Raw genomic sequence first — 43,026 nt, 5'->3', positions numbered from 1 at the left:
GCCTCGCCTGCGGCAACGCCGTCGCCTGCCGCCAGCGCCTCGCCGGAAGCGTCGCCCTCCCCCGCGGCAAGCGCCTCACCCAGCCCGGCGGCACCGCCACCCGCTGCGGCCGCCACCCCCGCCCCGGTACAGACCGCCGATCCCTTCGGCCAGGAGACCACGCTCGAGGCCAAGAAGGTCGTGATGGTCAAGGGCACCGCAAATTGGGATTCGGCCTTCGACACGCTGATCGACGCCTTCAAGGCGCTGAACGCGTTGCTGGACAAGCAGGGCATCACGCACGCCGGCAATCCGATGATCGTCTACACCTCGACCGACGACACCGGCTTCACCTTCCTCGCCGAGATCCCGGTCGAGCAGGATCCGAAGAACCTCCCCAAGGACATGAGCATTGGCAAATCGCCGGAAGGCAAGGCGCTGAAATTCGTCCATCGCGGCTCCTACGACAACATGGACAACACCTATGAGGCGATCACCAATCACCTCGACGACAAGAAGCTGGAAGCCAAAGACACCTTCATCGAGGAGTACCTCACCGATCCCCTGAAGACGTCGGAGGACAAGCTCGTGATCAACGTATTCGTGCCGCTGAAGTGAGACCAATGAAAAAGCCTGCCGTACTTGCCGTCCTATTCGCCACCACGCTGCTGGCAACGCCCGCGGTCGCCGACGATTTTCCGTCCGCGATTTCGGTCAGCGGCGAAGCCACGATTTCCGCGGCGCCCGATCTCGCGCAGATCGATGCCGGCGTCGCCAACGAGGCCAAGTCGGCGAAGGAAGCTTCCGACGCCAACAACGCCGCGATGGGCAAGGTGCTGCTGGCGCTGAAAGGTGCCGGCGTCGCCGAGAAGGATTACCAGACTTCGCGCCTGTCGCTGCAGCCGCAATACGGCCAGAACAAATCCACCGGCGCTTCGCCCGTGGTCGGCTTCCGTGCCAGCAACCGCGTCACCGTGAAGATCCGCGACGTGACCAAGGTCGCCGGCATCATCGACACGCTGGTCAACGCCGGCGCCAACGACATCGGCAACATCTCCTTCGAGGTGACGCAGGCGTCGAAACTGCTCGACGATGCCCGCGAACAGGCGGTAGCCGACGCCCGCCGCAAGGCCGAGATCTACGCCAAAGCCACCGGCGTCACGTTAGGTGCTCCGCTCGGCGTCTCCGAAGGCGGCGGCCCGGTGCCGCTGTTCAAGGCGCGGATGGCGCCAGCGCCGATGGCTGCCGCGCCCGCCGCCGTTGCGCCAGGTGAGGAGACGCTGTCGGTGACGGTGAATGTGAGCTGGGCGATCAAGCCCAAAGAGCAGTAGGTCTCGTGTCCCGGACGCGCTGCAGCGTGCCATAAAGCGCGTTCACGCGCGTCTTCAACGCGCTATGGCTGCTGCGCAGAGCCGGGACCTAGCTGTATCCACAAAGGTGTATCCAGAAACATGGGCCCCGGCTCAGCAGCGCAACACTAACGTGCTGCGCTGCGTCCGGGGCACGAGGTATGTGCGTGGAGATAGCTAGATCTCCACCACCTGCCCAGGCCTCATCGCCACGAACCGCTGCTGCGGAATCTTCGCGGCATCGAGCGCTTCCACCAGCGCCTTGGCCGGCGCATCGATGGCTTCATCGGTGAGCTGGAACGTGCCGTGATGATGCCCGAGCGCTTCCTGCGCGCCGCAATCCGATAGCGCCTTCACCGCATCCTCCGGATTCATGTGCTGGTCGCGCATGAACCAGCGCGGCTCGTAGGCGCCGATGGGGAGGATCGCCAGGCGCAGCGGCCCGTGCTTCTCGGCGACGCGGCGGAAATGCCCGCCATCGCCATAGCCGGAATCGCAGACGACGTAGACCTTCCCGGCCTGCGTCTCCAGCACGAAGCTCGCCCACAGCGCCTTGTTGCGGTCGAACATTCCGCGCGCCGACCAGTGCCGGGTCGGGACCAGATGCACGGCGATGCCGCCGCCTAGCTCGACGCGATCATGCCAGTCGAACGCTTCTGCCTTGATCGCGGGATCGGCATCGCGCATCGCGAGGTCATTGCCGAGCGGGGTGACCACGCGCGGCGCAAAATTCTTGGCGAGCCGCGACAGCGTCGCGATGTCGAGATGATCGTAGTGCCCGTGCGAGACCAGCACGACGTCGATCTTCGGCAGCCTTTCGAAGGCAATGCCGGGATCGTTGTGCCGCTTCGGTCCGGCGAAGCTGACGGGCGAGACCCGCATCGACCAGACGGGATCGACGAGGATGTTGAGCCCGCCGGCCTGGATCAGCCAGCTCGCATGGCCCACGAAGGAGAGCCGCACCTTGTCGCCGTCGACGCGGGCCGGCGGGGTGTCGGCGTGGGGGGCTCGGCACCCAGTCGGGCCAGGTCTCGCGCTTCCGGCCGCCCCCGAACTGCCAGCGAAACACCTCGCCGAGCGCTTTCGGCGGCGCACCGTCGGGATCGAAGAAGTGCAGGCCGTCGAAATGGTCGGAGACGGGGCCATCGTAGGTTTTCATGCGGGCGATCCAGATGGACGGGGCACCGACCAGCGCGCCTGTCCCGGCAAGAAGTCCAAACAGGCGGCGGCGGGTGATAGGCACGGTCGAGCTTCACGGGCGGTGGCGGAGGTAAGTCATCACCGGCTATATGGGCCGGACCGCCGAAAAAGGAACCCATCGCCGGAAAGGTCATGTTTTCAAGGCCTTGTCCTGGCAAAGGCGCCCCGGCACCCTAACTTTCCTTGACTTTTGGGCGTGGGCGGCGTTTAACCCCGCCACTTTCTCGGAAAGGCTTTCTTTTCGACCCGCCGACTGGCCCTGGAGGTCAGAGGTCAACGCCCGACAGCGCTGTGCGCCCTCGGGCGCAAAGGTGTTTGGAAGATCGCTTACCCCAAGTAAGGGGTCATCCCCCAGTCAAGCCGGGGCATGACAGTAGTGAACGCGGCAACCCTGCGCGAGCAGGACAAGGGACAACGGCATTGTTCGACAATCTGTCGGAAAGGCTTGGCGGCATCCTCGATCGCCTGACGGGGCGCGGTGCGCTGACCGAAAAGGACGTCGACGCCGCGATGCGCGAGGTGCGCCGCGCGCTGCTGGAGGCCGACGTTGCGCTCGAAGTGGTGCGCAGCTTCACCGAACGCGTCCGCGAACAGGCGATTGGCGCCACCGTCGTCAAGTCGGTGACCCCCGGCCAGATGGTCGTCAAGATCGTCCATGACGAGCTGATCAACACGCTCGGCGCCGAAAGCCAGACCATCGACGTCAATTCCGTGCCGCCGGTGCCGATCATGATGGTCGGCCTGCAAGGCTCCGGTAAGACGACGACCACCGCGAAGCTCGCCCGCCGCCTGGTCCAGCGCGACAAGCGCAAGGTGCTGATGGCCTCGCTCGACGTCTATCGCCCGGCGGCGATGGAGCAGCTGGCCGTGCTCGGCCGCGATCTCGACATTCCGACGCTTCCTATCGTCGCCGGCCAGCAGCCGCCGCAAATTGCAAAACGCGCGCTGGAGGCCGGCAAGCTCGGCGGCTACGACATCGTGCTGCTCGACACCGCCGGCCGCACCACGCTCGACGAAGAGATGATGGCGGAGGCAGCCGCGATCAAAGCGGCCGCCAACCCGCATGAAGTGCTGCTGGTCGCGGACTCCTTGACCGGCCAGGACGCCGTGAATCTTGCGCGCTCGTTCGACCAGCGCGTCGGCCTCACCGGCATCGTGCTGACCCGTGTCGACGGCGACGGCCGCGGCGGCGCCGCGCTGTCGATGCGCGCGGTCACCGGCAAGCCGATCAAGCTGATCGGCACCGGTGAAAAGACCGACGCGCTGGAAGACTTCCATCCCGACCGTATCGCCAGCCGTATCCTCGGCATGGGCGACGTGGTCTCGCTGGTCGAACGTGCCGCCGCCAACATCGACGCCGAGAAGGCCGCGCGCACCGCCGAGCGGATGCGCAAGGGTCAGTTCGACCTCAACGACATGCGCGAGCAGCTGTTGCAGATGGCGAACATGGGCGGCATCAGCGGGCTGATGGGCATGATGCCCGGCATCGCCAAGATGAAGAACCAGATCGCGGCTGCAGGCATCGACGACAAGATCCTGAAGCGCCAGGTCGCGGTCATCGATTCCATGACGCGCGACGAGCGGCGTCATCCCGACCTGCTCAAGGCCAGCCGCAAGAAGCGTATCGCGGCCGGAAGCGGCCAGAGCGTCGAGCAGGTCAACAAGCTGCTCAAGATGCATCGGAACATGGCCGACGTGATGAAGGCCATGGGCTCGGGCAAGCGCGGCCCGCTCGCCGGCATCGCACAAGCCATGGGCTTTGGCGGCGGCATGAAGATGCCGTCTCCCGAAGAGATGAAGGCGCTGCAAGAAAAGATGCAGAGTGGCGGCGGACAGGGTCTGCCCAACCTGCCGAAGGATTTGCCGGCCGGTCTTCGCACCGGTCTGCCGAACGTTCCCGGCCTGACCGGGCTGAGCGGCAAGCCGATGCTGCCGGGCCTCGGCGGCTTTCCAGGCAAGAAGAAATGAGGAATTCGTCGCACGGGATCGTAAGCGTCTCGCGCAACGCGGAATACCAATCAACCGAACAAGCTGTACTTTGAAGGAGAACTAGATGTCCGTCGTTATCCGCCTCGCCCGCGCAGGCACCAAGAAGCGTCCCGTCTATCACGTCGTCGTCGCCGACTCGCGTTTTCCGCGCGATGGCCGCTTCATCGAGCGTCTCGGCTATTTCAACCCGCTGCTGCCGAAGGACAACGAGGCGCGCCTCAAGCTCGACATGGAGAAGGTGAAGGCCTGGGTCGCCAAGGGTGCGCAGCCGTCCGACCGCGTGATGCGTTTCCTCGACGCCGCCGGCGTGAAGAAGCGCGAAGCGCGCAACAACCCGCAGAAGGCCGTGCCGCGCAAGGAGCGCAAGGCGCAGGCCGAAGCCGCCGCCAAGGCCTAAGGCCAGAGCATGTCGGCGCTGGTCTGCGTCGCGCGGATCGGCGCCGCGCATGGTGTGCGCGGTGCGGTCAAACTGTGGACCTTCACCGAAGATCCCTTTGCCATCAGGCGCTACGGTCCACTTCTGTCCAAAGACGGCAAGCGCCAGTTCGAGGTCGCGCAGGCGCGCGACGCCAAAGACCATCTGGTCGCGACGTTCAAGGGCGTCACGACCCGCGATGAGGCCGAGCGCCTCAACGGCATCGAACTCTACGTCGCGCGCGAAAAACTGCCCGCGACCGACGACGACGAATATTACCACACCGACCTGATCGGGCTCGCCGCCGTCACCACGGCCGGCGACGCGCTCGGCCGCGTCGTCGCAATCCATAATTTCGGCGCCGGCGACATCATCGAGATCGCACCACCCAAGGGCACGTCGCTGCTGCTGCCGTTCTCGAACGCGGTGGTGCCGGAGGTCGATATTGCCGGCGGCCGCGTCGTGATCGAGCTGCCGCAGGAGATCGAGGGCGATGATCGGGACGACGAGAGTCATCCGGACGAAGGCCGGGACCCATAACCACAGGCCGTGGTTTTGGCTAAGCTATCTGCAATGACAAACCCCTCACCCTGGCGCGCGACAGTGCTGACGCTGTTTCCGGACATGTTTCCGGGGCCGCTGGGCGTGAGCCTGGCTGGCCGAGCTCTGGCATCCGGGCTCTGGGAGATCGAAGCGCGGGACATCCGGGCTTCCGCCACCGACCGCCACCGCAGCGTCGACGACACCCCGGCAGGGGGCGGACCGGGCATGGTGCTGCGGGCGGATGTTCTGGCGGCGGCCATCGATGCCGCCGAGATCAGCTCAGACCGGCCGAAGCTCCTGATGAGTCCCCGCGGTCGGCCATTGACCCAGGCCCGTGTCGTGGAGCTCGCCCAGGGCCCCGGCCCCTTGATCGTCTGCGGGCGATTCGAGGGGGTCGACCAGCGGGTGATCGACGGGCGGGGCCTGGAGGAGCTCTCGATCGGCGATTACGTGCTGTCCGGGGGCGAAATCGCGGCTTTGGCGCTGATTGACGCCTGCGTGCGGCTGCTCCCGGGGGTCATGGGCAAGGAGGCCTCTGGAACCGAGGAAAGCTTCTCGGACGGCCTTCTCGAATACCCTCAATACACCCGGCCGCAGCTGTTCGAGGGGGCTCCGATCCCCGAAATCCTGACCTCTGGCGACCACGCCAAGGTCGCGGCTTGGCGGCGGGCGGAATCCGAGGCTCTGACGGCGGCCCGGCGGCCCGATTTGTGGGCGCAAATCCCGACCAAAGTCCCGAATCGGGGCGGACGCCAAAAAACGCCAAAAAACAAGACAGACGGGTGACAAACGCTCCGGCTTGCCTTATAGGAGCGGCCACATCCGCAATGGCTGGATAAACGAATTTCGCGCAGCCCCCGTTTCCAAGGCTGGGCGCGCCGATGGAGATTTACCCATGAACCTGATCAAGCAGCTCGAACAAGAGCAATTCGACAAGCTCGCCGCCGGCAAGGACATTCCGGAGTTCGGTCCCGGCGACACCGTGATCGTCAACGTGAAGGTCGTCGAAGGCGACCGCACCCGCGTGCAGGCCTATGAGGGCGTCTGCATCGGCCGGTCCGGCGGTGGCCTCAATGAGAGCTTCACCGTCCGCAAGATTTCCTACGGCGAGGGCGTCGAGCGCGTGTTCCCGGTGATGTCGCCGATGATCGACTCGATCAAGGTGGTGCGCCGCGGCAAGGTGCGTCGCGCCAAGCTGTATTATCTCCGCAGCCTTCGCGGCAAGTCGGCCCGCATCGTCGAGAAGCAGGACCGCGCGGCTGCCGTCGGCGAGTAATTTCCGCCCACCAGGCAAGTTTCGAAAAGCGCGGGGCCCAACCCCGCGCTTTTTTGTTGCGTCAGCCGTGCGCGTCAAAGCTCTCGCGCTTCCAATTCGGCCTGCTATATATTCCTAGAATGTTTCCAGATCTGACCAGCCTCTCGTCCGTCAAGCGCATCGTCATCGACGATCGCTCGCGGCTGCCTGGCCGGTTCTTCGGACGCTTCGCGACCTCGGCAACGTCAGAGCTTACGCGCGCAGCCTAAAAGCTGCGCTGACGATTCAGTTGCCCGCGCGCCAGCCGCGCAAATCCGCTTACACAACATTCCTTCGGAGCTGACGCTCATGTCCAAGCCGGCCACACTGTACGACAAGATCTGGAACGACCATCTGGTGCACGAAGCCGAGGACGGCACCTGCCTGCTCTATATCGACCGCCATCTGGTGCACGAGGTGACCTCGCCGCAGGCGTTCGAAGGCCTGCGCGCGACGGGACGCAAGGTGCACGCGCCCGAGAAGACGCTCGCCGTCGTCGACCACAACGTCCCCACCACCGATCGCACCAAGCCGAACCCGGATCCGGAGAGCATCGAGCAGATCAAGGCACTCGCCGACAACGCCAAGGAATTCGGCATCGAATATTACAACGAGTTCGACAAGCGCCAGGGCATCGTCCACGTCATCGGCCCCGAGCAGGGCTTTACCCTGCCCGGCACCACCATCGTCTGCGGTGACAGCCACACCTCGACGCATGGCGCGTTCGGCGCGCTCGCGCATGGCATCGGCACGAGCGAGGTCGAGCACGTGCTGGCGACGCAGACGCTGATCCAGAAGAAGGCGAAGAACATGCGCGTCACCGTCGACGGCAGATTGCCAGAGGGCGTGACGGGCAAGGACATCATCCTGGCCATCATCGGCGAGATTGGCACCGCGGGCGGCACCGGCTACGTGCTGGAATATGCCGGCGAGGCGATCCGTTCGCTGTCGATGGAAGGCCGCATGACGGTCTGCAACATGTCGATCGAAGGCGGCGCGCGCGCCGGCCTCGTCGCGCCCGACCAGAAGGCCTACGACTTCCTGCGTGACCGTCCGAAGTCGCCGAAGGGTGCGGACTGGGATGCGGCGATGCGCTACTGGGAGAAGCTGCGCTCCGACGAGGGCGCGCATTTCGACCACGAGCTGCGCCTCGATGCTGCCAAGCTGCCGCCGATCGTGACCTGGGGCACGAGCCCCGAGGACGTGATCTCGGTTACCGGCATCGTGCCCGATCCGGACAAGATCGCGGACGAGGCCAAGCGCATCTCCAAGCACCGCGCCTTGAAGTACATGGGCCTGACGGCGGGGACGAAGATCACCGACATCAAGCTCGACCGCGTCTTCATCGGCTCCTGCACCAACGGCCGTATCGAGGACTTACGCGCCGCCGCCAAGATCGCGGAAGGCAAGCAGGTCTCGGCGAGCGTCAATGCCATGGTCGTGCCGGGCTCCGGCATCGTGAAGGAGCAGGCCGAGGCTGAAGGTCTGGACAAGATCTTCATCAAGGCCGGCTTCGAATGGCGCGAGCCGGGCTGCTCGATGTGCCTCGCCATGAACCCGGACAAGCTGAAACCGGAAGAGCGCTGCGCCTCGACCTCGAACCGCAACTTCGAGGGCCGCCAGGGCTTCAAGGGCCGCACTCACCTCGTCTCTCCTGCAATGGCCGCCGCAGCGGCGATCGCAGGTCACTTCGTCGACGTCAGGGACTGGCGCTGAGCCACTCCCTGCAATTGTAGCGATCGCGGCAAACCGCCGTTAATCGGCATCGCCGACATTGCGTCCTCGCGACGGTTTCGCGGGGACGCAGCCATGGCCAACAAGCCTGAATATGTCGACCTGATCAGCGAGGCGACCCGCCAGCACCGGCGGCGTGCAACGCCCTTGCGCATCGTCGCCAAGCCCGAGGTCGCGGAGACCTCGCGCCTCAGCCGCTGGCCGCCGGCGATGTTCAAGCAGTGGAAGCTCGAGAACCTGACACGATGGAAGTCCGCGTCGTGGAAGCTGAAGGACTGGCTTTAGCCCCGCTCTCCGTCATGCCCGGGCTCGTCCCGGGCATCCACGTCTTGTTGCACCGGCAAAGAACGTGGATGGCCGGGACACTTAATGCGACGACGCGCCTCGCGCTTTTGCCCGGCCATGACGCTCAACGAGCAGCTTTCGTTACCAATAGCGGTATGGATGGTGCCAGCGATGGCAGGTGCCAGCGGCTCTTGCGGTCCGCACGAATCCCGGATTTCGCTACCGCTCCATCCGGGCTACAGCGCGCAGCGCAAAGGCAAAAGGAATTTGAGAAATGACCGTCTACGCGATTGCGCAGTTGAAGATGACGGACCGCGCGGCCTATGACCGCTATCAGGCGCGGTTCTTCGACGTGTTCAAAAAATTCAATGGACGGCTGCTTGCAGCGGACGAACATCCGCGCGTGCTCGAAGGCGCATGGCCGCATGACAAGCTCGTCATGATGTCGTTCCCCGACGAGGCCGCGTTTCTCGCCTTCTCGAACTCGCCCGACTACGAAGAGATCTCGCGCGATCGCTAGGCGGGCGCGCAGGCGACCGTGTTGCTGGTCAAGGGATTTGCGCCGGACGGTTAGCGCCACCACGGTCCATAGCCGAGCACGAAGGGTGCGGGCACGCCGTAGGGATAAGGCCGGTAGTAGACAGGCCGCGCGTAATAATGCGGATCATGGGGCGGATAGGTCCGCGCAACGTCATGGTGTCGTGCGTGCCGTTGCGCACCGAAAACCGCTGTCCCGGCCGAGGCATCCGGAATCCTCGCGCCCTGCGCCGCGGAAGCGCGAGACAAACCAGCGACAAGCCCCACGACAACCGCCAATGCAATCCATTTCGCCATGACGACCTCCGCCCTCAACATGCGGGCATCACACGATCGCCTGCAAGTCAGCCCCGGCGCCAGTAGCAGCTCATGCGCGGCACGATCACCGTGCCGCTGGGCCGGTATTCCTCCACATAGGTCGCGTTGCACTCGCGGACCGCGTCGGGACCCGGGTCGTAACGCGGATAGACGCCGTCCGGGGTGTAGTAGGGCGTGACGCGCAAGCGCGCCGGGGGCCGCTTGCGCGGCGGCGGGGCGTCTGGCGAGGCCGCCTGGGCCAGCCGGATTTCGGGGACGGCCGTCTGGGCTTCCGCGCCGACGCAAAATTGCGAAAACAACCCCATGCAAAGTAGAACTGCTGTTCCCGCCCGCATCGTACCACCCACCTGAAACGTCCCCATCGAGGTGCCGTACGCTCCCCGTTTTGGCGGCGCCCGTCAACCTCGCCGCGCTTATAAAGCCGGATGCATCGCCGGGGAACCCGCGCTAGAGCCATTTCCGTTCCGATGGAATCGGAACGGGGCTCTAGATTCTTGTTTTAACGCGTTTTCTTTACGCGAACCGGTATCCACTTCGCTCGAAAACGTTTTAAGAGAAGCCCATGTGGACGAAATTGAAAGCACCCTCGCTCGCCGAAATGGAAGCGATGGCTCATGACGTGTTCGAACGCCTGCCGACGGAGTTTCGCAGGCTGTGCGAGGGGGTGATCCTCCGCGTCGACGACTTCCCGAGCGAGGAGGTCCTGGACGAGATGGAATGCGAGAGCGAGTTCGACCTGCTCGGCCTGTTCCAGGGCGTCGGCCTGCCGCAGCAGAGCCTTGGCGACGTGGCGCGGCTGCCCAACATGGTCTGGCTCTACCGCCGGCCGATCCTGGACTACTGGGCCGAGCACGACGAGAGCCTGGGCCACATCGTCCGTCACGTCCTGATCCACGAGATCGGCCACCATTTCGGCCTCTCGGACGACGATATGGCGGCGATTGAGGCGCAAGCAGACTAGGAGCGGCCCCTCTTCACCTCTCCCCGGCGGGGAGAGGTGAAATCCCGATGCCGCATCGGTTCAGCCCTCAAACCCGGCAGACTAGATCTGCCGAATTCGGCCTAGGATTCGGCCACCGATCGCGATAAATACCGGTTCCCCTGAACCACCCCGGGAAAGCGCAACCATGGACAAATTCACCACGCTGGAAGGCGTCGCGGCGCCGCTGAAGATCATCAATGTCGACACCGACATGATCATTCCGAAGCAGTACCTCAAGACCATCAAGCGCACCGGCCTTGGCAAGGGGCTCTTCTCCGAGCAGCGCTACAAGGACGATGGCAGCGAGAACCCGGACTTCGTGCTGAACCAGCCGGCCTATCGCGATACGAAGGTGCTGGTCGCCGGCGACAATTTCGGCTGCGGCTCGAGCCGCGAGCACGCGCCCTGGGCGCTGCTCGACTTCGGCATCCGCTGCGTGATCTCGACCTCGTTCGGCGACATCTTCTACAACAACTGCTTCAAGAACGGCATTCTGCCGATCCGCGTCAGCCAGGAAGACCTCGACAAGCTGTTCGACGACGCCGAGCGCGGCGCCAACGCGACGCTGACGATCGACCTGCCGAACCAGGAGATCCGCGGCCCCGACGGCGGCAAGGTGAAGTTCGAGATCGATCCGTTCCGCAAGCACTGCCTGATCAACGGCCTCGACGACATCGGCCTGACGATGGAGAAGAAGTCCTCGATCGACACCTACGAGGAAAAGCTCAAGCGCGAACGCGCCTGGGCCTGATCGCATATTGCTTGAGCATGATCTTTCCGGAAAACCGCGGCACACTTTTCCGAATCATGCTCTAGTTTCGGTTCAAGCCCCGGTGCGACGCGCGCCGGGGCTTTTTCTTTGCCCTGATTTTCCCTTATAGCTTCCGCTCATGCTGCCCGACATCGTCACCTTCTGGCATGGCCCGATGGATGCGCTGCGCCAGACCTGTCTGCGCTCGCAGCTCGCGGCCGGCCACAAGATCACGGTCTACAGCTTCGACACCATTCCCGGCCTGCCCGCCGGCATCGCGAACGCGGATGCCGAGGCGATCCTGCCGCATGCATTCTCCGAGCGATTGCGGCCGCCGCAGCCGGACGGCAGCTGGCGCGACTGGACCACGCTCCAGTTCAGCGACTTCTTCCGCATGAAGCTGATGGCGAAGGGACTCGGCCTTTGGCTCGATGCCGACGTGCTGCTGCTCAAGCCGGTCGAGATCGACCCGACAAAACCCTACTTCGCCTGGGAGCGGCCGCGCCAGCTCGGCAATTCCGTGATCTATCTTCCGCCCGGGCACGGCATCGTTGCCGCCTTCGAAGAGCTGATGCAGCAGGAGGAGCTGACGCCGAACTGGCTGTCGGTGCGCCATCGCATCACCTTTGCGATGCGTCGCCTGCGCGGCGGCTCGAACCGTCTCTCGGATGTTCGCGTTGCGCTCTTTGGGCCGGCAGCGCTGACGGCGCTGGCCCGTCGCACCGGTGAGTTGAGATGCGCGCTGCCGAAGCAATCCTTTTACGCGGTGCACGCCGAGCCAAAACTGTTCTTCGAGCCGTCGAGCTATCTCGGCCTCGTCACTAACCCCGAGATTATCGGCCTGCACATCTCGCCCAAGGGACGCGGCGGCCAGCCACCGATTCCGGGCAGCCTGTATGCCTGGGCGGCGGAGCGATTCGCGTAGCTCTTGTGCCCCGGACGCGGTGCGGCGCGCAACGCTGCTCCGCAGAGCCGGGCCCCAGTTCGCGACATGGGCCCCGGCTCAGCAGCGCACCACCATAGCGCGTCGAAGACGCGCGTAAACGCGCTTTTGGGCTGCGCCGCGTCCGGGGCACGAGATCAGTTTCCTTGGCTCATTCCAATTTGATCCAGCGCAACGCGTTTCTGCACCATGGTGCCTAATCTCGCTCCAGTTCCGCCGTTCGAATGGAGCTTTCCATGAGCACCGCAAGCAAGCCTTATCCCATCGTCCAGGACCTCATCGAGTCCTTTGCCGCTTGGCTGAAGCATCACCGCGAGCTGAGCGAGATGCGGCAGCTCGACCGTACCAATTTCGACCGGATTGCCAGCGATCTCAGGGTCGCGCCGGATGATCTGGAGGAATTGGTCCGTCACGGCCGCCACGCCGCCGATGAGCTGCCGAAAATGCTGGAGCAGCTCGGCATCAGCGCGGAGCGGCTGGCACAGACACAGCCGCTGGTCTTGCGCGACATGGAGCGGGTCTGCTCGCTCTGCAATCACAAGGGACAGTGCGACCGCGACCTCGCCGATGGCACCGCCGCGGAGAACTATCACGGCTATTGCGCCAACGCGTTGACGCTGGAGTCGCTCGATCGCGCAGACGTCGCGCCGCACTGACAGCGTCGCATTCATGCGGCGCTCTGACCTAAATGGCTTCGCTTGCCCTGGAGATCAGAAGCCAGCAGTTTCGTTCATGTAGAATGTGTTGAGGATCGACACTCGATCCCGATCAGTCTTGATCGGCGGACGACCGTGCCAGCTCATCCTGGTCAACGAGTGATAGGCCTTCAGAACCACGAACGCGTATCCGACATTGGGCAGAAACGGGATCGTTTTCACAGGCTCCAGACAATAAGAGCCAACATGAAACAGTCCCTTGAGGGACGCCTTATAGAGCGTCGTCCCCAAAGCTTCCCGGCTGGCGTCGGCCGGGCAATAAAGCTGCATCGTCACAACCTTCTTGCGCGTGTCCGGATGCGGCTTGATCTGATATCCGTCCCTGTCCACGTAAACCACCGGCTTTGCGACCAACTTCAAATCGGCGGCACTTGGCACCTTGTCGCCACGGGCACGAATCTCGAGCCCGTCATGCAGTCTCTTTCGGATGGCCCGCTCGATGCTCTCCGAGGTCAACATGGCCGACACCGCAGCCCATTGAGGCCGCAGAGACGGATCGATCTTCTCGACGTTCTCGCCGTAGAGGCGCAGCGCCATGCGGGTCCCTGTACCCGTGATCGGATCGTACCCCTGAGTGGGGACGCTCCGTATCAAGTCACGGTAAAGATCCTTCGGAAAGAAATTACCGAAAACGATGTGAGGGAAGGGCGAAGAAAAATGATCGGCGGCTTCGATGCTCGCGACCGCGTGCGCGGTGAGCGCGTCGACCAAGCGGGTATGAACAGTCTCCGCAAGTGCTGCCATGAGGACCCCCCCAGAGCACGCTTGAAGCTTATCAGTCCAATTGCCTCCCAACCAAATGCAACCATACCATGTAATGATGCATCTTCCAGCCTGGTGCTCATGCGAGCCAACCATAGCCCCCCGTGCAGGACGATCACGTTTGCATGAACGAGCACGGCGAAGGCCTCTGTTGCCGCCGCCTGTAGCACGGCCTGAAGGGGTGATTATCCCTTCATCCTTCAGCCCTTGCTCATCGCGGCGATCGCATCCGCGATTTCGATCGTGCGCCGCGCCATGTCGGCGTGCAGGCGCTCCACCATCGCACCATCGAGCCGGATCGCACCGCGTGACACGTTTTCCGGCAACTCGAAGGCCGCGATGATTTTTCGCGCGCGGGCGACCTCCTCTTCGGGCGGCGTGAAGATCGCATTGCAGGCCTCGATTTGCGACGGATGGATCAGCGTCTTGCCGTCGAAGCCGAGATCGCGGCCCTGCGCGCATTCGGTGGCGAAGCCATCGGAATTGGCGATGTCACTGTAGGGGCCATCGAGGTTTTCGAGGCCGTGGGCGCGCGTTGCCAGGATGCAATGGGTGATCATCGGGATCATCGCAGCGCGGCCCGGCATCATCTTGATGCGCGTTTCCCGCGAGATGTCATTGGGCCCGAACACGAAACCCGACAGACGCGTCTTCGGATCGCGGCCGGCCGCGGCCAGCTCCTCGGCGTGCAGTACCGCACGCGCGGTTTCGATCATGGCCCAGACTCTGACGGTTGGCGCCGCGCCAAGCTCGGCGAGGCGACGGCCGATCATGTCGAGGTCCTCGACGCTCGAGACCTTTGGAACCAGGATGCCGTCCGGCGACGCCTTGGCGGCCATCGCGACGTCCTCTGCCCACCAGGGCGTGTCGAGGCCGTTGGTCCGGATCAGGATCTCGCGTTTGCCGAAGCCCTTGGCCGCGATCGCGGCGGCGATCTGGTCGCGCGCCACCGCCTTGGCGTCGGGGGCAACGGAATCCTCAAGGTCCAGGATGAGGCCATCGGCGGCCAGATTGCGCGCCTTGTCGAGCGCGCGGGGGTTGGAGCCGGGCATGAAGAGATGGCTGCGGCGCGGGCGGGTCATGCAAGCGTTCCTTCCGGTTTCCTCGGGCGTGTTCTAGAGCATGATCCGGAAAAGTGTGCGGCGGTTTTCCGAAAAGATCATGCTCAAACAATAAGCCGGAGCCGATAGCATCTGGCATGCCTATTCGAAAGGCTTGTTCGCTCCTGCGGTATATGGTTAGGCATAGGCCATGATCACATTCCCGAAGCACTTGCTGGAAGGCTACAAGGCCTTCGCCACCCAGCGGCTGCCGGCCGAGCAGAGCCGCTATCGCGAGCTGTCGGTGAAAGGGCAGTCGCCGGAAGTGATGGTGATCGGCTGCTGCGATTCCCGCGTCTCACCCGAGGCGATCTTCGATGTCGGCCCGGGCGAGCTGTTCGTCGTCCGCAACATTGCCAACCTCGTGCCGGTTTATCAGCCCGACGCCAACGCGCACGGTGTCTCGGCCGCGCTGGAATATGCCGTGACGGTGCTGAAGGTGAAGCACATGGTGATCCTCGGACATGCGCAGTGCGGCGGCATCCGCGCCTTCGTCGACAAGATCGAGCCGCTCACGCCCGGCGACTTCATCGGCAAATGGATGCAGATGTTCATTAAGCCCGGCGAAGTTGTCGAGCAGCGCGCCCACGAGACCATGGCGCAGTTTGTCGAGCGCATCGAGAAGGCCGCAGTGTTCCGCAGCCTGGAAAACCTGATGACGTTCCCGTTCGTGCGGAAGGCGGTCGAGGGCGGCGAGATGCAACTGCACGGCGCCTATTTCGGCGTCGCGGAGGGGACCTTGTTCGTGCTCGACAAGTCGACGAAGGAATTCAAGAGCGCGCGAAGCGTGACTTGATTTCGTAGGGTGGGTTAGCCCCGCGGCTGCGCGAAGCGCAGTCGCTCGGCGTAACCCACCTCTTTGGTTTCCGCGGTGACAGAAGCGGTGGGTTACGCCTTCGGCTAACCCACCCTACGGAGGCTCGGCTTACGCCGCCTTCTTCTTCGCGCTGATCAGCTTGCGGTTGATCAGCACTTCCGCGATCTGGATCGCGTTGAGCGCCGCGCCCTTGCGCAGATTGTCGGACACGCACCACAGCACGAGGCCGTTCTCCACCGTCGCGTCCTCGCGGATACGGCTGATATAGGTGGCATCCTCACCGGCCGCTTCATACGGCGTGGCGTAGCCGCCGGGCTCCTGCTTGTCGATGACGAGGCAGCCGGGCGCCTTGCGCAGGATGTCGCGCGCTTCATCCGCCGTAATCGGATTCTCGAACTCGATGTTGACGGCCTCGGAATGGCCGACGAACACCGGCACGCGCACGCAGGTCGCGGAGAGCTTGATCTTGGGATCAAGGATTTTCTTGGTCTCCGCCATCATCTTCCACTCTTCCTTGGTGTAGCCGTCCTCCATGAAGACGTCGATGTGGGGGATGACGTTGAAGGCGATGCGCTTGGGGAATTTCTTCGCGATCAGCTCGTCATTGGTGTAGACGGCCTTGGTCTGCGAGAACAATTCGTCCATCGCGTCCTTGCCGGCGCCCGACACCGATTGATAGGTCGAGACCACGACGCGCTTGATGGTCGCCTTGTCATGCAGCGGTTTCAGCGCGACCACGAGCTGCGCGGTCGAGCAGTTCGGGTTGGCGATGATGTTCTTCTTCTTGAAGCCCGCCGTCGCGTCCGCGTTCACTTCCGGCACGATCAGCGGCACGTCCGGATCCATGCGCCAGGCCGACGAGTTGTCGATCACGACCGCGCCGGCGGCGCCGATCCGCGGCGACCATTCCTTCGACACCGAACCGCCCGCCGACATCAGGCAGATGTCGACGTCGGAGAAATCGTAATGCTCGAGCGCTTTGACCTTCAGGGTGCGGTCGCCATAGGACACCTCGACGCCGACGCTGCGGCGTGACGCAAGGGCCACGACCTCGTCCGCGGGGAATTTGCGCTCATCGAGGATGTTGAGCATTTCCCGTCCGACATTGCCGGTCGCGCCGACGACTGCGACTTTGTAACCCATCGTTCACTCTCCGATGAAAAAGCCCGTTCCTGAAGCTGACGCTTAAACAGGAGGAGCAGCGCTTCTATGCGAGAACCGGCCTCAAGACAACGTTGGACCATGCCTCAAGGCCGTGGATGCAGTCGCTCGAGGCCGGCACGGCCGTACCCCCCACCAGGACCGCCGTCCACCTGGCGCTGGCCGGCTTCGCCGACGAGGTCGTCGGCACGCTGGCGCACCTGTTCGCCTATGTGGGGGCGCTCGCCCTGTTTGCCATCCTGGCCCTCGCAGCGCTCGGCCAGCTGCCTGATATGCGGGACGATGAGCCCGCGCCGCAGCCGGGCTGGAGCGTGGCCGACCGTTCGCATCCGGCCTTCGCCCTCAGCCGGATCGATTCATCAGAAAAAACAGCCTCTTACACCATCCTCCGGCATCCCGAAGGCGGCCGCAGGGACGTGATGCGCTGGACCGGCGAGGCGGACAAGCCTCTGGCTGAGCTCGACATTTACCGGGAAGGCGCCGAATTCGACGTGGCTCGTCCGGCGACCGCGGACCTGGCCGTCCAGATGGGCCTGGGAGCGGCCACCCCGCTCGAGCAAGCCGGTCTGATAGATACGAAATTCGGCCCCGTCGCCCTGTTCCGGCCAATCGGCACGGCGGAGGGGGCGCGGGCGTGCCTCGGCTATCTCAAGCGCAGCGAGGAGCCGGCGCTGCAGATCTCCGGCTTCTCCTGCCAGGGCGGCACCCTGCCCGCGCACCGCGCGGCGATCGCCTGCACGCTGAACCGGCTGACACTTTTGACCTCGGGCAACGAGCCGAAGCTGGCGGAATTGTTCGCCCATGCCGCGCTGAAGCGCAGGGGTTGCGCCCCGGCGGGCTCGTCGGACTGGCTGCTGGGTGCCGCGGACGCGCAATTGCGCGGAGCGCTTTGATCGGCATCAAGCTCAAGTGGCTGGTATTGATGCAACTTTTGCCGGCGCGCACGATTATTCCGCCCTGGTGTGACCGAATAGACCTAGTTGCAGCCGCCCTGGCCGGACTAGTATGGGGTGAAATCGACTGGCGGCATGCCGCCTGAAGGGGACGTGATGAGCTCGAAATTCTCTGCCGCGAACAAATTGGCGATCTGGCTTGCGGCGGGCGCCGTCGTCGCCGTGGGCTTTGCAACGTCGGCTTCGGCCGAGACCAGGAAGCAGCGCAATGACGGCGCGAGCGGCCCCAACACGGTCTATCAGCAGGGACGCACCCGCATCTATGTGAGCAAGCGCTCCTGGCTCGACGGTGGCACCGAGGTCAATCCGGGCGATCGCAAGTTCATGGATTACGCGTATCCGCCGGAGATCGGCTATCCGACCTTCGCACGCGAGAACAACAACCGTCCGATCGATCGCCAGCCGCTGAGCACGCCGGCCGATGTCGGCGGCTACCCACGGAATTTCCCGCTGTACTGAAGCGGACGTAGTGACCGAATCAAATGGCCGGGCTCGCGCCCGGCCATTTTTGTTTGTGATGAGGCCTTGTAGGGTGGGTTAGCTGTGCGGCTGCGCGAAGCGCGGTCCGCGCGGCTAACCCACCCTACGATGGCGGCGCTTGCCGTTACGCGTGCAGCTTCTGCAATTCCTTCAGGATCGCTTCGCCCATCTGCGTGGTCGACGCGGCCGTCGTGCCTTCCGACTTGATGTCGGCGGTGCGCAGGCCGCTGGCGAGCACGGCGGCGATCGCGGCATCGACCTTGTCGGCCAGCGCGCCCATGTCGAAGGAGTAGCGCAGCGCCATGCCGAAGGACGAGATCATCGCGATCGGATTGGCGAGACCCTTGCCGGCAATGTCGGGCGCCGAACCGTGCACGGGCTCGTAGAGCGCCTTGCGCTTCTTGCTCTTGACGTCGACCTCGCCGAGCGAGGCCGAGGGCAGCATGCCGAGCGAGCCGGTGAGCATCGCCGCGATATCGGAGAGCATGTCGCCGAACAAATTGTCGGTGACGATGACGTCGAACTGCTTCGGCCACTTCACCAGCATCATGCCGCCGGAATCGGCGAGCTGGTGCTCGAGCGTCACGTCCGGATATTCGCGCTTGTGGACCTGCGTCACGACCTCGTTCCAGAGCACGCCCGACTTCATGACGTTGCGCTTTTCCATCGACGTCACCTTGTTGCGACGCTTCTTGGCGAGTTCGAAGGCGACGCGGGCGATGCGCTCGATCTCATAGGTGTCGTAGACCTGGGTATCGATGGCGCGCTTCTGGCCGTTGCCGAGATCGGTGATGGTCTTGGGCTCGCCGAAATAGACGCCGCCGGTGAGCTCGCGCACGATGACGATGTCGAGCCCCTCGATCGCCTCACGCTTCAGGCTCGAGGCGTCCGCCAGCGCCGGATAGCACACGGCGGGACGGAGGTTGGCGAACAAAGCGAGGTCCTTGCGCAGACGGAGCAGGCCGGCTTCGGGGCGCACCTCATAGGGCACCGCATCCCACTTCGGGCCGCCGACCGCGCCGAAAATCACGGCGTCGGCATCCTTGGCCTTGGCCATGTCGCCCTCGGAGATCGAGACCTTGTGCGCGTCATAGGCGGCGCCGCCGACGAGGCCGGTGTCGGTCTCGAACTTGGCAATGCCTGATACATTGAGCCAGTCGATCAGCCGCTTCACCTCGCCCATCACCTCGGGGCCGATACCGTCGCCGGGGAGCAGCAGCAGTTTGTGGGTCGCCATGGTCGATTCCTCTCAATCCTGTGTCGTCATTCCGGGGCGCGAGCACAGCGAGCGAGCCCGGAATCCATCGGGCCACAGCGCAAGCTGGAAAATGGATTCCGGGCCCGCGCCTATCGGCGCGTCCCGGAATGACGGTTCGGCCGGAGTGCTAGAGCGGCGTTGCGCGCTTGGCAAGACACCATTGCCGGGGCGCGGCTGTGCAAGACAGGCAGGGCCTGCCACTATGGCGATCGCCGGAGCACCCCTTGCACGCCCCTGACCGCCCCTCACCCAACCCGCATCCCGCGCGGCTGATCCTGACCATGTCGCTGGCCGCGACCGTCGGGCTCGGTATCGGCCGCTTTGCCTATGCGCTGGTGCTGCCCGACATGCGGGAGTCCCTCGGATGGTCATACTCGGCCGCCGGCTTCATGAACACCATCAACGCCGTCGGGTATCTCGTGGGCGCTCTGATGGCGTCCCGGCTGATCCAGCGCATCGGCTGGGCGGCCGCGATCCGCGGCGGAACCCTGGCCTGCGTCGCCGCGCTGGCGGTGTGTGCGCTGACCGGCAATTTCGTCGCGCTGAGCCTCGCGCGCCTCGTGCTGGGCCTCGGCGCCGCAGTCGGCTTCGTCGCCGGCGGCGCGCTGGCCGCGACCATCGCGCAGTCGCGCCCGGAGCGGGCCAATTTCCTCCTCAGCCTGTTCTATGCCGGGCCCGGCATCGGCATTCTCTCCTCGGGGCTGATCGCCCCGTTCACGCTCCAGTATTTCGGGCCGGGCTCGTGGTGGATCGTATGGTGGGCACTTACGCTGCTGTCCGTCGCGATGACGATCCCACTGTTCCTGATTCGCATCGAGAGCAGGGCGCGCTTCAACCAAGGCGCTCACGCCTCCTTCGCAATTCTTCCCGTGCTGATCTATCTCGCCGGCTACTTCCTGTTCGGCGCCGGCTACATCGCCTACATGACCTTCATGATCGCCTATGTGCGCGACGGCGGCGGCGGCGCCGCGGCGCAGGCCGCGTTCTGGGGCCTGATCGGCCTCAGCGCCTTCGTCACGCCCTGGGCCTGGCGCGGCGTGCTGGCGCTCGACCGCGGCGGACTTGCCACCGCGATCATCCTCGGCACCAACGCGCTCGGCGCGGCCTTGCCGATGCTTGGGCATTCGCCCGCGTGGCTCGGGGTCTCTGCGGTCGTGTTCGGCGTCGCATTCTTCGCCGTGGTCGGCTCGACCACGGCTTTCGTGCGCTTCAACTATCCGCCGGAGGTATGGCCGACCGCGATCGCCGCGATGACGATCTCGTTCGGCGTCGGCCAGACACTCGGCCCGATCGTGGTCGGCGCGATCACGGATGCGCTGGGCAGTTTGTCCTATGCGCTGAATGTGTCGGCGGCACTGCTGGCGTTGGGGGCGGTGGCAGCACTGTGCCAGCGAAAGGTGGGGCCGAAGGGTTCCGTGCCGTAGGGTGGGTTAGCCCTGCGGACTGCGCGAAGCGCAGACCGCTGGCGTAACCCACCATGCTTCCGCGTTTGCCGAACGAAGTTGGTGGGTTACGCCTTCGGCTAACCCACCCTACGAAGCCATCAGTTCCCGCTGAACGAATTGTAGCCCTGGTCTTCCCAGTAGCCGCCCTTGTAGTCGTTGGTGACTTCCATCGAGATCACGTATTTCGGGTTCTTGAAGCCGAGCTTGGTCGGCACGCGGATCTTCATCGGGAAGCCGTAGGCACGCGGCAGGATCTCGTTCGCGTATTTGAACGTCATCTGGGTCTGCGGATGCAGGGCGCTGCGCATGTCCAGAGGCGAGTTGTAGCCGTCCTTGTCGGCGCACTGGAACCAGACATATTTCGCGCGCGTGTCGGCGCCGATCAGCTTGAGGAAATCGCGCAAGGGGGTGCCGGTCCAGCTTCCGATCGCGCTCCAGCCCTCGACGCAGATGTGGCGGGTGATCTGCGACACCTGCGGCAGATTGTACAACTCGGGCAGCGTCCACGACTTCTTGTTGTCGACGAGACCGCGCACCTCGAGCTTCCAGTCATCGGCCTCGATCTCCGGCGCATCGTCGAGATCGTAATAGGCGTTGAACGGGAATGGCTTCGTGATCGCGCTCTCTGGGAAGGTCGGCGCCAGCGCATCGGGATTGAAGATGAAGTCCTGCACGGCGTCGTTGAATTTCGAGACCGTCTTCAGCATCTCCTCGGCCGAGGACGAGTCGATCACGTCGCAGCCGGTGAGCAGCGTCAGCGCGCCCAAGCTGGCGCCGCCCGCGATGAAGCGGCGGCGGGTGAGGTCCGGCATCGTCTTGATGGAGTCCTTGATCAGCAGCCGCTTATCGACGCCGGGGATCAGGAATGAACGCTTGGCCATGATGGTTCTCCTAATCAGCGGCCAATGATCATCGCCCGCAGGCTCTTCGGCACCAGCAGCGCAAGCAGGACGTGAATGACGAGGAAGGCGCAGATCGCGGCCATGCAGAAGAAGTGGACGTAGCGCGCGGTGGGATAGTCGCCGAATAGCATCACGAGATAGTAGAGCTGCACCGGTTTCCACATCGACAGCCCCGACAGCACGATCAGCACACCGACCACGATGATGCCGGCATAGAGCAGGCGCTGCACGTAATTGTAGACGGTGAGATCGTCATGGCCGAGCCTGAAGGTCAGCGCCGCCCGGACGTCGTGAAGCACGCCCGACGACGTGATCGGCAGCAGTTTTTTGCGGAAGCGGCCGGTGGCGAGGCCCGTGATGACATAGGCAAGGCCGTTGATCATCAGGAGCCACATCGCCGCAAAGTGCCAGAGCAGGCCGCCGCCGAGCCAGCCGCCAAGCGTGTACTCGCGCGGGAAGCTGAAACCGAACAGCGGCGAGGCGTTGTAGATCTGCCAGCCCGACAGGATCATCAGGATCATGGCCAGCGCGTTGACCCAATGCATGAGGCGGACCCAGGCCGGCTGGATCACTTTGGCCGGGGTAGCTGCGACCTGCTCGTCGATTACGGTGAGGCTCGACATGATGGTTCCGTCCTGAACGTCGTGTGTCGGTCAATATACGCCGATGCTTCCGCTTTCGTTACGCCCTGGCCGCGATCGAATCGATGCCGTCAGGCTGTCGTGGTCACAATAAAGCGAGCCGGGCGCCCCCGGCTCGCCGTTTCGTCGCATCCTGGTTTGGGGATGAAACAGGACGTCGCGGTGTTACGTCGCCGGCATCAGCACGGTGTCGACCACATGGATGACGCCGTTCGACTGGTTGACGTTGGAAATCGTCACCATCGAGGTGCCGCCCTTGGCATCGACGATCCAGGTCTTGCCGGCCTGCTTCTTCACCGTGAGTTCCTCGCCTTCGGCGGTCTTCAACTTCTTGCCATCGGTGAGGTCGGAGGCTTCGAGCTTTCCGGGCACGACATGGTAGGTGAGGATCTTGGTCAGCGTCGCCTTGTTCTCGGGCTTGACGAGATTGTCGACGGTGCCGGCAGGCAGCTTGCCGAAGGCGGCGTTGGTCGGCGCGAAGACAGTGAACGGACCCTTGCCTTCCAGCGTCGGCACCAGGCCGGCGGCCTTCACCGCCGCCACCAGCGTGGTGTGGTCCTTCGAGTTGACGGCGTTCTGGACGATGTTCTTCGAGGGGAACATCGCGGCGCCGCCGACCATGACGGTCTTCTGCTCGGCGCTGACCGGCGCAACGACGGTCGCGGTGATGGCCAGTGCGCTGAAGGCGGCGGCAGCGAGATAGGCAATACGCTTCGACATGGAGAGTCTCCCGATTGCATTGTGACCGGCAGTCGCCGGCGATTTGAGTTGGGCAACAACGACGGCTCGCGGCAGTCGTTACGTGAAGCAGCAGCGCCGTCGTTGGCCGAACTACGGGAGGTGTCGCGAGGCGGTTTCGAGGAATAATTTATTGTGATGCGTGAAACTATGCTGCGGCGTGTCCGTGTGGGGAAGCGCGATCCACACACTCCGCTGTCGTCCCGGACAAGGGCAGCGCCGATCCGGACCCATAACCACAGGGAGGAGTTGGGGCATGAGATGGCAACCACGAGTCTCCGCCAAACCACATCCTGTGGTTATGGGTCCCGGGCTCGCGACTTCGTCGCGCCCCGGGACGACGAGGAGAGATTGCGGCGCGGTCTACGCGTCTCAATCCCTGTTCGCGGGCGTCTGGATGAAACCGCGATTATGCGTCGGGCTGATCAGGAGCTCGTTGATGCAGACGCGCGGCGGCATCGACGCGATGAAAGCGATGGTGCGGCCGAGGTCTTCGGATTGCAGCATCTTGGCCTGCTCCTCCTCGCTCGGCACCACCGGGCGCAGCTTGAGGATTGGGGTCGCCACCTCGCCCGGCATCAGGCAGCAGGCGCGCAAGCCGTTGACGCCTTCGTCCATGTTGAAGGAATGGGTCAGCGCCAGCACCGCATGTTTGGTTGTCGTGTAGGCCGGGCCCGGCATCTTCGAGACATGACGGCCGGCCCAGGACGAGACGTTGATGATCGAGCCGTCCCGCTGCTTGCGCATCGTCGGCAGCACCGCGCGCATGCAATAGAGCACGCCGTTGAGATTGACCTGAACGAGCTTGTCCCAGCCCTCCAGTTCCATATCCTTCCAGCTCCGCTTGGGAACGTTGATGCCGGCATTGTTCACGAGCAGGTCGATACGGCCGTGCTTTGCGACGATCTGATCGGCCGCCTTCTGGGCTTCGCTGGCGTCAGACACGTCCAGCGCAATGGCCTCGGCCACCCCGCCGTCCCCAGTGATCTTCGCAACCACGGTATCCAGGGCGTCCTTGCGGCGGCCGGAGACCACCACCGTCCAGCCGTCGGCCGCGAGCGCCTCGGCGCCGGCCTCCCCGATCCCGCTGCCGCCGCCCGTGACCCAGGCCACGCGTTTCCCGTTTCTGGTCATGCCAACTGTCTCCGTTGCTTCATCGGGGCGGTTTTTGCTAATCCAGCCCTCGGTTTTGACCCGCCTTGCGGTCGAGGAAATCTTGCATGAACCAAGCAGCCAACGCCAACCTGTTTTCCCGCCTGTTCGACGGCCTCGACGATCCAAAGCGCCTCGCGATCGAAACGCATGCGTGCGCCCATATCAGCTATGGCGATCTGATCGCGCGTGCGGGCCAGATGGCGAACGTGCTGGTCGCGCGCGGGGTGAAGCCCGGCGACCGCGTCGCGGTGCAGGTTGAGAAGTCCGTCGCCAATATCGTGCTGTACCTCGCGACCGTGCGGGCCGGCGCGGTCTATTTGCCGCTCAACACCGCCTATACGCTGAACGAGCTCGATTACTTCATCGGCGACGCCGAGCCTTCGCTGGTGGTCTGCGATCCTTCCAAGGCGGAGGGGCTCGCCCCGATCGCCGCCAAGGTGAAGGCCAAGGTCGAGACGCTCGGGCCTGATGGCAAAGGCTCGCTGACCGAGGCCGCCGAGAAGGCGAACAGCGAATTCACCACAGTGGTGCGGGCGGGCGATGATCTTGCCGCGATCCTGTACACGTCGGGCACGACGGGGCGCTCCAAGGGCGCGATGCTGACGCACGACAATCTGGCGTCGAACTCGCTAAGTCTCGTCGACTACTGGCGCTTCACGGACACGGACGTGCTGATCCACGCGCTGCCGATCTACCACACCCACGGCCTGTTCGTGGCGACCAACGTGACGCTGTTCGCCCGGGCGTCGATGATCTTCCTGCCCAAGCTCGACCCCGACTTGATCATCAAGCTGATGGCGCGTGCCACGGTGCTGATGGGCGTTCCGACCTTCTACACGCGGCTACTGCAGAATCCCGCGCTGTCGCGCGACACCACAAAACACATGCGGCTGTTCATCTCGGGCTCCGCGCCGCTGCTGGCCGAAACCCATCGCGAATGGTCGGCGCGCACGGGACATGCCGTGCTCGAGCGCTATGGCATGACCGAAACCAACATGAACACGTCGAACCCCTATGACGGCGAGCGCGTGCCGGGCGCAGTCGGCTTCCCGCTGCCCGGCGTCTCTGTGCGGGTCACCGACCCCGAGACCGGCAAGGAATTGCCGCGCGAGGAGATCGGCATGATCGAGGTGAAGGGCTCGAACGTCTTCAAGGGCTACTGGCGCATGCCGGAGAAGACCAAGTCGGAATTTCGGCCCGACGGCTTCTTCATCACCGGCGATCTCGGCAAGATCGACGCCAAGGGCTACGTCCACATTCTCGGCCGGGGCAAGGATCTGGTGATCTCCGGCGGCTTCAACGTCTATCCGAAGGAAATCGAGAGCGAGATCGACGCCATGCCCGGCGTGATCGAGTCCGCCGTGATCGGCGTGCCGCATGCCGATTTCGGCGAAGGCGTCACCGCGGTGCTGGTCTGCAACAAGGGCGCCGATGTCACCGAAGCCGCGGTGCTGACGGCGCTCGACGGCCGGCTCGCCAAATTCAAGATGCCCAAGCGCGTCTTCGTCGTCGACGAGCTGCCGCGCAACACCATGGGCAAGGTGCAGAAGAACATTTTGCGCGATACGTACAAGGATATTTACACGAAGAAATAGGGGCGCAATCGGGGGGACGCATGAAACTCGAGCAAGCTGTCCGGATCAACCATCATCTCCTTGATGCGTGCGCGGCATTGGATCGGGCTCGAATGGCGATCGCGGGGCTTGGCAAAGCGGAGCGGATCAAGCTGGGAGACTGGCTCGACGGCGTCGTTGGCGCTTTAGAGGACGAGTTACTCCAGCCGATTTACGAACAGTATCCGGATCTGGAGCCCCCGAAGCCTGAGTGGGAGCCGCCCACAATCAGCAGCGAGCTAACATGGGATGATGTGCGCCTCCCACCAGCAGTGACTGAGGAACGGTTCGACGAGATCATTTTCTCGGCCATGAAACCGACTTGGCGGAAGACCGCCATGATGGTGGGTCTTGTGATGGACCGCTGCAAGGAACTGGAGTTGCCGATCAGTTACGAAATGATCGCAGCACGATTGAAGGTACTTGCGGACACCGATCGGATCGAAGGGATAGGCGATCTTCGGATGTGGCGGCACAGCGAAGTGCGATTGAAAGACTAATTCACCGACTACTGCCCGCCTACCAAACTCATCACAAACCGGCTGCCGACGATAAACAGATAGCAGCCGAACGCCACCTCCAGCGTCCGTTTCGACATCGCATGCGCGGCTCTCACACCTAACGGTGCGGTGACGAGGCTCATCGGCATCACCAGCACGGCGCCGATTAGCGAGACGTAACCGAGCGCGAAGGGGATTTGCAGGGCTGCGACGGCCGGATAGGTCGCCGCCGCCGGCCAGCCGGCGTAGATGTAGCCGAGCGCGCCGGGGATCGAGATTAGCACCGCGAGCGCCGATGAGGTCGCGACCGCCTGGTGGATCGGGCGACCGTAAAACGTCATCAGCAAATTGGAGAACAGGCCGCCGCCGATGCCCATCAGCGTCGACAGGATGCCGACGCAGAAGCCGTAGATGCGCATCAACGGGCCCTTCGGCAGATCGTCGCCAAACTTCCAGCCTTCGCGGGCAAAGATGAGACGCGCTGCGGCCGAATAGGCGACGCAGACGAACACGATCTTGAACAGCCGCTCCGGCGCGTAACGCGCGATGACGCTGCCGACGGTGACGCCGATCACGATCGGCAGCCACCAGACGCGGAGGATCGTCATGTCGACGGCGCCCCTCTTGTAGTGCGCCTGGAACGAACGAATCGATGTTGGAATGATCACCGCGAGCGAAGTGCCAACGCAGAGCGGCATCCGCACCTCGAGCGGCACGCCGGCGATGCGGAAGCATTCGTAGAACACCGGCACGAGAATCGCGCCGCCGCCGATGCCGAACACGCCGGCCAAAAATCCCGAGAGCGCGCCGGTTGCGATCAACAACAACGCGAGCTCGACGATCTCCTTGATATCAAGACCTGCAATCACCCCTGACCTGCCCCGGCGACTGGTCGCAACTTCTCCGAGACATCCGTTCGGAAATGGCCGCGCGCCAAGCTGTAGGCGATCTGGTGCGTCGGGTCGACACGTCGTGCCTCCCGGCTGGGGTGGAATGCAGGGTGCGCATATCCGTCGACCGGCTCGAAATCGGACCACAGAACGGCTGGCGAGCTCTGTCGGGAGAAGCACATGGGCTCGCAGGCCCCATGAACTGACTGGTTCGAACTGTGAGCGGCCAGCGGCGACTTAGAGCCGTTCCAATAGTGATTTCAATGCGCCTCAGCCACTCTGAGAAAGAATGAGTTAATATTCCGATCTTCGTCGGCGCACCACTGCTCTGGTATACCAAGCCTCTGATTGGCCTTGGTTCATCAAGGCTCTAGAGCTGAACCCCAATTCGATTTATGGCGATTTGGAGATTGCGCAGGCGAAACCGACTCCGTAAATAGAGCCGACCTTTCGCGATCCCCGCGCGCCCCCTGCTGGGCCGCAATAAAACATCAAAAGCCCATGACCGCACGGATCGAACGACCCCTTTCACCACACATGCAAGTCTACCGCTGGACGCTAACGATGGCGCTGTCCATCGTTCATCGCGCCACCGGCATCGCCCTTTACGTCGGAACCCTGCTGCTGGCCTGGTGGCTGATCGCAGCGGCGACCGGCCCCACCGCCTATGCCCATGTCCAGGCCTTCACCGGCAGCATCATCGGCCGGCTGATCGTGTTCGGCTACACCTGGGCGCTGATGCACCATATGCTGAGCGGCATCAGGCACTTCGTGTGGGACCTCGGCTACGGTTTCAAGGCCAATGAGCGCGAGGCCCTGACCTGGGGCGCGCTGATCGGCGGCATCGTGCTAACGGTGCTGATCTGGATCGTCGCCTACGCGATCGGAGGTGGACGATGAGCGCGACCGATACGCCGAAGCGCAGCATGCGCACCCCCGCTCGGCCGCGTCCGCAATCTCGGCGCGGCGCATTCCGGCACGTCCGATTTCTGGCGCCAGCGCATCACCGGCGTTGCGATGACGCTGCTGATGATCCCGGTGCTGGTGATCGTCATGATGCTGCTCGGCCGCAACCAGGCCGGCGCTGCGCAGATTCTCAGCTCCATTCCTGTCGCCTTGATCCTGCTTCTCTTCATCTTCGCCAGCGCCTGGCACATGAAGATCGGCATGCAGGTGGTGATCGAGGACTACGTCCATAACGAGAAGCTGAAGCTCATCTCGGTCATGCTCAACAACTTTTTCTCGATCGCCGTGGCACTTGCCTCGACCTACGCGATCCTCAAGCTTTCATCCGGAGTGTAACCCATGGCCACAGAGACGAATGGCAAGGGCAACGGCGCTCCCGCCACCAACGGCAAAGCCTATCCCATCGAAGACCACACCTATGACGTCGTCGTGGTCGGCGCCGGCGGCGCGGGCTTGCGCGCGGTGGTCGGCTGCAGCGAAGCGGGCCTGCGCACGGCCTGCATCACCAAGGTGTTTCCGACCCGCTCGCATACGGTCGCGGCGCAGGGCGGTATCTCCGCCTCGCTCGGCAACATGCACAAGGACGACTGGCGCTGGCACATGTACGACACCGTGAAGGGGTCGGATTGGCTGGGCGATCAGGACGCGATCGAATACATGGTGCGCAACGCGCCCGAGGCGGTCTACGAGCTCGAGCATTGGGGCGTTCCGTTCTCGCGCACCGAGGACGGCAAGATCTACCAGCGCCCGTTCGGCGGCATGACCATGGACTACGGCAAGGGCCAGGCGCAGCGCACCTGCGCTGCCGCCGACCGCACCGGCCACGCCATGCTGCACACGATGTATGGCCAGTCGCTGCGCCACGCGGCCGAGTTCTTCATCGAGTTCTTCGCCATCGACCTGATCATGGACGACCAGGGCACCTGCCGCGGCGTCATTGCGCTCAAGCTCGACGACGGCACGCTGCACCGCTTCCGTGCCCAGACCGTGATCCTGGCGACCGGCGGCTACGGCCGCGCCTATGCGTCCTGCACCTCGGCCCACACCTGCACCGGCGACGGCGGCGGCATGGTGCTGCGCGCCGGCTTGCCATTGCAGGACATGGAGTTCGTGCAGTTCCATCCGACCGGCATCTACGGCTCCGGCTGTCTCGTCACCGAAGGCGCGCGCGGCGAAGGCGGCTATCTCGTCAACTCCGAGGGCGAGCGCTTCATGGAGCGCTACGCGCCGTCCGCAAAGGACCTCGCCTCGCGCGACGTCGTCTCGCGCGCGATGACCATCGAGATCCGCGAAGGCCGCGGCGTCGGCAAGAAGAAGGACCACATCTTCCTGCATCTCGACCATCTCGATCCCGCGGTGCTGGCCGAACGCCTGCCGGGCATCTCCGAATCCGCGAAGATCTTCGCCAATGTCGACGTGACGCGCGAGCCGATCCCGATCGTTCCGACCGTGCACTACAACATGGGCGGCATCCCGACGAACTATCACGGCGAGGTGCTGACCAAGAAGGACGGCGACGACAACGCCATCATCCCCGGCCTCATGGCGATCGGCGAAGCCGCCTGCGTCTCCGTGCACGGCGCCAACCGCCTCGGCTCCAATTCGCTGATCGACCTCGTCGTGTTCGGCCGCGCTGCCGCGCTGCGTCTCGCCGAGAAGCTCACCCCCAACGCCAAGCAGCCGGAGCTGCCGGCGAACTCGGCCGAGCTCGCGCTCGGCCGTCTCGATCATTACCGCTACGCCTCCGGCGGCACGCCGACCGCGAAGCTGCGCGAAGGCATGCAGCACGTGATGCAGAACAATTGCGCGGTGTTCCGCACCGGCGAGGTCCTGAGCGAAGGCCAGAACCTGATCGAGAAGGTCCACAGCGGCATCACCGACATCGCCGTCTCCGACCGCTCGCTGGTGTGGAATTCGGACCTCGTCGAGACGCTCGAATTCGACAACCTGATCTCGCAGGCGGTGGTGACGATGAACTCGGCCGCCAACCGCACCGAGAGCCGTGGCGCGCATGCCCGCGAGGATTTCTCCGAGCGCGACGACAAGAACTGGATGAAGCACACGCTGGCCTGGCTGGTTGACTCCGGCAAGGTCAAGATCGAGTACCGCCCGGTTCACGACTACACCATGACCAACGACGTGCAGTACATCCCGCCGAAGGCGCGCGTGTACTGATCGAACAGCGAAGGCCCTATCGAAATGGTTGAATTCGCACTTCCGAAGAACTCCAAGATCACCGGCGGCAAGACCTGGCCGAAGCCCGCGGGCGCGACCGAGCTTCGCGAATTCCGCGTCTATCGCTGGAATCCGGACGACGGCAAGAATCCGAGCGTCGACACCTATTACGTCGACACCAATGATTGCGGTCCGATGGTCCTGGACGGCCTGATCTGGATCAAGAACCACATCGACCCGTCGCTGACCTTCCGCCGCTCCTGCCGCGAAGGCGTCTGCGGCTCCTGCGCCATGAACATCGACGGCCAGAACACGCTGGCCTGCACCCGTTCGATGCACGACGTGAAGGATGGTGCGGTGAAGGTGAATCCGCTGCCGCACCAGCCGGTGGTGAAGGACCTCGTGCCCGATCTCACCAATTTCTACGCGCAATACGCCTCCGTCGAGCCGTGGCTGAAGACGACCTCGCCGACGCCGCAGAAGGAATGGCGCCAGAGCCACGAGGACCGTGAGAAGCTCGACGGCCTCTACGAGTGCATCCTGTGCGCCTGCTGCTCGACCTCCTGCCCGAGCTATTGGTGGAACAGCGAACGCTACCTCGGCCCCGCCGCGCTGCTCCAGGCCAACCGCTGGGTCTCGGACTCCCGCGATGAAGCGACCGGCGAGCGGCTGGACGATCTCGAGGACCCGTTCCGCCTCTACCGCTGCCACACCATCATGAACTGCGCCAAGGCCTGCCCGAAGGGTCTCAATCCGGCGGAAGCCATCGCCGAGCTCAAGCTCAAGCTGGTCGAGCGCCAGATCTAGGCCAGTTTTATGCTACGTCCCCCGGACGCCTACAGACAAAATAGTTCTTCTTAGGCAACAGAGTCCTTCTTAATCAAAATAGTCCCTTCGAACTCAGGGACCTCGTTGAGTATGCCAAAACAGGGCGGGTCGATGACCCGCCCTGTTTTCGTTCTCAAACACGCGACAGATCACTCTCCCGGAAGCGGCCATGCCTGTTCTTGGAGAACGTCGAGTGATCCGGCACCGCCCCAGCCAGGCCGAGCCGGCAGAACCACCGGTAGGCTAGATTGAGATGAACCTCATCGCGCAGGCGCCGTCCCGATCGAATGCCGAAGCAGTAACCAATCAGGAGCATTGAATTGGTCCAACCATTGGGGTATAGGACCAATTATGAATTTCACCACGATCAAATCGATGCGCCTCTTCGAAGAGGTCTCGCGCCAGATCGGCGAGCAGATCCAGTCGGGCAAGCTGACGCCTGGCGAGAAGCTGCCCAACGAGAGGGATCTCGCTTCGACCTTCGCCGTCAGCCGGCACGTCGTCAGGGAGGCCCTGCGCTCGCTGGAATCTCTCGGCCAGATCGAGCTGCGCAAAGGGGCCGCAGGCGGTGCGTTCGTCGCCAACGGCGGTCCCCAGCCGCTGACCAAAATAATGCAGGGCATGGTTGCCGTCGGCGGGGTGGATTTGGCGCAGCTGACGGAAGCACGCCTGGCGATCGAGTCCGCAGTGATCGGGGTTGCTCACGCGGTTGCGGACGAAGCCGGACTTGCGGCGCTCGATGCCAATATCGACGAGGCGGAACGCCAGACGCTCGCCGGAAATTCCGCGCTGAAGACGCAGATCAACGTCCAGTTTCACATCCTTATTGCGGAAATGACCCGCAATCCGATCCTCATCATGATGATGCGGTCGTTGATGAGCCTTTTGGGCGACTTCATCGCCGAATTCGGCTCCGTCATGGGCGTCGACGTCATTCAGTCCCGCAGACGCTTCATGAGACACATGCGCAGCGGGAGCGCGGACCGGGCCGTAGGCGAGATGGAGCGGCATCTGAAGGTTCTGCATCAGCACTATCTGGATGCGGCCGCAAAGACGCAGAGAAAAAGAGGTAAGCTCAATGGCTGACGCGGAAACGCTCCAATCGATGGTCGATCAGACGAGACGTCTGGTGCGCGAGGAACTGATCCCGGCGGAGGAATGGGTCGAAGAACACGACGAAATTCCAGACCACATCGTCGCCCGCCTCAGACAGTTCGGCTACTTCGGTATGACGATTCCCGAGGAATATGGCGGGCTCGGCCTCTCGATGTTCGAGGAGGCCAGTGTCGTCTGCGAGATCGGTTACGCCTCGCCCGTGTTTCGCTCTTATTTCGGCACCAGCAACGGCGTCGGAACGCTGGGCATCATCGTCGACGGGACCGAGGAGCAGCGCAGGAAATATCTGCCGCGCATCGCGGCGGGCGATCTCGTCGCATCCTTCTGTCTCACCGAGCCTGGCGCGGGTTCGGACGCTGCATCGCTCACGACCCGGGCGACGCGGGACGGCGACGGATACGTCATCAACGGCACCAAGCGGTTTACGACTAATTCGCCTCACGCCGGCATTTTCACCGTGTTCGCACGGACCGGTCCGAAGGAACAGAAGACGTCGGGTATCTCCGCGTTTCTCGTCGAGCGCGACACGCTCGGGATCACGATCGGGCCGCGCAACAAGAAGATGGGATTTCGCGGTGCGCACACAGCCGACGTCATCTTCGAGAATTGCCGCGTGCCGGCCACGTCGCTACTGGGCGGCCGGGAAGGCGTCGGTTTCAAGACCGCAATGAAGTCGCTCGACCATGCTCGGCTTCACATGTCGGCCGTCGCAACGGGCCTGAGCGAGCGGATCATCGACGAGGGCGTGCGTTACGCCTCTCAGCGCGTCCAGTTCGGCAACCCGATCGCGAACTTCCAGCTCATCCAGGGTATGCTCGCCGAGTGCGAGGCGGAGGCGCTCGCCTCACGATCCATGGTGGAGCGCGTCGCCCGCATGCGTGACGAAGGTCGGCCCGTCACCAAGGAAACCGCCTGCTGCAAGTATTTCACGACCGAAGCACTCGGCCGGATCGCTGATCGCGTCATGCAAATTCACGGCGGCTACGGCTACATCAAGGAGTATCCGATCGAGCGGCTGTTCCGCGACGCCCGCCTGCTGCGCATCTACGAAGGCACCAGCCAGATCCAGCAGTTGATCATCGCGCGCGAGATGCTGAGAGAGAAGGCCGCCTAACATGGCCGGACCTCTGCAGGGCATTCGCGTTCTCGACCTGACGACGGTCGTGATGGGACCCTACGCCTGTCAGTTGATGGGCGATTACGGCGCGGACGTAATCAAGGTCGAGGCGCCCGACGGCGACGTGATGCGGCTGTCCGGTCCCATGAAAAATCCGGGCATGGGCCATCTGTTCATGTCGACCAATCGCAGCAAGCGCTCGGTCGTGATCGATCTCAAGACGGCGGAAGGTCGCGATCTGCTGCTTCGCCTCGCAAAGCAGGCAGACGTCCTGCTCTACAATATTCGTCCGCAGGCGATGGCGAGGCTTGGGCTCGGATACGAGGATCTTCGCGCCGTCAATCCGCGGCTTGTCTATGTCGGCGCGTTCGGATTCAGCCAGCGCGGTCCCTATGGCGCGCGCCCTGCCTACGACGACCTGATCCAGGGAATGTCGGGGATACCCTGGCTGTCTCTCAAGGCCGGGTCGGCCGAACCGCGCTATGCTCCCGTCATCCTCGCCGATCGAATCGTCGGTCTGCAGGTCGCTTTCGCCGCGATGGCTGCGCTGCGCCATCGCGACGTCAGCGGCGAGGGCCAGCGCGTCGACGTACCGATGTTCGAGAACCTGCTGACCGTCGTTCTCGGCGAACATCTCGCAGGCTCGCTGTTCGAGCCCGCGATTGGCGAACTCGGCTATCAGCGCAGCCTCGCGCACAACCGGCGCCCCCATCGAACGCTTGACGGGTTTATCTGCACGCTCGTGTACACCGACAAGCACTGGCGGAGCTTCTTCGCGGCGATCGGTCAGATGGACATGTTCGAGAAGGACACGCGGTTCTCTTCCCAGAACGAGCGGCTGAAACACATCAACGAGGTTTACGGATACCTTGCCGGCGTTCTGGCCACGCGCACGACGGCAGAGTGGATCGACGTTCTCACAAAAGCCGACATCCCGGTGGCGCGAATGAATTCGCTCGATGACGTCCTCAACGACGAGCATCTGCGTGCGATCGGCTATTTCCAGACCTTTGAGCATCCGTCGGAGGGACGCGTCAAGGACGTGGCTATCCCGACCGAGTGGTCGACCTCCCAACCCAAGGTATCGCGGCACGCACCGGCACTGGGCGAACACACCGTCGAGGTCTTGAGCGAGGTTGGGCTGGACGCGCACCTCATCGCTGACTTGTTGAACAAGAAAATCATCAGATCCGCAAAGGATCGCGTATCCGGGAAGGACGACCATGGCTAGAAGCCCAGCGCTCATCATTGCGGTTTTGGCGGCATTGGCATCGACGGTGCCGTTTGGCGGAGCCGCGCTCGCCGACGAGGCGAACGGACCCGTCAAGCTCGCGGTGCTCGACGACATGAGCGGCCCTTATGCGGAAAATTCCGGCCAGGGCAACGTCCTCGCGGTGCGGATGGCCATCAAGGATTTTGGCGGTTCGCTGCTCGGCAAACCGATCGAGATGACGTCGGCCGATCTCCAGAACAAGGTCGATATCGGCATGAGCGTCGCCCGCAAATGGTTCGACGTGGAAGGCGTCGACGCGATCCTCGGCATGGGTAGCTCGGCCGCGGCGCTCGCGGTCCAGAAGCTCGCGGCCGACAAGAACAGGATCACGCTCGCGACGACCCCCGCAACCGCCGAACTCACGGGCAAGTCCTGTTCGCCGAACGGCGTCCACTGGGTCTACGATACCTACGCGCTCGGCAAGGGTGCGGCGACAGCGGTGGTCGCCCAAGGCGGCAAGAGCTGGTACTTCATCACGGCCGACTATGCGTTCGGACATGCGCTGGAAGCAAGCGCGGCGACCTTCGTGAAAGCGCTCGGCGGGACCGTGCTCGGATCGGTGAGGCATCCGCTCAACACGTCCGATTTCAGCTCGTTCCTGCTCCAAGCCCAGACGTCCAAGGCTCAGGTCGTTGGCGTCGCGAATGCCGGCAACGATACCATCACCGCGCTGAAGCAGGGCGCCGAGTTTGGCCTCCAGGAGGGCGGCCAGAAGATGGTCGGCCTTCTGATGCAGGTCACTGAGATCCACTCGCTCGGGCTCAAGGCTACCAAGGGACTGCAGTTCGTCGAAGCTTTCTATTGGGACCAGAACGACGAGACCCGCGAGTTCTCGAAGCGCTTCTTGCAGGAGTACGGCCAGCCGCCGACGCAGGTGCAGGCCGGCACCTACAGCGCCGCCATACATTACCTGAAGGCGGTGAAGGCCGCGAGCACGAAGGACGCCAAGGCGGTGATGGCCAAGATGAAAGAGATTCCGATCAACGATTTCATGACGAAGAACGGGACGATCCGTGACGACGGACGCGTCATTCGCGACATGTACCTGCTGGCGACCAAAGACCCTTCTGAGTCGAAGGGCGAGTGGGATCTGATGAAGGTCGCCGCCACGATCCCTGGCAAGGACGCTTTTCGTCCGTTGAGCGAGAGCGAGTGTCCGCTAGTTCAGAAAGCGAAATAGTTCAGCGCTCCACTCGTCCGGTAGGATCATGCACGTTTTTGCCCATCGCTTCGTAGTCCAGACCGCGAACGGGGCCGTGCTTGCCGATCTCACCCCGCACGGAGTGCTGTTTCGGAGTTCGGCTCTGACGGAATAGGTCGGCCGTCGTACCATGAGTCCCGCCGCTAGACCTTTATTTCTGTGCGCCGGGTCACTGCGCTCGTCCCGCGGCCTACTATGTGTAGTCACGCGAATTTGTGCCTGCCTCGTCCATATCCGGACGAGTTGATGTATTCGGTGTTCGCCCGGCATTTCGCATATTCGCAACCGGCAAGGGCCATCCCATTCATCTTGACCAGCCGCGGATCGGCGATGCGCGTCAAGTCGATCGCGTCCAACTCCCCGAATTCCCGCTCGCGCGCGATGAACGCCCGGACAGATCCATCTCGCGGGCATAGGTACTGCCGCGATCAAACTCGTCCAGTTCGATGTCGGGAATGTCGCAAACGTCCACCGTCACAAGTCAAACTACCGCCCATCTAGAGAGGATTGGGGGCAGAGAGGATCAGGACAAAAACCGACAGAGATTCAATTGCTTACGTCCCCGCTTGCACGCTGCAGGATTGAAAGAACAATATTGTCGGCTTGAATTGACGTCTTCGGGCAATCTGAAAGGACTTTGTTTTCAACTAGGCTTCCGCTGCGCACGAAATACCAAGGCTTTTTTCCGACGAAAAGTAGGGACTATTTTGCACAGGGACACGGCTGTCTACAGACAAAATAGTTCTTCTTAGGCAACCGAGTCCTTCTTAAACAAAATGGTCCTTTCGAACTCAGGGACCTCGTTGAGTACGCCAAAACAGGGCGCGTCGATGACCCGCCCTGTTTTCGTTTGGGCCAACAAGCCGCAATCGCCAGACGACCTTCAGATTCGTAGTCTGATGCTCAAATCGGTGAGGGACGCAGCAGGACGATTGAACAAGCAGAGTTCGCGGTTATTCTGCCGAAATACCCCCCTACGTCCCGATCAATTCCCCAGCATCCCGCGATTTTGCGTCGCCGCTACGTCCCCAACGAGGGGGTGCCGAGCTCGCAGAAAAGGCCGGAGTTGGAATTTCAACGATCCAGCGCATTGAAGGCGACAACGGATTCCCTACTTCACAGCAGCATTCCCGCCATCTGCAAAAAGCGCAGAGCCCGCGACGAAACTCGACATAGAGCTTGCAAGAAAAAGGGCTGCTTGTGCAATTTCTTCAGGATGTGCAATGCGCTTCATCGCATGCAAACCTGCGGCCCATTCCTTTTGGGATTCGTTGCCAGCCATAGCGGTATCAACCCCACCCGGTAAAAGAGCATTGGCCCTTATTCCCATAGCTGCGTAATCAGCCGTAATCCCCTTTACCAACCCCATAAGCCCAGCTTTCGATGCTGCATAGGCTGCCATTCCGGGCAACCCGACACTCGTTCCGACAAAGCTGGATGTGAAGATCAGTGAACCGCCGCCACGTTTCAGCATTTGGGGAATTTGATATCGGCTTCCGAGAAAAGCGGACGTCAAGTTCGTTGCTATCGTCTTTTCCCAGTCTGCAATCTGGATGTCGGCGAGAGGACCCATCGTCCCTACGGTTCCAGCGTTGCTGAAAGCAATGTCAAGGCCGCCAAATGATTTCCCGGCTTCCGTAACAAGACGTTCATGTGTATCGGGAAGAGCTGTATCCCCTGGAACAATCCGCGCCGTTCCACCACTTCCCTGAATGCGGTCAGCAACCTCCTGCAAGGCCTGATGGCCCCTCGCGTTCAGCACAAGAGAAGCACCTTCGGCAGCGAAAAGAAGGGCAGCGGCTTTGCCAATCCCAGAAGACGCCCCGGTAATGATAGCGGTTTTGTTGTTCAATAAACCCATGTGAGCCTCCTTAGTGATGAGACTCAGTCATAGGAGCCACATGGTCAGGCAACCACCCGTTTCCTGCGGTCAAATCCTGCCGCGAAAATTCCGACTTTTGAATCGGTTTCTGCTCAGCCAGCCGGCCTCTGCAAACCGCTCGCGTCAATCAGGCTATGGCTGCGCCTTAATGAGTCCGCGTCCTCGACGGCAGTTGGCCACTCTAGCCAAACGTCCCCACTAGAGAGGACGAGCGTGGAGAAGATCAGGCGAAAACCATCCGAGATTCAATTGCTTGCGCCACTCTTCGCGCACCGCTTTCTTTGAAAGAACAATATTGTCGGCTTGGATTGCCCTCTTCGGGCGATCTGAAAGGACTTTGTTTTTAACTAGGTTTCGACCTGACACGAAATGCCAGTTCTTTTTCGACGAAAAATAGAGACTATTTTGTAGGGCGACACCGGCCGCCGCGGCCGGGGCATTCTACGCCCGGTGCGAACTTCAGTGAAATTTGCCTCTTCGTGCACTACGGGCAAATCAGAAAACTGCAACCCCCGGTTCGCGCCATAAGCCGCTTCCTTCCTTGCGGGAAGTTCAAGTAAGCTCTCCGGTCTGGGACCGGGAGCGACTGTGCAGGGAGCGCAACGCAACTCGCTGAGACTTTTGCGGTGGATGATGGTTGCATCCCTGGCGCTCCCGATTGCGCTGTTCGTCATCGCCTCCGCGATCTCCTACACCTCGACAAAAGACATCGCCGACCGGGAGATCGAGCGCACGCTCGATGTTGCTCATGAGCACGCGCTCAAGGTGTTCGAGACCATCGACCGCAGCGTTGCCGAGATCAACGAGGTCGTGCGCGATCTGCCCGACGACGTGATCCGCTCGCGCGAGCCGGCGCTGCACCGGCGCCTGAAGCGCCTGACCGACTCCCTGCCCCAGCTCAAATCGGTATGGATCTTCGATGCGGACGGACGAGCGCTGGTCAATAGCCTCGCCTCGCCGCCGCCGGAGCAGAGGTTTGCGGACCGCGACTACTTCATCGCCCATGTCGACCAGAACATCGGCACCTTCATCGGCGTCCCCCTGACCCCGCGCCCGCCCTATCAGGGCGCGCACTTCTTCGGCGTCAGCCGCCGGCGCGACTCCGACGAGGGCAGCTTCATCGGCGTGATCCAGGCTTCCGTTCTGCCGGAATATTTCGAAAGCTTTTATGCCAGGATCGGCTCCGATCCGGGCAGCTTCTTCGCGATGGGACGCAGCGACGGCGTGCTGCTTACGCATTTTCCCCGGGTCGACCGCGACCTCCGGCTCGATCCGAACGGGCCGGTCGGCCGCGAGATCGCAGCTCACCCCGAGCATGGCCTCATCACCATCGCCTGGCCGTCGGACGGCATCGAGCGACGCGTCGGCTACCGGCGCGCCGCGGAATATCCGATCTATGTCAGCGCGGGCCTCGAGACCTCGGCGATCCGCGCGCGGTGGCTCGCCACCATGGGCCAGTATCTGGTGTTCGGCGTTCCCGTGACCGCACTGCTGTTCCTGCTGCTGGCGCTGGCGTTCCGGCGCACCCAGCACCTCCAGGCCGAAGCTGCAAAGCGGCGCGAGGCCGAGGAGGCCCTCAAGCACAGCCAGCGGCTGGAGGCGCTCGGACAGCTCACCGGCGGCGTCGCGCACGACTTCAACAATTTGCTGACGGTGATCCGCGCCTCGGTCGATCTGTTGAATCGGCCACAGCTGACGGAAGAGCGGCGCCAGCGCTACATCACCGCCATCGCCGATGCGGTCGGGCGCGCGGCCAAGCTGACCTCGCAGCTTCTGGCGTTCGCGCGGCGCCAGACGCTGAAGCCGGAAGTGTTCGACGTCGGGGAGCGGATGCAGTCACTGCACGACATGCTGGCGACGCTGCTGGGCCCGGCGATCGAGATCGCGATGCAGCTGCCGGCGGAGGCCTGCCTCGTCAATGCCGATGCCGGCCAGTTCGAGACGGCGCTGATCAACATGGCGACCAACGCGCGCGATGCCATGCAGGGCAAGGGCCGGATCACCTTCACGATCGAGGCCGCGCCGACCGTCCCGGACACGCTGGCGCACGTCTCGGGCAGCCATGAACTTGCAGGCAACCATGGCTTCGTCAGCGTTGCCGTCAGCGACACCGGAATCGGCATTCCCGCCGCGCGACTTGGGCGCATCTTCGAGCCGTTCTTCACCACCAAGCAGGTCGGCCACGGCACCGGTCTCGGCCTGTCGCAGGTGTTCGGCTTCGCCCGGCAATCCGGCGGCGAGGTGACGGTCACGAGCGAGGTCGGCCACGGCAGCACCTTCTCGCTCTATTTGCCGCGCGTGCCGGCGGACCTGCTGCCGCGGCGGCAGGCGCCTAACACCGCACCGGCAGTGGCCGGCAACGGCACATCGGTGCTGCTGGTCGACGACAATATCGAGCTCGCCAATTTCGCCGCCGACGGCCTCACCGAGCTCGGCTACAGCATCACGCTGGTCGACAATGCCACCGACGCTCTGGCTGAGCTGGTCCTGGACGCGCATCGTTTCGATGTCGTGTTCTCGGACGTGGTGATGCCGGGCATGACCGGGCTCGACCTCGCCCAGGCGATTCGCGATCGCGGCATCGACGTGCCGGTCGTGCTGACCAGTGGCTACAGCGAGGCACTGTCCCAGGACGGCGTTGCGGGCTTCGACCTCGTGCAAAAGCCCTATTCGATCGAGGAGTTGTCGCGCGTTCTGCACCGGGCCGCGCGGCTGAGACGGGTGCGCGACGGCGCCGCCGAGTAAGGGTCCAATCGGGAACCTGCGGCCGGCCTCGATCACCTCAAGGAGAAGCTTGAGGAAGAGGGGCCGAGGGACCAGATGCTCTCCGGCGGCGATGAGCAGTGCCTCGCCTTTGCGCACCTGTTGCTCCACAACCCCGGCATCGTCGTCCTCGATGAAGCGACCTCGGCGGCGTGAACCCGTAGATGCGGTAACGGGCCGTTGGAGTCCCCGGTAAAACCGGCTATGCATGCGCCGCTTGCAACGAGGACCCTTGGCTTGACGCCCGACAACGCCCCTTCGTCCGCGCCATTCGGCGCGTTTGCGCCGAATGCGGCGCAGACCGCCATCATTCGCCTCGCGACACAGTCGGGGCTGAAGCGCGGCGCGTTCCGACCCTGGCTGTCGCGGCTGGTGAACCTGCTGCGCGGCGGGCCGGTCGACGTGCAATATCAGGGCGCTTCGTTCCGCTTCTATCACCAGGGCAGCGCGACCGAGCGCGGCGCGTTGTTCAACCCCGACTACAATCTCGACGAGCTCGACTTCCTGCGCCAGTACACGCCGGCCGGCGGCGTGTTCGTCGACGTCGGAGCCAATGTCGGCACCTTCGCGCTGGTGATGGCGCGGCAGGTCGGGCCGTCAGGCAAGGTGGTTGCGATCGAGCCGCATCCAATGACGTTTGGGCGGCTCTCGTTCAACCAGGCCGCATCGAAGGCGACGCAGGTGCGCCTGGTGCAGGCTGCGGCAGGTGACAGCGACGGCGAGCTCACGATCGAGAGCGGCGGCGGCAATCTCGGCGCCACTCACGTCGTCACCGGCACGGCCAGTGCCGATGCGATCAAAGTGCCGTCCCTGCGGCTGACGCGGATTCTCGACGAGGCTGGCGTCGCGCAGGTCGATGCGCTCAAGATCGACGTCGAAGGTTTTGAGGACCGTGTGCTGATCGGCTTCTTCCGCGACGCGCCGCAATCGCTGTGGCCCCGCGCGGTGGTGATCGAGCATCTGTCACAAAGCGAATGGCAGCAGGATTGTATCGCTGACATGGTCGCGCGCGGCTTTACGGTCGCGCGCAAGACACGGAGCAATACGTTCCTGTCACGCTGACGACGACAATCAACGGAGCTTGCGATGATCGACCATTTGGGTTTCTCCGTCTCCGACTATGAGCGTGCGAAAGCATTCTACGCCAAGGCACTGGCTCCACTCGGCTACAGCCTGATCATGGAAGTGACGGCGGAGCAGACCGGCCACGCAGCCGCGGCCGGCTTCGGCACTAACGGCAAGCCCGATTTCTGGATCGGCGGCGAAGGCGCGATGAACAAGCCGGTGCATGTCGCGCTCCTCGCAAAAGACCGCGCCACGGTCGACGCGTTCTACAAGGCGGCCATCGCGGCGGGCGGCCGCGACAATGGGCCGCCGGGCATCCGTCCGCATTATCACGCGAACTATTATGGCGCCTTCGTGCTGGACCCCGACGGCCACAACATCGAGGCCGTCTGTCACGCGCCGGAGTAGACGGGCTCCACATTCAGGCAGGAACATCGTTCCGTGCAGGTCGTTATCGTCCCTTGCAGGAAGGAGCACGATATGGCCGCGACGGTGACGAATTCGCGTCCCGACATCGGCGAAAATCATAAGGTGTCGATGTGATGCCGATCGAACCGCCCGAGATTCCGCCATCGACGCCGGGGACTCCGACCGAGCCTCCTCCGGGGATTCCGCCGGGCAATCCGCAGCCTGACATCGCACCGCCGGTGCGCGAGCCAGACGCACCGCCACGCCCGGACGAATTGCCTCCGTACGTTCCCGAAGAGATTCCGCGACGCGGACCAAATGGGCCGCTCACACCGAATCCCGCGACGGATGCGACTTCGCCGCAAGGTCACACATGAGACGAACAATCACATGTGCGGCGATTGCATCCTGCTTCTGAATGCGCAATGAACGTCGCCATAGTGACGTGATTTGCGTGCAGAAATAAATCGGGCCGCGACCTCTTTACCCGCCACAATCCGGCCTAACGCGTAGCTGTTCATCACACGACTTCACTTCTCAAAGAACCTTCCCGAGGAATTTCACGACCATGACTAACTTCCGCTTCGTTCTGCTTGCAACGACGGCTCTAACCGCGATGCAAATCGCAAGCTCTGCATCGCATGCGCAAGGCGCACCGCCGCTCATTGTCGCGCAGGCCCAGCCAGACACGGGCCCTGACGGGCGACCGAAGCAACCGCCGAAGGAAGCGCCCAAGGGACCGCCGCCCGCCGCGCGTCCGGCCGCACCAGCGGCTCCCGCGC

45 protein-coding genes and 3 pseudogenes are annotated in these 43,026 nt (G+C 63.4%); 33 read left to right on the top strand and 15 right to left on the bottom strand.

The features are described from left to right. Positions 1-597 (top strand): GyrI-like domain-containing protein (locus AC630_RS14485; RefSeq protein WP_074119187.1); only part of this gene is annotated, 597 nt, incomplete at its 5' end. Positions 598-602: 5 nt separating this feature from the next. Then, entirely contained in the window at positions 603-1,310 is a 708-nt protein-coding gene (locus AC630_RS14480) for an SIMPL domain-containing protein (RefSeq protein WP_074119186.1), read from the top strand. Between the two features lie 195 nt (positions 1,311-1,505). On the opposite strand, the pseudogene AC630_RS14475 reads toward AC630_RS14480, so the two are convergent. Next, positions 1,506-2,571 (bottom strand): annotated as a pseudogene (locus tag AC630_RS14475) (MBL fold metallo-hydrolase). A gap of 377 nt (positions 2,572-2,948) precedes the next feature. On the opposite strand from AC630_RS14475, the gene ffh reads away from it, so the two are divergent. From ffh to AC630_RS14435, 8 genes are all read left to right on the top strand, one after another. Continuing rightward, positions 2,949-4,496, top strand: a complete 1,548-nt coding sequence (ffh, locus tag AC630_RS14470) for a signal recognition particle protein (protein WP_074119185.1) — start codon at positions 2,949-2,951, stop codon at positions 4,494-4,496. A gap of 85 nt (positions 4,497-4,581) precedes the next feature. Continuing rightward, positions 4,582-4,914, top strand: coding sequence for a 30S ribosomal protein S16 (gene rpsP / locus AC630_RS14465; RefSeq protein WP_074119184.1), 333 nt, complete (start codon positions 4,582-4,584; stop codon positions 4,912-4,914). A 9-nt stretch (positions 4,915-4,923) separates the two neighbouring features. Next, positions 4,924-5,472, top strand: coding sequence for a ribosome maturation factor RimM (rimM, locus tag AC630_RS14460; RefSeq protein ID WP_074119183.1), 549 nt, complete (start codon positions 4,924-4,926; stop codon positions 5,470-5,472). Between the two features lie 33 nt (positions 5,473-5,505). Further along, positions 5,506-6,261 (top strand): tRNA (guanosine(37)-N1)-methyltransferase TrmD, encoded by a 756-nt coding sequence (trmD, locus tag AC630_RS14455; protein ID WP_074119182.1) that lies wholly within the window; start codon positions 5,506-5,508, stop codon positions 6,259-6,261. A gap of 109 nt (positions 6,262-6,370) precedes the next feature. Next, positions 6,371-6,751 (top strand): 50S ribosomal protein L19, encoded by a 381-nt coding sequence (gene rplS / locus AC630_RS14450; RefSeq protein WP_074119181.1) that lies wholly within the window; start codon positions 6,371-6,373, stop codon positions 6,749-6,751. 327 nt (positions 6,752-7,078) lie between these two features. Further along, positions 7,079-8,485: a 3-isopropylmalate dehydratase large subunit gene (leuC, locus tag AC630_RS14445; protein WP_074119180.1), complete on the top strand. Its 1,407-nt coding sequence runs from the start codon at positions 7,079-7,081 to the stop codon at positions 8,483-8,485. 93 nt (positions 8,486-8,578) lie between these two features. After that, complete coding sequence (locus AC630_RS14440; RefSeq protein WP_074119179.1) at positions 8,579-8,788, top strand: hypothetical protein; 210 nt, start codon at positions 8,579-8,581, stop codon at positions 8,786-8,788. 274 nt (positions 8,789-9,062) lie between these two features. Continuing rightward, positions 9,063-9,308, top strand: coding sequence for a DUF1330 domain-containing protein (locus AC630_RS14435; protein WP_074119178.1), 246 nt, complete (start codon positions 9,063-9,065; stop codon positions 9,306-9,308). Positions 9,309-9,358: 50 nt separating this feature from the next. On the opposite strand, the gene AC630_RS14430 is transcribed toward AC630_RS14435, so the two are convergent. Both AC630_RS14430 and AC630_RS14425 read right to left on the bottom strand, forming a co-directional pair. Continuing rightward, positions 9,359-9,622: a hypothetical protein gene (locus tag AC630_RS14430; protein WP_074119189.1), complete on the bottom strand. Its 264-nt coding sequence runs from the start codon at positions 9,620-9,622 to the stop codon at positions 9,359-9,361. A gap of 47 nt (positions 9,623-9,669) precedes the next feature. Further along, positions 9,670-9,948 carry a hypothetical protein gene (locus AC630_RS14425; protein WP_074119177.1) on the bottom strand — a complete coding sequence of 93 codons (279 nt, stop codon included), beginning with the start codon at positions 9,946-9,948 and terminating at the stop codon, positions 9,670-9,672. A gap of 257 nt (positions 9,949-10,205) precedes the next feature. Here AC630_RS14425 and AC630_RS14420 point away from each other — a divergent pair, with 257 nt between their 5' ends. From AC630_RS14420 to AC630_RS14405, 4 genes are all read left to right on the top strand, one after another. Continuing rightward, positions 10,206-10,604: a metallopeptidase family protein gene (locus AC630_RS14420; protein WP_074119176.1), complete on the top strand. Its 399-nt coding sequence runs from the start codon at positions 10,206-10,208 to the stop codon at positions 10,602-10,604. Positions 10,605-10,770: 166 nt separating this feature from the next. Then, positions 10,771-11,376 (top strand): 3-isopropylmalate dehydratase small subunit, encoded by a 606-nt coding sequence (gene leuD, locus AC630_RS14415; RefSeq protein ID WP_074119175.1) that lies wholly within the window; start codon positions 10,771-10,773, stop codon positions 11,374-11,376. Between the two features lie 139 nt (positions 11,377-11,515). Beyond that, positions 11,516-12,301 carry a glycosyltransferase family 32 protein gene (locus AC630_RS14410; RefSeq protein ID WP_074119174.1) on the top strand — a complete coding sequence of 262 codons (786 nt, stop codon included), beginning with the start codon at positions 11,516-11,518 and terminating at the stop codon, positions 12,299-12,301. Between the two features lie 254 nt (positions 12,302-12,555). Continuing rightward, positions 12,556-12,975, top strand: a complete 420-nt coding sequence (locus tag AC630_RS14405) for a DUF6455 family protein (protein WP_074119188.1) — start codon at positions 12,556-12,558, stop codon at positions 12,973-12,975. Positions 12,976-13,029: 54 nt separating this feature from the next. Here AC630_RS14405 and AC630_RS14400 read toward each other — a convergent pair whose 3' ends face one another. Together AC630_RS14400 and AC630_RS14395 are read right to left on the bottom strand one after the other, a co-directional pair. Further along, the gene (locus tag AC630_RS14400) at positions 13,030-13,779 is read right to left on the bottom strand and encodes a hypothetical protein (RefSeq protein WP_074119173.1); all 750 of its coding nucleotides are present in this window, start codon (positions 13,777-13,779) and stop codon (positions 13,030-13,032) included. A gap of 218 nt (positions 13,780-13,997) precedes the next feature. Further along, on the bottom strand, positions 13,998-14,879 hold the full coding sequence (locus tag AC630_RS14395) for an HpcH/HpaI aldolase/citrate lyase family protein (RefSeq protein WP_074119172.1): 882 nt from the start codon (positions 14,877-14,879) through the stop codon (positions 13,998-14,000). 169 nt (positions 14,880-15,048) lie between these two features. Between AC630_RS14395 and AC630_RS14390 the strand changes: the two genes are divergently transcribed. Beyond that, positions 15,049-15,693, top strand: a complete 645-nt coding sequence (locus AC630_RS14390; protein WP_074119171.1) for a carbonic anhydrase — start codon at positions 15,049-15,051, stop codon at positions 15,691-15,693. Positions 15,694-15,822: 129 nt separating this feature from the next. Here AC630_RS14390 and AC630_RS14385 read toward each other — a convergent pair whose 3' ends face one another. Further along, complete coding sequence (locus tag AC630_RS14385; protein WP_074119170.1) at positions 15,823-16,857, bottom strand: aspartate-semialdehyde dehydrogenase; 1,035 nt, start codon at positions 16,855-16,857, stop codon at positions 15,823-15,825. Positions 16,858-16,973: 116 nt separating this feature from the next. Here AC630_RS14385 and AC630_RS14380 point away from each other — a divergent pair, with 116 nt between their 5' ends. Together AC630_RS14380 and AC630_RS14375 are read left to right on the top strand one after the other, a co-directional pair. Next, positions 16,974-17,768 carry a hypothetical protein gene (locus AC630_RS14380; protein WP_074119169.1) on the top strand — a complete coding sequence of 265 codons (795 nt, stop codon included), beginning with the start codon at positions 16,974-16,976 and terminating at the stop codon, positions 17,766-17,768. A gap of 156 nt (positions 17,769-17,924) precedes the next feature. Beyond that, positions 17,925-18,287, top strand: coding sequence for a hypothetical protein (locus tag AC630_RS14375; RefSeq protein WP_074119168.1), 363 nt, complete (start codon positions 17,925-17,927; stop codon positions 18,285-18,287). 145 nt (positions 18,288-18,432) lie between these two features. On the opposite strand, the gene leuB is transcribed toward AC630_RS14375, so the two are convergent. Then, positions 18,433-19,545, bottom strand: a complete 1,113-nt coding sequence (gene leuB / locus AC630_RS14370) for a 3-isopropylmalate dehydrogenase (protein WP_074119167.1) — start codon at positions 19,543-19,545, stop codon at positions 18,433-18,435. Positions 19,546-19,790: 245 nt separating this feature from the next. Between leuB and AC630_RS14365 the strand changes: the two genes are divergently transcribed. Next, on the top strand, positions 19,791-20,990 hold the full coding sequence (locus AC630_RS14365; RefSeq protein ID WP_074119166.1) for a YbfB/YjiJ family MFS transporter: 1,200 nt from the start codon (positions 19,791-19,793) through the stop codon (positions 20,988-20,990). Positions 20,991-21,109: 119 nt separating this feature from the next. On the opposite strand, the gene AC630_RS14360 is transcribed toward AC630_RS14365, so the two are convergent. The 4 genes from AC630_RS14360 to AC630_RS14345 all read right to left on the bottom strand — a co-directional run bounded on the left by AC630_RS14360 (position 21,110) and on the right by AC630_RS14345 (position 24,426). Then, entirely contained in the window at positions 21,110-21,892 is a 783-nt protein-coding gene (locus AC630_RS14360; RefSeq protein WP_074119165.1) for a molybdopterin-binding protein, read from the bottom strand. 14 nt (positions 21,893-21,906) lie between these two features. Beyond that, on the bottom strand, positions 21,907-22,536 hold the full coding sequence (locus AC630_RS14355) for a cytochrome b/b6 domain-containing protein (protein ID WP_074119164.1): 630 nt from the start codon (positions 22,534-22,536) through the stop codon (positions 21,907-21,909). Between the two features lie 183 nt (positions 22,537-22,719). Further along, positions 22,720-23,274 carry a fasciclin domain-containing protein gene (locus tag AC630_RS14350; RefSeq protein WP_074119163.1) on the bottom strand — a complete coding sequence of 185 codons (555 nt, stop codon included), beginning with the start codon at positions 23,272-23,274 and terminating at the stop codon, positions 22,720-22,722. A 390-nt stretch (positions 23,275-23,664) separates the two neighbouring features. After that, the gene (locus AC630_RS14345; RefSeq protein ID WP_074119162.1) at positions 23,665-24,426 is read right to left on the bottom strand and encodes an SDR family oxidoreductase; all 762 of its coding nucleotides are present in this window, start codon (positions 24,424-24,426) and stop codon (positions 23,665-23,667) included. An 86-nt stretch (positions 24,427-24,512) separates the two neighbouring features. Here AC630_RS14345 and AC630_RS14340 point away from each other — a divergent pair, with 86 nt between their 5' ends. Together AC630_RS14340 and AC630_RS14335 are read left to right on the top strand one after the other, a co-directional pair. Then, complete coding sequence (locus tag AC630_RS14340; protein WP_074119161.1) at positions 24,513-26,042, top strand: malonate--CoA ligase; 1,530 nt, start codon at positions 24,513-24,515, stop codon at positions 26,040-26,042. A 20-nt stretch (positions 26,043-26,062) separates the two neighbouring features. Then, positions 26,063-26,560, top strand: a complete 498-nt coding sequence (locus tag AC630_RS14335; protein WP_074119160.1) for a DUF3658 domain-containing protein — start codon at positions 26,063-26,065, stop codon at positions 26,558-26,560. Positions 26,561-26,568: 8 nt separating this feature from the next. Here the strand turns inward: AC630_RS14335 and AC630_RS14330 are convergent, their stop codons facing one another. Beyond that, positions 26,569-27,429, bottom strand: a complete 861-nt coding sequence (locus AC630_RS14330; protein ID WP_074119159.1) for a sulfite exporter TauE/SafE family protein — start codon at positions 27,427-27,429, stop codon at positions 26,569-26,571. Between the two features lie 522 nt (positions 27,430-27,951). On the opposite strand from AC630_RS14330, the gene sdhC reads away from it, so the two are divergent. The 4 genes from sdhC to AC630_RS14310 are packed head-to-tail and all read left to right on the top strand — an operon-like array spanning position 27,952 to position 31,398. Further along, the gene (sdhC, locus tag AC630_RS14325; RefSeq protein ID WP_074119158.1) at positions 27,952-28,350 is read left to right on the top strand and encodes a succinate dehydrogenase, cytochrome b556 subunit; all 399 of its coding nucleotides are present in this window, start codon (positions 27,952-27,954) and stop codon (positions 28,348-28,350) included. 9 nt (positions 28,351-28,359) lie between these two features. Beyond that, positions 28,360-28,752 carry a succinate dehydrogenase, hydrophobic membrane anchor protein gene (gene sdhD / locus AC630_RS14320; RefSeq protein ID WP_074119157.1) on the top strand — a complete coding sequence of 131 codons (393 nt, stop codon included), beginning with the start codon at positions 28,360-28,362 and terminating at the stop codon, positions 28,750-28,752. Between the two features lie 3 nt (positions 28,753-28,755). Beyond that, positions 28,756-30,591 carry a succinate dehydrogenase flavoprotein subunit gene (gene sdhA, locus AC630_RS14315; RefSeq protein ID WP_074119156.1) on the top strand — a complete coding sequence of 612 codons (1,836 nt, stop codon included), beginning with the start codon at positions 28,756-28,758 and terminating at the stop codon, positions 30,589-30,591. A gap of 24 nt (positions 30,592-30,615) precedes the next feature. Then, complete coding sequence (locus tag AC630_RS14310) at positions 30,616-31,398, top strand: succinate dehydrogenase iron-sulfur subunit (protein ID WP_074119155.1); 783 nt, start codon at positions 30,616-30,618, stop codon at positions 31,396-31,398. 160 nt (positions 31,399-31,558) lie between these two features. On the opposite strand, the pseudogene AC630_RS14305 reads toward AC630_RS14310, so the two are convergent. Beyond that, positions 31,559-31,735: pseudogene (locus tag AC630_RS14305) on the bottom strand (transposase); the annotation flags it as partial. 35 nt (positions 31,736-31,770) lie between these two features. Here AC630_RS14305 and AC630_RS14300 point away from each other — a divergent pair. Genes AC630_RS14300 through AC630_RS14285 form a run of 4 tightly spaced genes read left to right on the top strand, consistent with a single transcriptional unit; the run spans position 31,771 to position 36,105 of the window. Continuing rightward, on the top strand, positions 31,771-32,505 hold the full coding sequence (locus tag AC630_RS14300; RefSeq protein WP_074119154.1) for a FadR/GntR family transcriptional regulator: 735 nt from the start codon (positions 31,771-31,773) through the stop codon (positions 32,503-32,505). Continuing rightward, positions 32,498-33,649 carry an acyl-CoA dehydrogenase family protein gene (locus AC630_RS14295; RefSeq protein ID WP_074119153.1) on the top strand — a complete coding sequence of 384 codons (1,152 nt, stop codon included), beginning with the start codon at positions 32,498-32,500 and terminating at the stop codon, positions 33,647-33,649. The genes AC630_RS14300 and AC630_RS14295 overlap by 8 nt, the downstream gene beginning before the upstream one ends. Before the next feature lies 1 nt (position 33,650). Further along, positions 33,651-34,883 (top strand): CaiB/BaiF CoA transferase family protein, encoded by a 1,233-nt coding sequence (locus tag AC630_RS14290; RefSeq protein WP_074119152.1) that lies wholly within the window; start codon positions 33,651-33,653, stop codon positions 34,881-34,883. Beyond that, positions 34,876-36,105 carry an ABC transporter substrate-binding protein gene (locus AC630_RS14285; RefSeq protein ID WP_074119151.1) on the top strand — a complete coding sequence of 410 codons (1,230 nt, stop codon included), beginning with the start codon at positions 34,876-34,878 and terminating at the stop codon, positions 36,103-36,105. The genes AC630_RS14290 and AC630_RS14285 overlap by 8 nt, the downstream gene beginning before the upstream one ends. 224 nt (positions 36,106-36,329) lie before the next feature. Here AC630_RS14285 and AC630_RS45415 read toward each other — a convergent pair whose 3' ends face one another. Next, complete coding sequence (locus AC630_RS45415; protein ID WP_167561206.1) at positions 36,330-36,482, bottom strand: hypothetical protein; 153 nt, start codon at positions 36,480-36,482, stop codon at positions 36,330-36,332. Between the two features lie 755 nt (positions 36,483-37,237). Continuing rightward, on the bottom strand, positions 37,238-37,987 hold the full coding sequence (locus AC630_RS14280; protein ID WP_074119150.1) for an SDR family oxidoreductase: 750 nt from the start codon (positions 37,985-37,987) through the stop codon (positions 37,238-37,240). Positions 37,988-38,596: 609 nt separating this feature from the next. Between AC630_RS14280 and AC630_RS14275 the strand changes: the two genes are divergently transcribed. The 5 genes and pseudogenes from AC630_RS14275 (at position 38,597) to AC630_RS46945 (ending at position 42,621) form a co-directional block, all read left to right on the top strand. Then, positions 38,597-40,753 (top strand): hybrid sensor histidine kinase/response regulator family protein, encoded by a 2,157-nt coding sequence (locus AC630_RS14275; protein ID WP_074119149.1) that lies wholly within the window; start codon positions 38,597-38,599, stop codon positions 40,751-40,753. A gap of 24 nt (positions 40,754-40,777) precedes the next feature. Next, positions 40,778-40,921: pseudogene (locus AC630_RS47810) on the top strand (ATP-binding cassette domain-containing protein); the annotation flags it as partial. A gap of 87 nt (positions 40,922-41,008) precedes the next feature. Continuing rightward, positions 41,009-41,833 carry an FkbM family methyltransferase gene (locus tag AC630_RS14265; protein WP_074119148.1) on the top strand — a complete coding sequence of 275 codons (825 nt, stop codon included), beginning with the start codon at positions 41,009-41,011 and terminating at the stop codon, positions 41,831-41,833. Between the two features lie 24 nt (positions 41,834-41,857). Further along, positions 41,858-42,244 (top strand): VOC family protein, encoded by a 387-nt coding sequence (locus AC630_RS14260; protein ID WP_074119147.1) that lies wholly within the window; start codon positions 41,858-41,860, stop codon positions 42,242-42,244. 134 nt (positions 42,245-42,378) lie between these two features. After that, a complete protein-coding gene (locus AC630_RS46945) occupies positions 42,379-42,621 on the top strand; it encodes a hypothetical protein (RefSeq protein ID WP_074119146.1) in 243 nt (80 codons plus the stop codon). The last annotated feature ends 405 nt before the right edge of the window (positions 42,622-43,026 follow it).

Source organism: Bradyrhizobium sp. AS23.2 (assembly GCF_001908185.1).
Lineage (GTDB): Bacteria > Pseudomonadota > Alphaproteobacteria > Rhizobiales > Xanthobacteraceae > Bradyrhizobium.
The sequence above is the reverse complement of the archived record's forward strand: the minus strand, read 5'-3'. Positions and strand labels throughout refer to the sequence as shown.

Excerpts from the sequence above, each read along its gene's own strand:
- AC630_RS14480 (WP_074119186.1), top strand. The coding sequence starts at position 603 with ATGAAAAAGCCTGCCGTACTTGCCGTCCTATTCGCCACCACGCTGCTG.
- rpsP (WP_074119184.1), top strand. The coding sequence starts at position 4,582 with ATGTCCGTCGTTATCCGCCTCGCCCGCGCAGGCACCAAGAAGCGTCCC.
- rimM (WP_074119183.1), top strand. The coding sequence starts at position 4,924 with ATGTCGGCGCTGGTCTGCGTCGCGCGGATCGGCGCCGCGCATGGTGTG.
- trmD (WP_074119182.1), top strand. The coding sequence starts at position 5,506 with ATGACAAACCCCTCACCCTGGCGCGCGACAGTGCTGACGCTGTTTCCG.
- rplS (WP_074119181.1), top strand. The coding sequence starts at position 6,371 with ATGAACCTGATCAAGCAGCTCGAACAAGAGCAATTCGACAAGCTCGCC.
- leuC (WP_074119180.1), top strand. The coding sequence starts at position 7,079 with ATGTCCAAGCCGGCCACACTGTACGACAAGATCTGGAACGACCATCTG.
- AC630_RS14440 (WP_074119179.1), top strand. The coding sequence starts at position 8,579 with ATGGCCAACAAGCCTGAATATGTCGACCTGATCAGCGAGGCGACCCGC.
- AC630_RS14435 (WP_074119178.1), top strand. The coding sequence starts at position 9,063 with ATGACCGTCTACGCGATTGCGCAGTTGAAGATGACGGACCGCGCGGCC.
- AC630_RS14430 (WP_074119189.1), bottom strand. The coding sequence starts at position 9,622 with ATGGCGAAATGGATTGCATTGGCGGTTGTCGTGGGGCTTGTCGCTGGT.
- AC630_RS14425 (WP_074119177.1), bottom strand. The coding sequence starts at position 9,948 with ATGGGGTTGTTTTCGCAATTTTGCGTCGGCGCGGAAGCCCAGACGGCC.
- AC630_RS14420 (WP_074119176.1), top strand. The coding sequence starts at position 10,206 with ATGTGGACGAAATTGAAAGCACCCTCGCTCGCCGAAATGGAAGCGATG.
- leuD (WP_074119175.1), top strand. The coding sequence starts at position 10,771 with ATGGACAAATTCACCACGCTGGAAGGCGTCGCGGCGCCGCTGAAGATC.
- AC630_RS14410 (WP_074119174.1), top strand. The coding sequence starts at position 11,516 with ATGCTGCCCGACATCGTCACCTTCTGGCATGGCCCGATGGATGCGCTG.
- AC630_RS14405 (WP_074119188.1), top strand. The coding sequence starts at position 12,556 with ATGAGCACCGCAAGCAAGCCTTATCCCATCGTCCAGGACCTCATCGAG.
- AC630_RS14400 (WP_074119173.1), bottom strand. The coding sequence starts at position 13,779 with ATGGCAGCACTTGCGGAGACTGTTCATACCCGCTTGGTCGACGCGCTC.
- AC630_RS14395 (WP_074119172.1), bottom strand. The coding sequence starts at position 14,879 with ATGACCCGCCCGCGCCGCAGCCATCTCTTCATGCCCGGCTCCAACCCC.
- AC630_RS14390 (WP_074119171.1), top strand. The coding sequence starts at position 15,049 with ATGATCACATTCCCGAAGCACTTGCTGGAAGGCTACAAGGCCTTCGCC.
- AC630_RS14385 (WP_074119170.1), bottom strand. The coding sequence starts at position 16,857 with ATGGGTTACAAAGTCGCAGTCGTCGGCGCGACCGGCAATGTCGGACGG.
- AC630_RS14380 (WP_074119169.1), top strand. The coding sequence starts at position 16,974 with ATGCAGTCGCTCGAGGCCGGCACGGCCGTACCCCCCACCAGGACCGCC.
- AC630_RS14375 (WP_074119168.1), top strand. The coding sequence starts at position 17,925 with ATGAGCTCGAAATTCTCTGCCGCGAACAAATTGGCGATCTGGCTTGCG.
- leuB (WP_074119167.1), bottom strand. The coding sequence starts at position 19,545 with ATGGCGACCCACAAACTGCTGCTGCTCCCCGGCGACGGTATCGGCCCC.
- AC630_RS14360 (WP_074119165.1), bottom strand. The coding sequence starts at position 21,892 with ATGGCCAAGCGTTCATTCCTGATCCCCGGCGTCGATAAGCGGCTGCTG.
- AC630_RS14355 (WP_074119164.1), bottom strand. The coding sequence starts at position 22,536 with ATGTCGAGCCTCACCGTAATCGACGAGCAGGTCGCAGCTACCCCGGCC.
- AC630_RS14350 (WP_074119163.1), bottom strand. The coding sequence starts at position 23,274 with ATGTCGAAGCGTATTGCCTATCTCGCTGCCGCCGCCTTCAGCGCACTG.
- AC630_RS14345 (WP_074119162.1), bottom strand. The coding sequence starts at position 24,426 with ATGACCAGAAACGGGAAACGCGTGGCCTGGGTCACGGGCGGCGGCAGC.
- AC630_RS14340 (WP_074119161.1), top strand. The coding sequence starts at position 24,513 with ATGAACCAAGCAGCCAACGCCAACCTGTTTTCCCGCCTGTTCGACGGC.
- AC630_RS14335 (WP_074119160.1), top strand. The coding sequence starts at position 26,063 with ATGAAACTCGAGCAAGCTGTCCGGATCAACCATCATCTCCTTGATGCG.
- sdhC (WP_074119158.1), top strand. The coding sequence starts at position 27,952 with ATGACCGCACGGATCGAACGACCCCTTTCACCACACATGCAAGTCTAC.
- sdhA (WP_074119156.1), top strand. The coding sequence starts at position 28,756 with ATGGCCACAGAGACGAATGGCAAGGGCAACGGCGCTCCCGCCACCAAC.
- AC630_RS14310 (WP_074119155.1), top strand. The coding sequence starts at position 30,616 with ATGGTTGAATTCGCACTTCCGAAGAACTCCAAGATCACCGGCGGCAAG.
- AC630_RS14300 (WP_074119154.1), top strand. The coding sequence starts at position 31,771 with ATGAATTTCACCACGATCAAATCGATGCGCCTCTTCGAAGAGGTCTCG.
- AC630_RS14295 (WP_074119153.1), top strand. The coding sequence starts at position 32,498 with ATGGCTGACGCGGAAACGCTCCAATCGATGGTCGATCAGACGAGACGT.
- AC630_RS14290 (WP_074119152.1), top strand. The coding sequence starts at position 33,651 with ATGGCCGGACCTCTGCAGGGCATTCGCGTTCTCGACCTGACGACGGTC.
- AC630_RS14285 (WP_074119151.1), top strand. The coding sequence starts at position 34,876 with ATGGCTAGAAGCCCAGCGCTCATCATTGCGGTTTTGGCGGCATTGGCA.
- AC630_RS14280 (WP_074119150.1), bottom strand. The coding sequence starts at position 37,987 with ATGGGTTTATTGAACAACAAAACCGCTATCATTACCGGGGCGTCTTCT.
- AC630_RS14260 (WP_074119147.1), top strand. The coding sequence starts at position 41,858 with ATGATCGACCATTTGGGTTTCTCCGTCTCCGACTATGAGCGTGCGAAA.
- AC630_RS46945 (WP_074119146.1), top strand. The coding sequence starts at position 42,379 with ATGCCGATCGAACCGCCCGAGATTCCGCCATCGACGCCGGGGACTCCG.